General features: G+C 36.3%; 71 protein-coding genes (2 of these 71 only partly in view). 5 read left to right on the top strand and 66 right to left on the bottom strand.

Annotated features, from left to right (window positions below; translation table 11 throughout):
- The 8 genes from NQ558_RS12740 to NQ558_RS12775 form a co-directional block, all read right to left on the bottom strand.
- Positions 1 to 996 carry the 5' portion of a PP-loop family protein gene (locus NQ558_RS12740; protein ID WP_005362156.1) on the bottom strand. It extends 135 nt beyond the left edge of the window, so the window shows 996 of its 1131 coding nt (coding positions 1-996); it begins with the start codon at positions 994 to 996; its stop codon lies beyond the left edge, outside the window.
- Positions 997 to 1053: 57 nt separating this feature from the next.
- Complete coding sequence (locus NQ558_RS12745; protein ID WP_040446928.1) at positions 1054 to 1815, bottom strand: tRNA threonylcarbamoyladenosine dehydratase; 762 nt, start codon at positions 1813 to 1815, stop codon at positions 1054 to 1056.
- 481 nt (positions 1816 to 2296) lie between these two features.
- Positions 2297 to 2692: a 30S ribosomal protein S9 gene (gene rpsI / locus NQ558_RS12750; protein ID WP_005362161.1), complete on the bottom strand. Its 396-nt coding sequence runs from the start codon at positions 2690 to 2692 to the stop codon at positions 2297 to 2299.
- Positions 2693 to 2715: 23 nt separating this feature from the next.
- The gene (gene rplM / locus NQ558_RS12755; protein WP_005362163.1) at positions 2716 to 3144 is read right to left on the bottom strand and encodes a 50S ribosomal protein L13; all 429 of its coding nucleotides are present in this window, start codon (positions 3142 to 3144) and stop codon (positions 2716 to 2718) included.
- Positions 3145 to 3434: 290 nt separating this feature from the next.
- On the bottom strand, positions 3435 to 4175 hold the full coding sequence (gene truA / locus NQ558_RS12760) for a tRNA pseudouridine(38-40) synthase TruA (protein ID WP_005362164.1): 741 nt from the start codon (positions 4173 to 4175) through the stop codon (positions 3435 to 3437).
- Between the two features lie 20 nt (positions 4176 to 4195).
- Positions 4196 to 5029: an energy-coupling factor transporter transmembrane component T family protein gene (locus tag NQ558_RS12765; protein ID WP_005362166.1), complete on the bottom strand. Its 834-nt coding sequence runs from the start codon at positions 5027 to 5029 to the stop codon at positions 4196 to 4198.
- Between the two features lies 1 nt (position 5030).
- Entirely contained in the window at positions 5031 to 5879 is an 849-nt protein-coding gene (locus NQ558_RS12770) for an energy-coupling factor transporter ATPase (RefSeq protein WP_005362168.1), read from the bottom strand.
- A 5-nt stretch (positions 5880 to 5884) separates the two neighbouring features.
- Positions 5885 to 6724 carry an energy-coupling factor transporter ATPase gene (locus tag NQ558_RS12775; protein ID WP_040446909.1) on the bottom strand — a complete coding sequence of 280 codons (840 nt, stop codon included), beginning with the start codon at positions 6722 to 6724 and terminating at the stop codon, positions 5885 to 5887.
- Positions 6725 to 6905: 181 nt separating this feature from the next.
- Between NQ558_RS12775 and NQ558_RS12780 the strand changes: the two genes are divergently transcribed.
- Complete coding sequence (locus NQ558_RS12780) at positions 6906 to 8795, top strand: LTA synthase family protein (protein ID WP_040446910.1); 1890 nt, start codon at positions 6906 to 6908, stop codon at positions 8793 to 8795.
- A 193-nt stretch (positions 8796 to 8988) separates the two neighbouring features.
- Here the strand turns inward: NQ558_RS12780 and NQ558_RS12785 are convergent, their stop codons facing one another.
- The 32 genes from NQ558_RS12785 to rpsJ form a co-directional block, all read right to left on the bottom strand.
- Complete coding sequence (locus NQ558_RS12785; protein ID WP_005362175.1) at positions 8989 to 10467, bottom strand: glycosyltransferase family 2 protein; 1479 nt, start codon at positions 10465 to 10467, stop codon at positions 8989 to 8991.
- A gap of 238 nt (positions 10468 to 10705) precedes the next feature.
- Positions 10706 to 11230 carry a bL17 family ribosomal protein gene (locus tag NQ558_RS12790; RefSeq protein ID WP_040446911.1) on the bottom strand — a complete coding sequence of 175 codons (525 nt, stop codon included), beginning with the start codon at positions 11228 to 11230 and terminating at the stop codon, positions 10706 to 10708.
- A 104-nt stretch (positions 11231 to 11334) separates the two neighbouring features.
- Positions 11335 to 12294: a DNA-directed RNA polymerase subunit alpha gene (locus NQ558_RS12795; protein WP_117900316.1), complete on the bottom strand. Its 960-nt coding sequence runs from the start codon at positions 12292 to 12294 to the stop codon at positions 11335 to 11337.
- 68 nt (positions 12295 to 12362) lie between these two features.
- Positions 12363 to 12956 carry a 30S ribosomal protein S4 gene (rpsD, locus tag NQ558_RS12800; protein WP_005362184.1) on the bottom strand — a complete coding sequence of 198 codons (594 nt, stop codon included), beginning with the start codon at positions 12954 to 12956 and terminating at the stop codon, positions 12363 to 12365.
- A gap of 19 nt (positions 12957 to 12975) precedes the next feature.
- Positions 12976 to 13371 carry a 30S ribosomal protein S11 gene (gene rpsK, locus NQ558_RS12805; protein ID WP_005362186.1) on the bottom strand — a complete coding sequence of 132 codons (396 nt, stop codon included), beginning with the start codon at positions 13369 to 13371 and terminating at the stop codon, positions 12976 to 12978.
- 31 nt (positions 13372 to 13402) lie between these two features.
- Positions 13403 to 13771, bottom strand: coding sequence for a 30S ribosomal protein S13 (gene rpsM / locus NQ558_RS12810; protein ID WP_040446912.1), 369 nt, complete (start codon positions 13769 to 13771; stop codon positions 13403 to 13405).
- 358 nt (positions 13772 to 14129) lie between these two features.
- The gene (gene rpmJ, locus NQ558_RS12815; protein WP_040446913.1) at positions 14130 to 14243 is read right to left on the bottom strand and encodes a 50S ribosomal protein L36; all 114 of its coding nucleotides are present in this window, start codon (positions 14241 to 14243) and stop codon (positions 14130 to 14132) included.
- Positions 14244 to 14515: 272 nt separating this feature from the next.
- Positions 14516 to 14734, bottom strand: a complete 219-nt coding sequence (gene infA, locus NQ558_RS12820) for a translation initiation factor IF-1 (RefSeq protein ID WP_005362190.1) — start codon at positions 14732 to 14734, stop codon at positions 14516 to 14518.
- A gap of 29 nt (positions 14735 to 14763) precedes the next feature.
- Complete coding sequence (gene map / locus NQ558_RS12825) at positions 14764 to 15513, bottom strand: type I methionyl aminopeptidase (RefSeq protein ID WP_005362192.1); 750 nt, start codon at positions 15511 to 15513, stop codon at positions 14764 to 14766.
- Positions 15514 to 15517: 4 nt separating this feature from the next.
- Positions 15518 to 16162 carry an adenylate kinase gene (locus NQ558_RS12830; protein ID WP_117969946.1) on the bottom strand — a complete coding sequence of 215 codons (645 nt, stop codon included), beginning with the start codon at positions 16160 to 16162 and terminating at the stop codon, positions 15518 to 15520.
- A 94-nt stretch (positions 16163 to 16256) separates the two neighbouring features.
- Positions 16257 to 17597 (bottom strand): preprotein translocase subunit SecY, encoded by a 1341-nt coding sequence (gene secY, locus NQ558_RS12835; protein ID WP_005362196.1) that lies wholly within the window; start codon positions 17595 to 17597, stop codon positions 16257 to 16259.
- A gap of 1 nt (position 17598) precedes the next feature.
- Positions 17599 to 18039, bottom strand: a complete 441-nt coding sequence (gene rplO, locus NQ558_RS12840; protein ID WP_005362198.1) for a 50S ribosomal protein L15 — start codon at positions 18037 to 18039, stop codon at positions 17599 to 17601.
- A 26-nt stretch (positions 18040 to 18065) separates the two neighbouring features.
- Positions 18066 to 18248, bottom strand: a complete 183-nt coding sequence (rpmD, locus tag NQ558_RS12845) for a 50S ribosomal protein L30 (RefSeq protein ID WP_005362199.1) — start codon at positions 18246 to 18248, stop codon at positions 18066 to 18068.
- A gap of 17 nt (positions 18249 to 18265) precedes the next feature.
- Positions 18266 to 18775 carry a 30S ribosomal protein S5 gene (gene rpsE / locus NQ558_RS12850; protein WP_005362202.1) on the bottom strand — a complete coding sequence of 170 codons (510 nt, stop codon included), beginning with the start codon at positions 18773 to 18775 and terminating at the stop codon, positions 18266 to 18268.
- 17 nt (positions 18776 to 18792) lie between these two features.
- On the bottom strand, positions 18793 to 19161 hold the full coding sequence (gene rplR / locus NQ558_RS12855) for a 50S ribosomal protein L18 (RefSeq protein ID WP_005362203.1): 369 nt from the start codon (positions 19159 to 19161) through the stop codon (positions 18793 to 18795).
- Between the two features lie 17 nt (positions 19162 to 19178).
- The gene (gene rplF, locus NQ558_RS12860) at positions 19179 to 19721 is read right to left on the bottom strand and encodes a 50S ribosomal protein L6 (protein WP_040446914.1); all 543 of its coding nucleotides are present in this window, start codon (positions 19719 to 19721) and stop codon (positions 19179 to 19181) included.
- Between the two features lie 24 nt (positions 19722 to 19745).
- A complete protein-coding gene (gene rpsH / locus NQ558_RS12865; RefSeq protein ID WP_005362208.1) occupies positions 19746 to 20147 on the bottom strand; it encodes a 30S ribosomal protein S8 in 402 nt (133 codons plus the stop codon).
- A gap of 27 nt (positions 20148 to 20174) precedes the next feature.
- Entirely contained in the window at positions 20175 to 20360 is a 186-nt protein-coding gene (locus NQ558_RS12870) for a type Z 30S ribosomal protein S14 (RefSeq protein WP_005362210.1), read from the bottom strand.
- Positions 20361 to 20375: 15 nt separating this feature from the next.
- Positions 20376 to 20915, bottom strand: a complete 540-nt coding sequence (rplE, locus tag NQ558_RS12875; protein ID WP_040446915.1) for a 50S ribosomal protein L5 — start codon at positions 20913 to 20915, stop codon at positions 20376 to 20378.
- A 22-nt stretch (positions 20916 to 20937) separates the two neighbouring features.
- Positions 20938 to 21249 (bottom strand): 50S ribosomal protein L24, encoded by a 312-nt coding sequence (gene rplX, locus NQ558_RS12880; protein ID WP_117900313.1) that lies wholly within the window; start codon positions 21247 to 21249, stop codon positions 20938 to 20940.
- Positions 21250 to 21262: 13 nt separating this feature from the next.
- Positions 21263 to 21631 (bottom strand): 50S ribosomal protein L14, encoded by a 369-nt coding sequence (rplN, locus tag NQ558_RS12885; RefSeq protein WP_005362215.1) that lies wholly within the window; start codon positions 21629 to 21631, stop codon positions 21263 to 21265.
- A gap of 30 nt (positions 21632 to 21661) precedes the next feature.
- On the bottom strand, positions 21662 to 21934 hold the full coding sequence (rpsQ, locus tag NQ558_RS12890) for a 30S ribosomal protein S17 (RefSeq protein WP_005362217.1): 273 nt from the start codon (positions 21932 to 21934) through the stop codon (positions 21662 to 21664).
- 43 nt (positions 21935 to 21977) lie between these two features.
- Entirely contained in the window at positions 21978 to 22187 is a 210-nt protein-coding gene (gene rpmC / locus NQ558_RS12895; RefSeq protein WP_040446916.1) for a 50S ribosomal protein L29, read from the bottom strand.
- Positions 22177 to 22614, bottom strand: a complete 438-nt coding sequence (gene rplP / locus NQ558_RS12900; protein WP_005362219.1) for a 50S ribosomal protein L16 — start codon at positions 22612 to 22614, stop codon at positions 22177 to 22179. The genes rpmC and rplP overlap by 11 nt, the downstream gene beginning before the upstream one ends.
- Complete coding sequence (gene rpsC / locus NQ558_RS12905; protein ID WP_005362220.1) at positions 22614 to 23261, bottom strand: 30S ribosomal protein S3; 648 nt, start codon at positions 23259 to 23261, stop codon at positions 22614 to 22616. The genes rplP and rpsC overlap by 1 nt, the downstream gene beginning before the upstream one ends.
- Positions 23262 to 23276: 15 nt before the next feature.
- Entirely contained in the window at positions 23277 to 23663 is a 387-nt protein-coding gene (gene rplV, locus NQ558_RS12910; protein ID WP_195557620.1) for a 50S ribosomal protein L22, read from the bottom strand.
- A gap of 32 nt (positions 23664 to 23695) precedes the next feature.
- Positions 23696 to 23971, bottom strand: coding sequence for a 30S ribosomal protein S19 (gene rpsS, locus NQ558_RS12915; protein WP_005362225.1), 276 nt, complete (start codon positions 23969 to 23971; stop codon positions 23696 to 23698).
- 14 nt (positions 23972 to 23985) lie between these two features.
- On the bottom strand, positions 23986 to 24828 hold the full coding sequence (gene rplB, locus NQ558_RS12920; protein WP_005362227.1) for a 50S ribosomal protein L2: 843 nt from the start codon (positions 24826 to 24828) through the stop codon (positions 23986 to 23988).
- 80 nt (positions 24829 to 24908) lie between these two features.
- Positions 24909 to 25208, bottom strand: coding sequence for a 50S ribosomal protein L23 (gene rplW / locus NQ558_RS12925; protein ID WP_005362228.1), 300 nt, complete (start codon positions 25206 to 25208; stop codon positions 24909 to 24911).
- The gene (gene rplD, locus NQ558_RS12930; RefSeq protein WP_005362229.1) at positions 25208 to 25828 is read right to left on the bottom strand and encodes a 50S ribosomal protein L4; all 621 of its coding nucleotides are present in this window, start codon (positions 25826 to 25828) and stop codon (positions 25208 to 25210) included. The genes rplW and rplD overlap by 1 nt, the downstream gene beginning before the upstream one ends.
- A 23-nt stretch (positions 25829 to 25851) precedes the next feature.
- Positions 25852 to 26481: a 50S ribosomal protein L3 gene (gene rplC / locus NQ558_RS12935; protein ID WP_195557618.1), complete on the bottom strand. Its 630-nt coding sequence runs from the start codon at positions 26479 to 26481 to the stop codon at positions 25852 to 25854.
- Between the two features lie 136 nt (positions 26482 to 26617).
- The gene (gene rpsJ / locus NQ558_RS12940) at positions 26618 to 26932 is read right to left on the bottom strand and encodes a 30S ribosomal protein S10 (RefSeq protein ID WP_005362231.1); all 315 of its coding nucleotides are present in this window, start codon (positions 26930 to 26932) and stop codon (positions 26618 to 26620) included.
- Between the two features lie 465 nt (positions 26933 to 27397).
- On the opposite strand from rpsJ, the gene NQ558_RS12945 reads away from it, so the two are divergent.
- Positions 27398 to 28258 carry a class I SAM-dependent methyltransferase gene (locus NQ558_RS12945; protein ID WP_005362233.1) on the top strand — a complete coding sequence of 287 codons (861 nt, stop codon included), beginning with the start codon at positions 27398 to 27400 and terminating at the stop codon, positions 28256 to 28258.
- Between the two features lie 159 nt (positions 28259 to 28417).
- Here NQ558_RS12945 and NQ558_RS12950 read toward each other — a convergent pair whose 3' ends face one another.
- The 6 genes from NQ558_RS12950 to NQ558_RS12975 form a co-directional block, all read right to left on the bottom strand.
- Positions 28418 to 29059, bottom strand: a complete 642-nt coding sequence (locus NQ558_RS12950; protein WP_005362235.1) for a 4'-phosphopantetheinyl transferase family protein — start codon at positions 29057 to 29059, stop codon at positions 28418 to 28420.
- Between the two features lie 26 nt (positions 29060 to 29085).
- Entirely contained in the window at positions 29086 to 30561 is a 1476-nt protein-coding gene (locus NQ558_RS12955; protein WP_040446918.1) for a TrkH family potassium uptake protein, read from the bottom strand.
- Positions 30562 to 30569: 8 nt separating this feature from the next.
- On the bottom strand, positions 30570 to 31925 hold the full coding sequence (trkA, locus tag NQ558_RS12960) for a Trk system potassium transporter TrkA (protein ID WP_117969941.1): 1356 nt from the start codon (positions 31923 to 31925) through the stop codon (positions 30570 to 30572).
- 219 nt (positions 31926 to 32144) lie between these two features.
- Positions 32145 to 33494: an MATE family efflux transporter gene (locus NQ558_RS12965; protein ID WP_005362241.1), complete on the bottom strand. Its 1350-nt coding sequence runs from the start codon at positions 33492 to 33494 to the stop codon at positions 32145 to 32147.
- Positions 33495 to 33884: 390 nt separating this feature from the next.
- Complete coding sequence (locus tag NQ558_RS12970) at positions 33885 to 35222, bottom strand: MATE family efflux transporter (protein ID WP_259907590.1); 1338 nt, start codon at positions 35220 to 35222, stop codon at positions 33885 to 33887.
- Between the two features lie 151 nt (positions 35223 to 35373).
- Positions 35374 to 36252, bottom strand: a complete 879-nt coding sequence (locus NQ558_RS12975) for a phosphoribosylaminoimidazolesuccinocarboxamide synthase (protein ID WP_005362246.1) — start codon at positions 36250 to 36252, stop codon at positions 35374 to 35376.
- Positions 36253 to 36836: 584 nt separating this feature from the next.
- Here NQ558_RS12975 and NQ558_RS12980 point away from each other — a divergent pair.
- Positions 36837 to 37574 carry a LytR/AlgR family response regulator transcription factor gene (locus tag NQ558_RS12980; protein WP_005362264.1) on the top strand — a complete coding sequence of 246 codons (738 nt, stop codon included), beginning with the start codon at positions 36837 to 36839 and terminating at the stop codon, positions 37572 to 37574.
- A 65-nt stretch (positions 37575 to 37639) separates the two neighbouring features.
- On the opposite strand, the gene NQ558_RS12985 is transcribed toward NQ558_RS12980, so the two are convergent.
- On the bottom strand, positions 37640 to 38362 hold the full coding sequence (locus NQ558_RS12985; protein WP_005362265.1) for an ATP-binding protein: 723 nt from the start codon (positions 38360 to 38362) through the stop codon (positions 37640 to 37642).
- Positions 38363 to 38543: 181 nt separating this feature from the next.
- On the opposite strand from NQ558_RS12985, the gene NQ558_RS12990 reads away from it, so the two are divergent.
- Positions 38544 to 39206, top strand: a complete 663-nt coding sequence (locus tag NQ558_RS12990; RefSeq protein ID WP_005362268.1) for a Crp/Fnr family transcriptional regulator — start codon at positions 38544 to 38546, stop codon at positions 39204 to 39206.
- 89 nt (positions 39207 to 39295) lie between these two features.
- Here NQ558_RS12990 and NQ558_RS12995 read toward each other — a convergent pair whose 3' ends face one another.
- From NQ558_RS12995 to NQ558_RS13080, 18 genes are all read right to left on the bottom strand, one after another.
- Positions 39296 to 39916 carry a methylated-DNA--[protein]-cysteine S-methyltransferase gene (locus tag NQ558_RS12995; protein ID WP_005362270.1) on the bottom strand — a complete coding sequence of 207 codons (621 nt, stop codon included), beginning with the start codon at positions 39914 to 39916 and terminating at the stop codon, positions 39296 to 39298.
- A gap of 160 nt (positions 39917 to 40076) precedes the next feature.
- Complete coding sequence (locus NQ558_RS13000) at positions 40077 to 40778, bottom strand: response regulator (RefSeq protein WP_005362271.1); 702 nt, start codon at positions 40776 to 40778, stop codon at positions 40077 to 40079.
- Complete coding sequence (locus NQ558_RS13005) at positions 40771 to 43470, bottom strand: sensor histidine kinase (RefSeq protein WP_005362272.1); 2700 nt, start codon at positions 43468 to 43470, stop codon at positions 40771 to 40773. Before NQ558_RS13005 ends, NQ558_RS13000 begins: the two co-directional genes overlap by 8 nt.
- 102 nt (positions 43471 to 43572) lie before the next feature.
- Positions 43573 to 44121 (bottom strand): LysR family transcriptional regulator substrate-binding protein, encoded by a 549-nt coding sequence (locus NQ558_RS13010; RefSeq protein ID WP_242652138.1) that lies wholly within the window; start codon positions 44119 to 44121, stop codon positions 43573 to 43575.
- 3 nt (positions 44122 to 44124) lie between these two features.
- Positions 44125 to 44772, bottom strand: a complete 648-nt coding sequence (locus tag NQ558_RS13015) for a potassium channel family protein (RefSeq protein WP_005362281.1) — start codon at positions 44770 to 44772, stop codon at positions 44125 to 44127.
- Between the two features lie 13 nt (positions 44773 to 44785).
- Positions 44786 to 46126, bottom strand: coding sequence for a TrkH family potassium uptake protein (locus NQ558_RS13020; RefSeq protein ID WP_084812561.1), 1341 nt, complete (start codon positions 46124 to 46126; stop codon positions 44786 to 44788).
- A gap of 143 nt (positions 46127 to 46269) precedes the next feature.
- The gene (locus NQ558_RS13025) at positions 46270 to 46515 is read right to left on the bottom strand and encodes a TnpV protein (protein ID WP_005362284.1); all 246 of its coding nucleotides are present in this window, start codon (positions 46513 to 46515) and stop codon (positions 46270 to 46272) included.
- Positions 46516 to 46948: 433 nt separating this feature from the next.
- Positions 46949 to 47716 (bottom strand): carboxymuconolactone decarboxylase family protein, encoded by a 768-nt coding sequence (locus tag NQ558_RS13030; RefSeq protein WP_084812562.1) that lies wholly within the window; start codon positions 47714 to 47716, stop codon positions 46949 to 46951.
- A gap of 15 nt (positions 47717 to 47731) precedes the next feature.
- A complete protein-coding gene (locus NQ558_RS13035) occupies positions 47732 to 48286 on the bottom strand; it encodes a flavin reductase family protein (protein ID WP_005362287.1) in 555 nt (184 codons plus the stop codon).
- Positions 48287 to 48412: 126 nt separating this feature from the next.
- Positions 48413 to 48850 (bottom strand): flavodoxin family protein, encoded by a 438-nt coding sequence (locus NQ558_RS13040; RefSeq protein ID WP_242652139.1) that lies wholly within the window; start codon positions 48848 to 48850, stop codon positions 48413 to 48415.
- 5 nt (positions 48851 to 48855) lie between these two features.
- Complete coding sequence (locus NQ558_RS13045) at positions 48856 to 49857, bottom strand: aldo/keto reductase (RefSeq protein ID WP_005362290.1); 1002 nt, start codon at positions 49855 to 49857, stop codon at positions 48856 to 48858.
- A gap of 144 nt (positions 49858 to 50001) precedes the next feature.
- A complete protein-coding gene (locus NQ558_RS13050; protein ID WP_005362291.1) occupies positions 50002 to 50688 on the bottom strand; it encodes a flavodoxin in 687 nt (228 codons plus the stop codon).
- A 45-nt stretch (positions 50689 to 50733) separates the two neighbouring features.
- Entirely contained in the window at positions 50734 to 51366 is a 633-nt protein-coding gene (locus NQ558_RS13055) for a flavodoxin family protein (RefSeq protein WP_005362293.1), read from the bottom strand.
- Between the two features lie 18 nt (positions 51367 to 51384).
- Positions 51385 to 52272 carry an aldo/keto reductase gene (locus NQ558_RS13060; RefSeq protein ID WP_015528535.1) on the bottom strand — a complete coding sequence of 296 codons (888 nt, stop codon included), beginning with the start codon at positions 52270 to 52272 and terminating at the stop codon, positions 51385 to 51387.
- Positions 52273 to 52364: 92 nt separating this feature from the next.
- Positions 52365 to 52739 (bottom strand): hypothetical protein, encoded by a 375-nt coding sequence (locus NQ558_RS13065; RefSeq protein ID WP_005362296.1) that lies wholly within the window; start codon positions 52737 to 52739, stop codon positions 52365 to 52367.
- 17 nt (positions 52740 to 52756) lie between these two features.
- Positions 52757 to 53449 carry a DUF4405 domain-containing protein gene (locus NQ558_RS13070; RefSeq protein ID WP_005362298.1) on the bottom strand — a complete coding sequence of 231 codons (693 nt, stop codon included), beginning with the start codon at positions 53447 to 53449 and terminating at the stop codon, positions 52757 to 52759.
- Between the two features lie 158 nt (positions 53450 to 53607).
- A complete protein-coding gene (locus NQ558_RS13075) occupies positions 53608 to 54498 on the bottom strand; it encodes a LysR family transcriptional regulator (protein ID WP_005362300.1) in 891 nt (296 codons plus the stop codon).
- Positions 54499 to 54541: 43 nt separating this feature from the next.
- Positions 54542 to 56335, bottom strand: a complete 1794-nt coding sequence (locus NQ558_RS13080) for a recombinase family protein (protein ID WP_005362302.1) — start codon at positions 56333 to 56335, stop codon at positions 54542 to 54544.
- Between the two features lie 288 nt (positions 56336 to 56623).
- Between NQ558_RS13080 and cptIN the strand changes: the two genes are divergently transcribed.
- Positions 56624 to 57112: a type III toxin-antitoxin system CptIN family toxin gene (gene cptIN, locus NQ558_RS13085; RefSeq protein ID WP_005362306.1), complete on the top strand. Its 489-nt coding sequence runs from the start codon at positions 56624 to 56626 to the stop codon at positions 57110 to 57112.
- Between the two features lie 39 nt (positions 57113 to 57151).
- Here cptIN and NQ558_RS13090 read toward each other — a convergent pair whose 3' ends face one another.
- A protein-coding gene (locus NQ558_RS13090; protein ID WP_004844681.1) for a hypothetical protein crosses the window boundary here: on the bottom strand, positions 57152 to 57200 show its 3' portion. Its footprint extends 86 nt past the window's final position; the window shows 49 of its 135 coding nt (coding positions 87-135); its start codon lies beyond the right edge, outside the window; the stop codon is at positions 57152 to 57154.

The raw sequence follows: 57200 nt of genomic DNA on the forward strand, positions 1-57200 counted from the left end.
TCTTATAAGGTCTTTTATTTCCATTCTCTTTGAACGGTTTTCGTTATTGTTGCAAGTTGTGCATGTGTCTGTGAACTTGCAGGCGCACTGGATGAAGTGAAGGTCGTTGTAATCTCTCCAAGCCTTTATGTCGTCCTCTCTTACAAGATATAAAGGTCTTATAAGCTCCATTCCTTCAAAGTTTGTGCTGTGAAGTTTAGGCATCATTGTCTGAACCTGTGCTCCGTAAAGCATTCCCATTAATATAGTTTCGATTACATCATCATAGTGATGTCCTAAGGCTATTTTGTTACAACCCATTTCTTTGGCAAAACTATATAAATGACCTCTTCTCATTCTTGCACAAAGGTAGCAAGGTGACTTTTCAACATTAAATACTGATTCAAAAATATCTGATTCATATATTGTAATTGGAATATTTAATCTTCTTGCATTTTCTTCTATAACCTGTCTGTTGGCAGGGCTGTATCCCGGGTCCATTACAAGGAATTTAACCTGAAAATCAAACTTGTTGTGAAGCTTTAATTCCTGAAAAAGTTTTGCCATAAGCATTGAGTCTTTTCCACCTGAAATGCATACTGCAATACAGTCTCCTTCTTTTACAAGTTCATATTCATTAATTGCCTTAGTAAATTTGCTCCAGATTTTCTTCTTAAACTTCTTTCTTATACTCTGCTCAACATTCTTGGCAAAATCATCTGCTTCCCTATTTTTCATATCTTCAAGAAGCCAGCCGATATAGCCACCTTCAAGGCTGACTGCATCTAAGCCTTTTGCTTTTAAATCATCTGCTATGTCTATGCTGTTTTTTCCTCTGGCACAGACTATAACAAGTTTCTTTGAATAATCAATCTTGTCATTGTTTTCAATTTCGTCAACTGAAACCTGAATTGCTCCAGGCATTACCCCATGGGCAATTTCTGCATCACTTCTAATATCTATAAGTTCATATGTTTCTTTATCTAATTTATTTAATTCTTTAACTGAAATGCTCATTTTTTCTTACACTCCGTTTTTTTTAAATTCCCTAACTTTTTAATATATAACCTTTTTCTATTTCTGCTTAGCTGCCAAATCTTTAACAACTTCTCCGCCAATTATAAGTCCAACTATTGATGGCACAAAAGCTACACTACCCGGAATATCTCTTCTTTCCGTACATTTGTGGGTCGCTCCCGGTGGACATATGCAGTGATTTTTACAGCTACTTGACATATCTTCAATTGGTCTTGTTGGCTGTTCCTCAGAATATACTACTTTTAATTTTTTAATGCCTCTCTTCTTTAATTCACGTCTCATTACTTTTGCAAGAGGACAAACTTTAGTCTTGTAAATATCCGCAACCTTAAACTGGCTTCCATCAAGCTTGTTACCTGCGCCCATGCTACTTATAATTGGAATGTTCTTTTCCTGAGCTTTCATTACAAGTGCTATCTTGGCAGTTACAGTGTCTACTGCGTCTACAATGTAATCATATTCATCCCATGGGAAATCATCAGCGTTTTCAGGTAAGAAAAAGCACTCGTGGATTCTAACATCCGCATTAGGATTAATGTCTAAAATTCTATCTTTCATAACCTGTGTCTTATATTTTCCAACAGTACTCCTTGTTGCAATAATCTGTCTGTTTAAATTAGTAAGACAAACCTTGTCATCGTCTATTAAATCAAAGGCTTCAACGCCACTTCTTACAAGTGCTTCACAAACATATCCGCCTACGCCGCCTATGCCGAAAATGGCTACTCTTGACTTTGATAACTTTTCCATTGCTTCCTTTCCTAAAAGAAGCTCTGTTCTTGAAAACTGATTTAGCATATTCTTATATTTCTCCTTAACACTTAAATGGCGGATGCACTGCATCCGCCTTGTTTTCCTAGTAATTCAATGGGTTTAATTATATAGTATTTAATTTACTTTGTCAATTGCTCCAAAAGAAAAGACTACACCATTTCTGAGATATATTTTACGCTACCTGCACTCTTCCTTGAGAGCTTAGTTTTAAGCTTAAATGTATCTCCAACTTTCATTACAGTAGGCTTTTGCAGTTATCCTTATCGACTATCACCACTTTATATCTGCGATGGCTTTTAAGTTCGAATCCGCTTCGCTTCTTCTCACTCATCAAAGCCATCCTATGATGGACTCACTGACGTTATCTGCGAACGCAAGGTAATTCGCAGACGCTTCGCGTCTTGCTCATCATCCTTGCGTTCCTATGACCAAAAAAGACATAAAAAAAGCCCATGAATGCAAGCATTCTGGGCTTTTGATATCTTTTTTGTTCGCAGATAACTGCTTATCTCTTTGAAAACTGTGGTGCTCTACGAGCTGCTTTAAGACCTGGTTTCTTTCTTTCTTTCATTCTTGAATCTCTTGTTAAGAATCCAGCTTTCTTAAGAATTGGTCTGTAAGCATCTGAATCTACCTGAAGTAATGCTCTTGAGATACCGTGTCTGATTGCACCAGCCTGTCCTGTGTATCCACCACCATGTACTGTGATGATTACATCAAACTTATCAACAGCATCGATTGCTGCTAATGGCTGACGTACGATAACCTTTAATGTTTCTAATCCGAAGTATTCATCAATACTTCTCTTATTAATTGTTATATTTCCTTTACCAGGCATTACATATACTCTTGCAATGCTGCTTTTTCTTCTACCTGTTCCATAATACTTTTCTGTAGCCATTGTTATTTCCTCCTCTCAGTTAACTAAAATGTTAATTCTTCTGGTTTCTGAGCTGCGTGTGGATGCTCTGGTCCAGCATAAACAAAAAGTTTCTTAATCATTGCTCTTCCTAAAGGTCCCTTTGGAAGCATGCCTTTAACTGCAAGTTCAATAACACTTTCAGGCTTCTTATCAAGCTTTTCTTTTAATGTCATTTCCTTCATACCACCAACGTAGTCTGAGTGACGATAGTAAATCTTCTGTTCTAATTTCTTACCTGTTACTGTGATTTTATCTGCGTTTGTAATAATTACATAGTCACCTGTGTCGATATGAGGTGTGAACTGTGGTTTGTTCTTTCCTCTTAAAATCTTAGCAACTTCTGATGACAAACGACCTAATGTATATCCTGTAGCGTCAACTACATACCATTTTCTTTCAATATCTGATGGACTAGCCATATATGTTTTCATTGGTTTACCTCCTGAAATTTTGCTTTTCTAAAAAAATTTATGTGTTAAATGTCCGTACCGGGGCTTTGGCTAGGGCATAAAACTATCGTGCATACCTTGTCACAATAAATGATTATACGGTATTTAATATTTGCTGTCAAGAGTCTTTTTTCGTTTATTTAAGCTTTCTTTATATCCATTTATTAAAGCTTTTATAAAAGTTCTTTATTTACGCTTTATTATCATTTATGAACAATTATATATAGCTTACTCACTATACTTTATTGTCATCTATGAATATTTTGTACATCTTATTCACTATACTCTATTCCAACTAGTGTAAGACCGCACGCCGGAGCTTTAGGGCCTGCAACATATCTGTCTTTTGCCTCTATTATTTCCTTTACATGTTCCGGCGGATAAACTCCAAGTCCTACCTTTATTAATGTACCAACGATTATTCTTACCATATTATATAAGAAACCATTTCCTGTAATTCTGATTGATATTACATCATCTCTTTTGTTTACACTAAGAGAATATACAGTTCTTACAGTACTATCTACCTGACTTCCTGCTGAGCAAAAGCTGGCAAAGTCGTGTTCTCCAACTATGTACTCTGCTGCCTCTTTCATTTTCTGCTCATCCAAAGGCATATACATAAAATGTGTGTAAAACCTTTGCAATGGATCAGGAAACCTTCTATTTAAAATCTTATATTCATATGTTTTTGTGCTATCTCTGTATCGTGGATGCCAATCAAGTGGGACTTCATCTGATTTTTGGATTCTAATATCGTTAGGCAATCTTTGATTAAGTGCAAAAGATATTTTTTCTGCAGGAATCCTTGTTTCCGTATCAAAAACAGCTACATTTCCCATTGCATGTACCCCTGAATCAGTACGGCTTGCACCTATAACTGCAATTTCTTCATTTAATAAATCTTTTAATGCTTTATTAAGAACTTCTTCAACAGTTATTCCGTTAATCTGCACTTGCCAACCGCAGTAATTGGTTCCATCATAAGCAATTATTAACCTTACTCTCTTCATTTGCGTTCCTTTATTGACATTTATTCAACTAATATTAACATATTTATGGTTGTAATGTTATTAACCATAAAATTAGTACCTAAAATTATTGCTATAATCAAAAAACATACAACATATGCATATGCATCATGTCTATTATAGCTTAAAGGTTTCATTTTTGTTCTTTCACCGCCGTGATAACATCTTGCTTCCATTGCAGTTGCCAAATCAGCAGCTCTTCTAATTGAAGATACAAAAAGCGGTATTAATATAGGTATTAAGCTTTTCGCCCTCTGCAATATATTTCCTGTATCAAAACTGGCACCTCTTGCCTTTTGTGCCTTAGTTATCTTGTCTGTTTCTTCCATTAAAGTAGGAATAAATCTTAATGCCAAAGACATTACCATAGCTATTTCATGTACAGGAAATTTGATTACGTTCAAAATCCCAAATGATTTTTCAAGACCGTCCGCTAAATCGTTAGGTGTTGTTGTTAGTGTCATAACTGATGTTCCAACTACTAATAGCACAAGTCTTATCGCCATATAAACACCTTTTATAATTCCCTGTTTTGTTATTGTAAAAATAAGAAAATGGACAATCACATCTCCCGGCGTAAGAAAAATATTAAAAACTACACTTAACAGCATAATAAAAATAATCCCTCTTATGCCTTTCATCATCTTCTTAAAAGGTACCTTTGACATCTTTATTACTATTCCCAGAAATAACGTAATCAGTCCATAACCTATTACATTGTTAATCATAAAAACCATTACTACAAAAACTAACGTTCCAAAAAGTTTAACTCTTGGGTCCAGTTTATGTATTACTGAATCTTCCGGATAATATTGTCCAATTGTTATATCTACCATTTTATCTTCCTAAACTTTTCAATATACTTTCCTTTGCTTCTTCCAGATTAATAATATTTTCATCAACATCAAGTCCATCCTCCTTAAGCTGATGCATAATATATGTTATCTGAGGAGCCGCAAGACCTATTTGTTCTAACTTTTTATAATGTTTAAAAACATTATGTGGGGCATCATCATACATAACCTGCCCCTTATTCATTACAATAATTCTTTCGGCGTAGTTAGCTACATCCTCCATACTATGAGAAACAAGGACTATTCCTATTCCTTTTTTTTCTCTAAGCTCTTTTAGACGATTTAATATTTTATCCCTACCTGCCGGATCAAGACCTGCTGTTGGTTCGTCTAAAATAAGTATTTCCGGATTCATTGCAAGAACTCCCGCTATTGCCACTCGTCTCTTCTGACCACCTGACAGTTCAAAAGGAGTTTTCTCATACAATTCTTCTCGTACACCAACAAGCTGTAAGGCTTCTTTTGCCTTTTCTATTGCCTGTTCCTTTGTGCAGCCCTGATTAAGCGGTCCAAAACAAACATCTTTTATAACTGATTCCTCAAATAACTGATGTTCAGGATACTGAAATACAAGTCCTACCTTACATCTTAAACCTCTTATGTCAAAGCCCTTATCTGCAATGTTTTTTCCATCATAATAAACATTTCCCGATGTTGCTTTCTCTAAACCGTTAAAATGCTGTATTAATGTAGACTTGCCTGATCCTGTGTGACCGATAATAGCTACAAACTCTCCTTTATTAATTTCTAAATTAACATTGTTTAATGCTTTTGTTTCAGAACTTGTTCCGGCTCCATAAACAAAACTTACATCTTCTAATTTTAATGACATATTCCTTACCTGTTTTCGTTTATTTGCATCATTAATTCTTCCACTGTCAAAATTCCGTCTTCTATATTAAGACCACTCTTTTTAAGCATATAAGCCAATTCTGTAACCTGTGGTACTTCAAGGCCAAGACTTTTAAGCTTTTCAACATGTGAAAAAACTTCCTTTGGATTACCCTGCATAACAAGTTTTCCCTTGTCCATAACAAAAACCCTGTCCGCCTTAATTGCCTCATTCATATGATGAGTTATAAGAATAATTGTTATCCCCTTTTCTTCATTAAGACTGTGAAGTGTGTCTATTACCTCATTTCTTCCAACAGGATCAAGCATTGCCGTAGGCTCATCCAAAACAATACATTTAGGTTCCATTGCTATAATTCCTGCAATTGCCACTCTCTGCTTCTGTCCACCTGACAGTTTAAGTGGTGACTTATGTCTGAACCTTGTCATATTTACACTTCCAAGAGCTCTTTCAACTCTTTTCCATATTTCAGCAGTAGGCACCTGCATGTTTTCAGGTCCAAAAGCCACATCCTCTTCAACCATAGTTGCCACAATCTGGTTGTCAGGATTTTGGAATACCATTCCTGCTGTCTGTCTGATGTCTAAAACTCTTTCCTCATTAGTTGTCTCTATGCCGTCAATCCATACTGAACCTTCTGTTGGCATAAGCAACGCATTAATGTGTTTTGCCAATGATGATTTACCTGAACCGTTATGTCCCAATATGGTTATAAACTGTCCTGCCTCAACATCAAAACTTACATTATCAATTGCCCTAAACTTTGAGTCTTCTTCTTCATCAATGTAATCATGAATTAAATTTTTTATTTTTAAAATTCCCAAGATTTTTCTCCTGTTTTTATTTTAAAATCCATTACTTTATCTTAACTCATTCATTGTATTGTATTTGCGTAAATTTTGCAACTTTAATATATTAGTCTGTTTTTGTTTATATTATTATTATTTACTGTATTTCTTGAACTTAAAATACTTTTATGCTATTTTATTTGAGGAGGTAAATAAAGTGAATACGAAAAAGAATAAATTAATAAATATACTAAAAAAAGCCGGACTTTATATTTCTAATCACCGTCAGTATATTTATCCGGTCATTCCATTTTTTCTTATGGATTTAATTACCCGATTATGGGCATACAAAGTCGACTATTACCCTGCATATTATCCGGTGCCAAACTTATTCACCATATTGTGGATAGTGCTTTTTATGGGAATAATCACTTCTTTAAAAGGAAAGGGTTCAAAAATAGCCTATTGGATATTTTTTATAATAAGTTTTGCCCTGCTCCTTACTAATTGCATTTACTATTCAATGACATCACTTGTTTTCGGTTTTAACTTATTGGAATTGAGGGACGAGGGAAGTTCTTATATTTTGGACACAATCCTTAATACCAACCCTTTGATATATGTATTTGCAATAGCATTAATTGTAATCGGAATTATTACAGGGAAAAAATTACCTGTTAATGACAAATGTAAGCCTAAACGCTTTCTTAAAGTTTTTGTATTTTTCCTTGTTTTACACACTCTCACACCTTTCCTGTTGGGACATGCAAACAACAACCTAAAATGGAACAATTTTAAGAACGCAAGAAATATTTATAACAACTTTAGTGATTGTAACAAGAGCTTGAAGATTTCTGGTTTATATGAATACAGTGTTAGAAACTTTTACTTCACTTTCTTAAAACCGGAAGAAGAAATAAGTGATGAAGACCAGAAGTTCCTTGATAGTATTTATAAAGCAGATGATACTAAAGAAGAAAATGCTTATACAGGCAAGTTTAAAGGCAAAAATCTTATTTTCCTTCAATTAGAAGGAATGGATACATGGATGCTTACAAAGAAGACTACACCTAACTTATATAATCTTAGAAAACATTCAATTGATTTTTCTAATCATTATTCAATTTATACAGGTGGCGGTTCAACATTTAATTCAGAGTTTGCAGTTAATACAGGTTTTACAACTCCTATTTCATACATAGAAAATGTTTACTCTTTTAGCAAAAATACTTTTCCTTATACTATGGCAAGATTATTTAAGGAACAGAATTACAGCGTAAATGCTTTCCATATGAATAAAGGTGAATTTTATTCAAGAGATATTAACTACAAAAGCTGGGGCTATGATAATTATTACGGCTTACAGGATATTCAGAAGTACAATGATGAACGTTATGTTCTTGACAGAGAGTTGATTTTAAACAAAACTTTCTATAATAAGATTTTTAAACAGCAAGGCAACTTTGTTAACTATATTATAACTTACTCACCACACACTCCTTTCACTACTGAAAAGGAAGTTGGAAAAATTCTTGCTGAAGAAAAATATGGTAAGGGCAATGTTCCAAAATTATCTGAAGAAGATTGTGCGAAAATGGCTGCATCTGAAACCGACAATATGGTTGGTCTTCTTATTCAGGCACTTAAAGATAATGGCTTATATGACAACACTGTAATCGTTGCTTACGCTGACCATTACTTATACACACTTGATGATAAATCAATACTTGATAAATATAAAGAAACTTCAAACAACTTAATCAACCACACTCCTTTCTTTATTTGGAGCAGTGATTTAGGCCAGTTAACAAGTATTAGCAAAGTTAATATGCAGATGGATATTTTGCCTACTGTATTAAATCTTTTCGGTATTGACTACAACAGCAATAATTATATTGGTCATGATATTTTAAGCAATGATTTTAAAGGATATGCTTTCTTCTCCGATTACTCATGGTATGACGGAAAAGTATACGTTGAGAATCAGCAGATTACAAATGGCAAAAAAATGAGTACGAACAAGCTTGATTCAATGAACAATCTGATTTCTGATGTTATAAAAAAGAACGATTTGACGCTAAAATATGACTATTTCAAATCAAAATAGTTCTTTATAATAAATTTATTTAATAGACTTAATATTCAACTATTGATTTCTGTTAAATGATAACATAAAAAGAACCGATGGAACTTACAAATTCCAATCGGTTCTTTTTATGTTGATTATTTTGTTACTTCTTTTATTTCTAATAATCTCTTACGCAATAATTTTAGTCTTAGTTCTTTTACTAATAATAATTTTAATCCTGCGATATATCGTCAATTGTGATTTCACTTTTATGTGGAATAGGTTTCCATTCAACTTTCTTAAACAAAGCTACGTATTGAGTATATCTTCCGATAATATCAAATGTAGGCCATGTAAAGCAATACAAAATCTTCTTCCATATGCTTATCTTTGGCATACGCTTGTTTTCTATTATAAATAAATATACAGCTTCTAATGTTTTAAAGAAATACAACCCTATTCTATAGTAAATTCTAACCCATATTTCAATTAAAATGGTTAATACATAGGTTTCCGCTCCCGCAGGCAATGAAACCGTTATATCTCCGAAAATATGAGTGATTGCATGAGCAAGCCATGTGCTGTTATAAAGTATTCTTATATTATCAAGTCCAAACTGAGAACAGAAGAACGGATAAAGTATAAGATATACAATAATCCATCTGAATATATTAATAATATTCTTAGGCAATAACTGGGCAAATGTATCAAAAGACATAAATCTGTGTCTAATTGTTCTCCAGGTATAGTTATACCATTTGTCATCATCATATCTCTGTGTATGAGTATCAATAAAGATATTCTTAAACAATCCCCATCCACTTTCGGCAAATGCCTGCAAATGACCTTTAGACCATCTTAAACGCTGTCTTAAAGCTACTTTCAAGCTTACCGGCTGTTCATCATAAAATATTGCTTCATCATTATATGAAATCTCATAGCCCTCAACAACACAGTCTGCTGTTAAAGCTCTATCTTCTGTTAATGAAGTATACTTCCATCCGTCTTTTACAATCTCACTGGCAAAAAGGAATCCTGTTCCCTGAATATTTGTTGCCAAATGTAAAAATGATCTTGCTCTATGTCTTGTTCGTATTGACCTTAACCAATGTAATGCATATGTTGATGCAATCCAGTTTTCACTGAAATTCTTTGTTGCTCTGTAAGAAGTTATAATCTTCTCACCTGCGTCAAAAGAATCATTCATTCTTGATATGTAATCTTTCTTTAAAAGATTATCTGAATCAAATATAAAATAGCCTTCAAAAGATGTAATGCCATAATCTCTCTGAATCTGCTCAAATAAGTATTTTAAGGCAAACCCTTTTGTCCTCTCATCAGGATTATGATGTTCATAACAAATGGCACCCTTCTCTCTTGCAATCTGTGCTGTGTTATCAGTACAATTGTCTGCCACGACAAATATAGTAATTAAGTCCTGTGGATAATCCTGCTTCTTTATACTATTAATAAGGTTTCCAATTACGGTTTCCTCATTACGTGCCGGTATTAATATTGCGTATTTATGATTATGTTCTGCTCTTTTAAACTTTCTTGTTACGAAAAGTCCTAAAACTTTATATGGTTTGTCCTGAATAACAAATAAGGCCATTAATGTGCCTATCATTCCTGAAATAGCCAATGCCGGTCCATATGCCCTACTCATAATGTCTGCAAGACTTCCAAACAAATTAACTGCTAATATATACATTCTTCAACCTCTCTTAAGTAAATACGTATTACACTATACTAAGTAAATTTACAAAATGCAAGCAAATTTTTTAAGATTACAGGATTGTAAAAGTTTAAAACCAGTCATAATCTGTGTAATCTTTTTTTAACATCTTAATCATTTTTCTCTTAACTAATCATTTTTTTCAAAAAGAAAGATAGGCAAACAATACTGTCTGCCTATCTGTATATAACATTGTTTATGATTATTTCATAAATTATACTAATTCAAGTAATACTTCCATAGCTGCATCACCTTTACGCTGGCCAATCTTAACGATTCTTGTGTAGCCACCCTTACGGTCTGCATACTTAGGAGCGATTTCATCGAATAACTTGTTTGTTAAGTCAACTTTCTTTGTGTCTTTCTTCTTTCCAGTATTCTCTGTTACTGTGTAAAGAACTTTGTTCATCTGACGTCTAGCGTGAAGACGTGAAGGCTGATCTTTCTTAATAGTTTTCTTAACTTCATCGAAAACTGTTACTTTCTTACCATCAACAACTTCTTTAACTCTCTTGCCATCTTTGTCTTTACGAGCAACCTTAGCTGTTACTTCAACTTCATCAAAATTGTCTTTTTCCTTAACTGCTAATGCAATAAGTCCTTCAGCAACTTTGCTAATTTCTTTAGCTCTAGCTTCTGTTGTGACAATCTTACCGTTATTTAAAAGACTTGTAACCTGACCTCTAATTAAAGCTTTTCTTTGACTTGAAGTTCTTCCAAGTTTTCTATAACCTGCCATTTTTTTACCTCCAATTTTCGTAACGCCCCCTACTATTAGTCGGCGGCATGTCATAAGTATTTATTAAGGATATTAAGTAACTATCCTTAACAAACTGACATTTATTAGTTTTCGTCGCTTGGTCTCAATCCAAGGCCGAGTTCTTTTAACTTAGCAAGTACTTCTTCTAATGACTTACGACCAAGGTTTCTTACCTTCATCATATCTTCTGAAGTCTTATTTACTAATTCCTCAACTGTATTGATACCTGCTCTCTTCAAACAATTGTATGAACGAACTGATAACTCTAATTCATCTATGTTCATCTCTAACACTTTATCAATTTCATCATCAACTGGTTCTGCAATTACTTCAATATCCTTTGAAGTTTCAGACAAATCGATGAATAACTTTAAGTGTTCGCAAAGAACTTTTGACGCTAAGCTTACGGCTTCATCAGTATCTAATGTACCATTTGTGTAAACGTCTAATGTAAGTTTATCAAAGTCTGTAACCTGACCAACACGAGTGTTCTGTACTGACATATTAACTCTTTCTACTGGAGTGTAGATTGAATCAACTGCAATAACACCGATTGGTAAGCTATCATTCTTGTTCTTTTCTGAACTTACATAACCTCTACCCTTAGTAATGATTAATTCCATACTAAGCTTGCTATCTGCCCCACCATTAAGTGTTGCGATAACTAAGTCCGGATTTAAAATCTCGATATCAGAATCAACCTGGATATCTGCAGCAGTTACTACGCAGTCTCCTGTTACATCAATATGTGCAACCTTAGGTTCATCTGTTGTACTATTGTTCTTGATTTCAAGCTGTTTGATGTTTAATACAATCTCTGTAACATCTTCTTTTACACCAGGTACTGAGCTAAATTCATGGAGAACTCCATCAATCTTAATCTGGCTTACAGCAGATCCCGGTAATGATGAAAGCATAATTCTTCTTAAAGCATTACCAAGTGTTGTACCATAACCTCTTTCAAGTGGTTCTACTACAAACTTACCGTATCTTCCATCGTCTGACTTTTCTACTAAAATATTGGGTTTTTCAAAATCGAACACTAATTAGCCCCTCCTTTATTGGGAATTGCTTAAACCTATTGTAAAATAATATAAATAAATAATAAATCTTATTTAGAATATAATTCGACAATAAGCATTTCATCTACAGGTACATCAATTTCATCTCTCTTAGGGAGTTCTTTGATTTCACCTTTAAGATTTTCCTGGTCTACTTCAACCCATGCTGGGACTGTTCTTCCACCAGTAACTTCGATGATATCTTTGTATCTCTGAGAACCTTTGCATTTCTCTTTGATTTCGATAACATCACCAACTTTGATTAAATAAGAAGGAATGTTAACCTGCTTACCATTTACTAAAACATGCTTATGATCAACTATCTGTCTAGCTTCTTTTCTTGTTCTTGCAAATCCCATACGGAAAATAACATTGTCAAGTCTAGTTTCTAATATAATCATAAGATTTTCACCTGTCATACCAGGTTTCTTCTGTGCTTTCTGATAATAATTTCTGAAAGGCTTTTCTAACACGCCATAAATGAATTTAGCCTTCTGCTTTTCTCTTAACTGAAGTCCGTATTCACTCATTTTTCTGCTAGATCTGTTTAAATTTCTATTTGATTTCTTATCTATTCCTAAATAAATTGGATCTAAACCAAGTGATCTACATCTTTTAAGAACAGGAACTCTATTTACTGCCATTTAATTATTCCCTCCTAAATTAGACTCTTCTACGCTTTGGTGGGCGACATCCATTATGTGGAACTGGTGTTACATCCTTAATGCTTGTAACTTCAAGACCGCATGTAGCAAGCGCACGAATAGCTGCTTCTCTACCTGATCCTGGACCCTTAACCATAACATCTACTGTTTTTAAACCGTGTACTAAAGCTGCTTTAGTTGCAGTTTCTGCTGCCATCTGAGCTGCATAAGGAGTAGATTTCTTTGAACCTCTAAATCCCAGACCGCCAGCACTTGCCCATGATAAAGCATTTCCTTCTGCATCTGTTAATGTAACAATTGTATTGTTAAATGATGCCTGAATATGTGCCTGTCCGTGTTCAACGTTTTTCTTAACACGCTTTTTTGTCACTTTCTTTGTAACTTTCTTAGCCATTTTCTAAACTAACCTCCCTTATGGGTTTCTACTATTTTTTCTTGTTTGCTACAGTTCTCTTAGGACCTTTTCTTGTTCTGGCATTGTTCTTTGTATTCTGACCACGAACTGGAAGTCCTCTTCTATGACGGATACCTCTGTAGCATCCAATTTCCTGTAATCTCTTAATGTTTAATGCGATTTCTCTTCTTAAATCACCTTCAACTGTCTGACTTGCATCGATAACATCGCTAATCTTTTTAACTTCATCATCTGTCAAATCCTTACAACGTGTGTCTGGATTAACACCAGCTTCAGTTAAAATTCTCTTTGAGCTTGTAAGACCGATACCATAAATATAAGTCAAGCCAATTTCAACTCTCTTTTCTCTTGGTAAATCAACACCTGAAATACGAGCCATGTGTATAACCTCCATTAGTTAATTTGCATGAATATATAAATTACGTAGCCCGTGTTACCACGTCTGAAATGTTGTACGCACCCATATTATCCATATACTTTATTAGTTTCTGTACGAAGTATAATTTCTTCGTCATCCGGCATAATAAGATAACTACTTGACTTCTTATCTCATAACTATGCCCAATTGGCCAACCTGTTTCAGCAATATATAAGTGGTTGGCAAGTAGGTTTTCCCTACATATTTGATAGTAACTTTTTCGTTACTGCAGCCGCATCTTCATAAAGTTATGACTATGCATAACTATAGACGCACAAACAAGTGAACAATCTCTAATCATTCACTTTCAATCCAATCATTATCCCTGACGCTGTTTGTGCTTTGGATTTTCACAGATAACTCTGACAATCCCTTTTCTTTTAATGACTTTGCATTTTTCGCAAATTGGTTTAACTGATGATCTAACTTTCACAGTATCTTCTCCTTTCACAAAAAAGTCCAGGTAATATAATATCATATAAAAACTAATATTACAACATTTTTTTAAAATTTTTTTAAATTTATTTTTTATCCCATAAAATATGGGTTCGTGAGCGTTTTGTTCACAACTTTTAATAAACAACGCCACTTCGATTCCGTGCTTCGCACTTCATCTCAGTGCGCTTACGCGCAACATATGTGAAAAGTTAAATCGAAAATCTCATGCAAGCATGGATTTTCGATTTATCTTTTCACATGCGTTGTTTATTTATCACGCCAGATGATTCTTCCTTTTGAAAGATCGTATGGTGACATTTCAATTGTTACTTTGTCACCAGGAAGAATCTTAATATAGTTCATTCTTAACTTTCCGCTAATGTGAGCAAGTACTATGTGTCCGTTTTCTAATTCTACACGGAACATAGCGTTAGGAAGTTTTTCTACAACTGTTCCTTCTATTTCAATTACATCTGCTTTTGACATTTTTTATCCTCCATTTTTTAATCAGTTTTTTATAATGATAAAATTTCAGGTTCACCCTTTGTAATAAGGATTGTATTTTCATAATGTGCTGAAAGTGAACCATCATCTGTAACTACTGTCCAGTCATCATCTGTCCACGCAACATCAGGTCTGCCAATATTAATCATTGGTTCTATTGCCAATGTCATTCCTGCTTGAAGCTTCATACCTTTTCTCTTTTGTCTAAAGTTAGGTATCTGTGGATCTTCATGCATTTCTGTTCCTATACCGTGTCCAACTAAATCTCTTACAACACCATATCCAAACTTTTCAGCATAGTCACCAATTGCTGCTGAAATGTCATATAAATGATTTCCTTCTTTTGCAAATTTGATTCCTTCAAAAAAGCTCTGTTTTGTAACATCTATAAGTTGCTGTGCTTCTTTACTTATTTCTCCAATAGCAATCGTTCTTGCTGCATCAGACTGATATCCTTTATAAATAACACCTGTATCCAAACTTACTATATCACCATCTCTAACGATTTTGTCTTTGCTTGGTAAGCCATGAACTACTTCATCGTTAATTGATATACAAACTGATCCGGGATATCCTTCATATCCTAAAAATGAAGGGATACATCCATATCCTCTGATTATCTCTTCGCAAATCTTATCTATCTGATAAGATGTCATTCCGGCTTTTACTTCCTGTGCAAGTTCTTCGTGAACTTTCGCAAGAATTTTTCCGGCTTCTCTCATTAATTGAATTTCTCTTTCTGACTTAATTGTAACTGCCATAGCTTTATGCTCCTAAAATTTCAACTATTGCTTTAAAAACATCTTTCATATCAACTGTTCCATCAACACTCTTTAAGATGCCTTGTTCCTTATAATAATCTATTAATGGCTGTGTCTGATTGTGATATACTTCAAGACGGCTTAAAACTGTTTCAGGCTTATCATCATCTCTTACGATAAGTTCTCCGCCACATGTATCACATGTTCCTTCTTCTTTTGTTGGATTATATACTACATGATATGTAGCTCCACATCCAACACAGGCTCTACGGCCACCCATTCTTCTAACAATGTTTTCATCAGGCACTTCAACATCAATTGCAAAATCAACTTTATCACCAATTGCCTTAAGTGCATTGTCTAATGCTTCTGCCTGTGGAATTGTTCTAGGGAAACCGTCTAAAACATAACCATTCTTGCAATCGTCTTCTTTAAATCTATCAATAACTAAATCTACTACCAATTCATCAGGAACTAACTGTCCTGCATCAATAAAAGTTTTAGCTTTTTTTCCTAATTCTGTTCCATTTTTAATATTTGCTCTAAAAATATCTCCTGTCGAGATATGTGGTATGCTGTACTTTTCAGCAATCATCTTTGCCTGTGTGCCTTTTCCTGCACCAGGTGCTCCTAACATTATAATTTTCATATTCTTATTTCCTCTCACCAAAACAAATTCAACTGCTTTTTTCTAGCAATCAAGGGGATAGCCTAAAAGAAGGCTGTCCCCTTAAAAAAATCTACTAGAAAATACCTTTTACAGTACTGTAACTACGTTCTGTTATCATTGACTTAATTGTCTGAAGTGTTTCTAAAATAACACCTACGATAATGATAATTGATGTACCACCAAATCCAACGTTAGCTCCTGTAAGACCTGACGCAAGAATTGGAATAACAGCTACTATAATAAGTCCAACTGCACCAATAAATATAATGTAGTTTAAGATTTTTGTTAAGTATTCAACTGTTGGTTTACCACTTCTGATACCAGGGATAAATCCACCTCTATCGTTAAGGTTTTTAGCAACCTCACGTGGGTTGAATGTTATTGATGTATAGAAATAAGCAAAGAATAATACAAGTAATAAATATACAACAAAACCAATTGAATATTTTAACTGTGATGGTTTACACCAGTGTGACTGTGTCAAATAGTTAGCCCACTCTGGCTGCTTGCCGAAAAATGATGCAATTACTACTGGGAACTGTAATAATGATGAAGCAAAGATAATTGGAATAACACCAGCTGTATTAACCTTTAAAGGAATATTTGACTGCTGTCCTCCTACCTGTCTTCTTCCCTGTACTTTCTGTGACATCTGAACGGCAATATTTCTAGTTGCTGCCTGTAATATAACTACTAATACTACAATACCAACTATAACACCGATAATAATCAATGCTGATAATATTCTCATACCGATAGATTTTCCCTCACCTGTTACAAATGTTGTAAACAAGTTAGAAATATCTGAAGGCATTCCTGAGATGATATTAATTGTAAGTACGATAGAAATACCATTACCTACACCCTTTTCAGTAATCTGTTCACCAATCCACATAAGAACTGCTGAACCGGCTGTCATGGCAATGATACCAGTTAGGACAACGCCCCATTTTCTAAGAGAGCTCATTGATCCATAACTAATTGAATCTGTGTTGAAAATACCCTGATTAGCGAATCCGATAATCATTGCTGTTGATTCAATAAGAGCTAAAGCCACTGTTAAATAACGAGTAATTTCAGCTATTTTCTTTCTACCTTCTTCTCCATCTTTCTGAAGTTCATCCAACTTTGGAATAGCAATTGTTAACAACTGCATAATGATGGATGCTGTGATGTATGGAGTAATGTTCAATGCAAAGATTGACATATTCTCCAAAGATCCACCTGTAATAGCTGATAAGAAGCTGAAGCCACCCTCCTTAAAAGGAGAAGTAACTTCTGCTACCATGTCTGCATTAACAAAAGGTATCGCTATCTGACAACCTAATCTTACTACAATCAGCATTACAAATGTATATAATAATCTTTTTCTGATTTCTTTTACTTTTAATGCTTTCTTCAAGGTTTCTAACATATTAGATCACCTCGCAAGTTCCACCTGCAGCTTCTATTTTAGCTTTAGCGCCTTCACTAAAAGCGTTTACCTTTACAGCAAGCTTCTTTGTTAATTCGCCATTGCCAAGAATTTTAACGCCATCGCGTGGATTCTTAATTACACCAGCTTCAAGTAAAGCTTCAACTGTAACAACTGCATCATTGTCAAATCTTTCTAATGCTGTTACGTTAATACCAACGATATGCTTTGTATTAATGTTTGTAAAGCCTCTCTTTGGAATTCTTCTGTATAATGGCATCTGACCACCTTCAAAACCTGGTCTAGGGCTTCCTGAACGAGCTTTCTGTCCTTTATGACCTTTACCAGCAGTTTTGCCGTTTCCAGATCCGTGTCCACGTCCTCTTCTGAAATTATCACTATGCTTTGAGCCTTCTGCAGGCTTTAAATTTGATAAATCCATTGTCGCACCTCCTTGTCTAATTTAGATTAAATCTCTTCAACTTTTACTAAATGTCTAACTCTCTGAATCATTCCTCTGACTGCAGCGTTGTCAGGCATTTCTACTGTCTTGTTAAGCTTTGTAAGACCTAAAGCTTCACAAGTCTTTTTATTCTTTGGAACTGCTCCAATTGTTGATTTTACTAAAGTAATTTTTAATTTATCTGCCATCTCTAATTACCTCCCTATTAGCCTAAAATCTCTTCAACAGATTTACCGCGAAGTGTAGCTACTTCTTCCGGAGTCTTTAATGCAGCTAATCCTTCAATTGTAGCAAGAACTACGTTCTGCTTGTTGTTTGTTCCTAATGATTTTGTTCTGATGTTGTTAATACCGGCAAGTTCTACTACACTACGTGCAGGACCACCAGCGATAACACCAGTACCTTCTGGAGCTCTCTTAAGTAATACTTCAGCGCTTCCAAATTTTCCAATAATGTCATATGGGATACTATCGTTCTGATCGATAGGAACACTAATCAGGCTCTTCATTGCATCTTCTTTACCCTTACGGATTGCTTCAGGAATTTCAGCTGCTTTTCCTAAACCTGCACCAACGTGTCCGTTTTTGTCACCAACAACTACTAAAGCTGCGAAACGCATATTACGTCCACCTTTAACTACCTTAGTAACACGTTTGATTGACACTACTGTTTCTTCTAATTCTAACTGACTTGCATCAATTATCTCACGTTTCATGTGTGTTACCTCCTCAACTAAAATTCCAGACCAGCTTCTCTAGCTGCATCTGCTAATGCCTGTACTTTACCCTGGTAAATGAAGCCGCCTCTATCGTAAACAACTTCCTTAATACCTTTTTCAATTGCTCTTTCAGCAATTACTTTACCTACATATGCTGCGGCTTCAACGTTATTAGTCTTTTCAAGAGCTTTCTTAGCTTCAGGTTCATTTGTTGAAGCTGAAACAAGTGTCTTGCCGACTGTATCGTCAATAATCTGAGCATACATATGATTATTACTTCTGAATACTGCTAAACGTGGACATTCAGTTGTTCCACTTAAATGATTACGCAGTCTGTTATGTTTCTTAACACGAACTTCACTTCTAGATTTCTTACTAACCATTTTTTACACTCCTTTAATTATTTCTTACCAGTCTTACCAACTTTACGTCTGATAACTTCAGTATCGTATTTGATACCCTTGCCCTTATAAGGTTCAGGAGCTCTCTTACTTCTGATTTCTGCAGCGTACTGGCCAACTTTTTCTTTATCAATTCCCTTAACAATAATCTTATTCTGACCATCAAGTACTGTTTCGATTCCTTCTGGATCTTCCATTTCTACTGGATGTGAATAACCTAATGAAAGGACTAATTTCTTACCCTGTTTCTGTGCTCTGTAACCAACACCGTTAACTTCAAGCACCTTTTCGTAACCTTCTGTAACACCTACAACCATATTGTAAATAAGTGTTCTTGTAAGACCATGTAATGCTTTATTTTTCTTTAAATCATTAGGTCTTGTAACGACGATTTCTTCGCCGTCTTTTTTAATGTCCATAGCCTCTGGTAAAACTCTTGTAAGTTCACCCTTTGGGCCTTTGACAGTCACCTTGTTATTTTCTGCAATATCAACAGTTACACCTGCTGGTACAGCGATAGGCATTCTTCCTATACGTGACATTTCGCCTTACCTCCTAATTTTTATTTACCAAACGAATGCGAGAACTTCTCCACCAACGTTTGCCTTTCTAGCTTCTTTATCTGTAATCACACCTTTGTTTGTTGAGATGATAGCTACACCAAGTCCTCCAAGAACTCTTGGTAATTCATCTTTTCCGGCATAAACACGAAGACCTGGCTTAGAAATTTTCTTAATTCCTGTAATAACCTTTTCGTTCTTATCTTTACCATACTTTAATGTGATTCTGATATTCTTAAAGTTTTCTTCATCTAAAACTTCATACTTTTTGATATATCCTTCATTTAAAAGAATTTCAGCAATAGCTATTTTCATCTTTGATGCAGGAACATCTACAGTATCATGTTTTGCAGTATTAGCATTACGGATTCTTGTAAGCATATCTGCGATTGGATCACTCATAGTCATAGTTAAATTTCCTCCTTCAAATTTCTCTTACCAGCTTGCCTTTTTAACGCCTGGTATCTGTCCCTTGTATGCTAATTCACGGAAGCAAATTCTGCAGATTCCGTATTTTTTTAAATAAGCATGTGGACGACCACAGATTCTACAACGGTTGTAAGCCTGTGTTGAGAATTTAGCTTTTCTTTGCTGTTTTGCTTTCATAGCAGTTCTAGCCATGGATCTACCTCCTAATTACTTTGCAAATGGCATATTAAATAATGTCAATAATTCACGAGCTTCTTCATCTGTGTTAGCTGTAGTAACAAAAATAATGTCCATACCTCTAACCTTATCAACCTTATCGTATTCGATTTCAGGGAAAATAATCTGTTCTTTGATACCAAGAGCATAATTTCCTCTTCCATCAAATGCATTAGGATTAACACCTCTAAAGTCTCTTACACGAGGTAAAGCAAGATTTACTAATCTGTCTAAAAATTCGTACATCTTTTCTCCTCTAAGAGTTACTTTACATCCGATTGGCTGTCCTTCTCTTAACTTGAAGTTAGCTACTGAATTTTTAGCTCTTGTAACAACTGCTTTCTGTCCTGTAATTGTTTCAAGATCCTTTACAGCTGTATCTAAAACCTTACGGTTTTCCTTAGCTTCACCAACACCCATATTTATAACAATCTTATCAAGTTTAGGGATCTGCATTTCGTTCTTGTATTCGAATTTCTTCTGCATTGCATCCTTAATCTCATTTAAATAAGTCTCTTTAAGTCTACTCACGTCTTGGACCTCCTCTCTTTAATTAATCAATAACTTCGCCAGTTTTCTTGGCAATACGAACTTTCTTTCCGTCTTCTACTTTAAATCCTACTCTAGTTGTCTGTCCTTTAACAACGAGCATTACGTTAGAAGCATTGATAGGTCCTTCCTGAGTAACGATGCCACCATTCTGGTTCTGTGCACTTGGTTTTGTGTGCTTTGTATGCATGTTGACACCTTCGACTGTTACAGTATTCTTCTTAAGATCTACTGAAGAAACCTTACCTTCTTTTCCTTTGTCCTTACCAGCGATAACTCTTACTGTATCACCTTTTTTAATTTTCATAGCTGACATTTATGCATACCTCCTATAAAACTTCAGGTGCTAAAGATACAATTCTCATAAACTGTTTATCTCTTAATTCTCTAGCAACTGGCCCAAAAATACGAGTTCCTCTTGGGGTCTTATCATCTTTTATAATTACAGCAGCATTTTCGTCAAATCTGATGTATGAACCATCTTTACGACGAGCGCCCTTAACAGTACGTACTACTACAGCTTTTACTACGTCACCTTTTTTAACAACTCCACCTGGTGTTGCATCTTTAACAGTAGCAACGATAACATCACCGATGTTCGCATATCTTCTAGTAGATCCGCCCATTACTCTGATGCAAAGTAATTCTTTAGCGCCTGTATTATCAGCAACTTTAAGTCTACTTTCCTGTTGAATCATGCTGTATTCCTCCTTTTTCCTATAAAGACCTTATCTAGCCTTTTCAATAATTTCAACAAGTCTCCATCTTTTATCCTTTGAAAGTGGTCTTGTTTCCATAACTTTTACTGTATCACCGATACCGCACTGGTTTTCTTCGTCATGAGCTTTTAATTTGTAAGTTCTCTTAACGATTTTGTTGTATAAAGGATGCTTTACATGATCCTCTACAGCTACAACGATTGTCTTATCCATCTTGTCGCTAACAACCTTACCTGTACGTGTTTTTCTTAAATTTCTTTCCACAACAATTTCTCCTTTCATAACCTTTCCACCGGCCTGTGCCGGCTGGGGGACTAACCTCTAACTATTCAGCAGCATTTGCCTTTTCAACTATAACAGTCTGGATTCTGGCAATGTTCTTTCTTACTTCTTTAATTCTGCTTGTGTTATCTAACTGGTTTGTTGCGTTCTGGAATCTTAAATTGAAAAGTTCCTTTTTAGCAGCTACTAATTCATCGTTTAATTCTGCAGCTGATTTTGTTCTTAAATCTTCTACATATGTCTTAATTTTCACTGTTATCACCGCCTTCTAAATCTGCACGTGAAACAACCTTACACTTAATTGGAAGTTTGTGGGTTGCAAGTCTCAAAGCTTCTTTAGCTGTTTCTTCAGGTACGCCTGCGATTTCAAACATAACTCTACCTGGCTTAACTACAGCTACCCAGTATTCAAGAGCACCCTTACCTTTACCCATTCGAGTTTCAGCAGGTGTAGCTGTTACTGGTTTATCAGGGAAAATCTTAATCCAAACCTTACCACCACGCTTTACATAACGTGTCATTGCGATTCTGGCAGCTTCAATCTGATTTGATTTAATCCATCCCGGTTCCATTGCTACGATACCGTATTCACCATAAGAAATTTTATTTCCTCTTGTAGCTTTACCTCTCATAGAACCACGGAACTGTTTTCTACGTTTAACTCTTTTTGGCATTAACATTATTTATCGCTCCCTTCTCTAGTTGGAAGTATTTCGCCATTGTAAATCCAAACCTTTACACCTACTTTTCCGTAAGTTGTATCAGCTTCAGCGAAACCATAGTCGATATCAGCACGTAATGTCTGAAGTGGAATAGTTCCTTCACTATAGAACTCTGTACGAGCCATATCAGCTCCACCAAGACGTCCTGAAACAGATGTTTTAATTCCTAAAGCGCCTGTCTTCATTGTTCTTGACATGCATGACTTCATAGCTCTTCTAAATGATACACGGTTTTCTAACTGTGCAGCAATGTTTTCTGCTACTAACTGTGCATCTTTATCAGGTCTCTTAACATCCTTAACATCCATAAATAACTTCTTATCAGTCATTTTCTGAACTTCTGCTTTAACCTTTTCTATTTCAGCGCCACCTTTTCCGATTACAAGACCAGGCTTAGCTGTATAAACATTAACTCTTACTCTGTCAGATGATCTTTCGATTTCAATCTTAGAAACACCTGTGCTGTATAACTTTTTCTTAAGGTATGTTCTGATTTCATAATCTTCAATAAGGTTATCAGCGAAATCAGCTTCAGCATACCACTTTGAGTCCCAGTCCTTAATAACTCCGACTCTTAATCCATGAGGATTAACTTTCTGTCCCATACTTTGCCTCCTATCTTATCTTTCATCGAGCACTAATGTAATGTGGCTGTTTCTCTTTAAGATTCTATAAGCTCTACCCTGTGCTCTAGGTTTAATTCTTTTCATTGTAGGAGCTGCATTAGCATAGCACTCTGCAATGTAAAGTTTACTAACATCCATATTGTTGTTGTTTTCAGCGTTAGCAATTGCTGAATTTAATAATTTCAAAATTACGCTTGATGCATATCTTGGGTTGTATGTGAGAATACCGATAGCACTCTGAACATCTTTACCTCTGATGGCATCTAATACGAAACATGCTTTCTGTACTGACACTCTAGCATATGATAACTTAGCTGATGGTCTAGTATCTTTATTAGCATTTCTTTCTCTCTTTATCTGGGATCTATGTCCTCTTGCCATAGATGAGACCTCCTTTCAAAATCTACAGGATATTATTTACCCTTCTTTTCGTCTTTTCCGTGTCCTTTATAAGTTCTAGTAGAAACAAATTCTCCAAGTTTATGTCCAACCATATCTTCTGTAACATATACTGGAACGTGCTTTCTACCATCATGGACAGCGATTGTGTGTCCAACCATCTGTGGGAAAATTGTAGAACGTCTTGACCAAGTCTTTACTACTGACTTATCGCCTGATTCGTTCATAGCGTCAATTTTCTTTAATAAGCTCTCATCCGCAAATGGGCCTTTTTTTAATGATCTAGCCATTAGTTTCTACCTCCTTATTTCATGTTCTTTCCGTCACGTCTTCTAATGATCATCTTGTTAGACTTCTTATTCTTCTTACGAGTCTTCAAACCAAGTGCTGGTTTACCCCAAGGTGTGCATGGTCCTGAACGTCCTACTGGTGCACGTCCTTCACCACCACCGTGTGGATGGTCATTAGGGTTCATAACAGAACCACGAACTGTAGGTCTGATACCCATATTACGCTTACGTCCTGCTTTACCAATGTTTACAAGACCGTGTTCTACGTTTCCAACTGTACCGATTGTTGCACGACATACGATTGGAACTAATCTCATTTCTCCTGAAGGAAGTCTTAATGTTGCATACTTTCCTTCTTTAGCCATTAACTGAGCTGTATTTCCGGCAGCACGAACTAACTGTCCACCCTTACCTGGATATAACTCAACGTTGTGGATTTCTGTACCAACTGGGATAGCTGAAAGTGGTAAACAGTTACCTACTTTTACTTCAGCGTTTTCGCCATTCATAAGTACATCTCCTACCTTTAATCCGTTAGGAGCGATGATGTATGATTTTTCACCGTCAGCGTAGCAAATTAATGCGATGTTTGCTGTTCTGTTTGGATCATATTCGATGCTCTTAACTGTTGCAGGTACATCAACTTTGTTTCTCTTAAAGTCGATAATTCTATATTTTCTTCTAGAACCACCACCATGGTGTCTAACTGTTATTTTACCCTGATTGTTACGACCAGCTGTTTTGTTGAGAGATACTGTTAAAGACTTCTCTGGTGTAGACTTTGTGATCTCTGCATTATCAAGCTGAGTCATAGCTCTTCTTGAAGGTGTATATGGGTTAAATGTCTTAATTCCCATTTTCTTTCTCCTTTCAAATATCTTCTCGCGTAAACATTTAAAGCGGAGCGCTTAATGCTTACATACTAAAATTCTATATTTTATAAACCAGCGAAGATTTCAATATCTGCACTGTCTGCTGTTAACTGAACGATAGCTTTCTTTCTCTTAGCTGTCTTTCCTGTAACATATCCTCTTCTACGTGTCTTGCCGTCTAAGTTCATTGTGTTAACCTTAGCAACCTTTGTTCCTTCAAACATTCTTTCAACTGCTTCTTTAACCTGAGTCTTAGTAGCATCTGTGTGTACGTAGAATGTGTATTTCTTATCTGCCATAGCGTTCATGCTCTTTTCAGTAATTACTGGAGCAAGAATAACGTCATAATATTTAAGGTCTGCCATTATGCATACACCTCCTCAATTGTTGCTACAGCTGCCTTTTCAACTACTACTGTATCATATTTAAGAATATCATATACGTTGATAGTGTTTGTTAAAGCAGTCTTTACTGTAGGAATATTCTTTGCTGACTTAACTGTGTTAGCATCGTTTTCGTTTAATACTACTAATGCTTTCTTTGTATTTAAGTTTGCCATAACCTTAGCAAATTCCTTTGTCTTAGGAGCTTCAAACTTAAGTTCGTCAACTACGATTAATTTTCCTTCGTTAACTCTTGATGTCAAAGCTGACTTAAGAGCGATTCTCTTTTCTTTCTTATTCATCTTAAATGAATAATCTCTTGGTGTTGGAGCAAATACAACTCCGCCGCCTGTCCACTGTGGAGATCTTGTTGAACCCTGTCTTGCATGACCTGTTCCTTTCTGTCTCCATGGCTTTCTACCGCCACCGCTAACTTCTGAACGAGTTTTAGCTTTCTGTGTTCCCTGACGGTTATTTGCAAGCTGGCTTAAAACTGCCTGATGTACTAAGTGTTCATTAACTTCTACACCAAATACAGCATCGCTAAGTTCGATTGTACCAACTTCGCTTCCTTCCATATTTAAAACAGATACTTTTGCCATCTGTGTGTTCCTCCTTTCAAATACTACTTACCGGCTTTAACTGATTCTTTAATTGTTACTAAAGATTTCTTAGGTCCCGGTACAGCACCTTTAACTAAGAGTAAGTTCTTTTCAGCATCAACTCTAACCACTTCAAGATTCTGAGTTGTAACTTTCTTACCACCCATGTGTCCAGGCATCTTCTTGCCCTTGAATACTCTACTAGGAGTTGAACAAGAACCGTTTGAACCTGCATGTCTATGGTATTTAGAACCATGAGCCATAGGTCCTCTTGACTGTCCATGTCTCTTAATTGCGCCCTGGAATCCTTTTCCCTTTGCAATTGCAGTAGCATCAATCTTGTCTCCTGCTTCAAAGACATCAACCTTGATTTCGTCTTTTACTGAATATTCGCCTTCGAGTTTAAATTCTCTTACATATCTCTTGTAAGAAACTCCAGCCTTGTCAAACATACCTTTAACTGGCTTGTTGACCAATTTTTCTCTGATATCTTCGAAACCAACCTGTACTGCTTCATAACCATCGTTTTCAATTGTTTTTACCTGAGTAACAACACATGGTCCTGCCTGAAGAACAGTAACTGGAACTAATTCGCCAGCTTCGTTGAATATCTGAGTCATACCAACTTTTTTAGCTAATATAGCTTTCTTCATTTTAATTACCTCCTGTTAATCTACAGCGGATCGCATTCCGCGATCATCCTGGAACAGTTTTCGTAACCCGACCAGTTATCTGGCCCTTACTTATATAAAACCTTCAAGGATAATTCACTTAATTGTTTTAGATGAATTATTTGTTTTTCATCTTGATATCGATGTAAACACCTGCTGGCATTTCTAATCTTGATAATGCATCTACAGCCTTCTGTGTAGGTGTTACAATATCGATAAGTCTCTTATGAGTCCTCTGTTCAAACTGTTCTCTTGAGTCTTTGTACTTGTGTACAGCTCTAAGAATTGTTACAACTTCCTTCTTTGTTGGAAGAGGTACAGGACCGCTAACTTCTGATCCTGAGTTCTTTGCAGTTTCAACAATTTTCTTAGCTGACTGATCTACTAATTTGTGATCGTAAGCTTTAAGTGTAATTCTCATTACTTGTGCCATAAAAAAAGCCGCCTCCTTTTCGTACTATTTAGCACGACAAGCGGTGACCGTACAACCTATCCGGGCGTGTCGCAATCTCTTGCAACCTTAACTCGGTGTTTCCACTCCTATGGTGGACTTATGTTTTGTACAGTGACTTGTCGCCAGTTTCCTAACTTGACATTCGCTCCACGGAAAACCTGCAATGTTCTGCAGCAACCTCACGTTTCAACGCTATCAATGTCACAGCAAGAGTTAGTATACACCATCATTTCATAAAAAGCAAGTACTTTTTTGAAATTTATTTATACAATTTATTTGACTTTTTTTTGTACACCTTGTATCATTTTTGAAGAAGGTATACAAAAGTGTATTCAATATTGATATATACTTTTTCTCCTCTGATAATATACAGCTTAAATTTTAATTTATCAAGCTTTAATAAAAAATTTGTTTTGAACACTATATATAGGAAGGAACTAAATTATGTGGATAGCAGATAATTGGAAAGATTATGAAGTACTTGATACTTCTTCCGGGGAAAAACTTGAACGTTGGGGTGATTATTTTCTTGTAAGACCAGACCCACAGGTTATTTGGAATACTCCAAAGCATGACAAGAAATGGTTCAAACCTAATGGCCATTATCATAGAAGTAACAAGGGTGGGGGACAGTGGCAGTTTTTTAATTTGCCTGAACAGTGGACCATTAATTACAAGGATTTAACATTTAACCTTAAGCCTTTTAGCTTTAAACACACAGGACTTTTTCCTGAGCAGGCTACTAATTGGGACTGGTTTTCTGAAAAAATCAGAAATGCCGGACGTCCTGTTAAAGTTTTAAATCTTTTTGCTTACACAGGCGGTGCTACTCTTGCTGCGTTAAACGCAGGTGCCCACGTTACTCATGTTGACGCTTCAAAGGGTGTTGTTGCCTGGGCAAAAGAAAACGCCACTTCATCAGGTCTTATTGACAAACCTGTAAGATGGCTTGTTGATGATTGTGTAAAATTCGTTGAGCGTGAAATAAGACGTGGCAATAAATACGATGGCATTATTATGGACCCTCCTTCATATGGAAGAGGACCAAAAGGAGAAATTTGGAAGATTGAAGAAAGTGTATTTCCTTTCATTGAACTTTGTTCAAAGATTTTAAGTGATGATCCTTTATTCTTCCTTATTAACTCATACACCACAGGGCTTCAGCCTGCAGTATTAAACTATATGATTAACACTGCTATTGTAAGCAAGTTCGGCGGACATGTTGAAGCTGATGAAATAGGTGTTAATGTTTCATCAAACGGACTGGTGCTTCCTTGCGGTGCGTCAGGACGTTGGAGCAAGTAATAGAGTTTGTAATATAGTAAAAATAGGTTGCCCGCTAACATTTTTGTTAGTACGCAACCTATTTTTTTATTGTTTTGGGCGGAATTACGTGTCGTAGAACAAAACCGTTATGTGACACGTAATTTATTAAAAAATTCTCTATCTTCCCTATTCACTATCTTAAACTACCAGTACTTCTTCCACATCAAATATTTCATCACTTTGGTCTGCACATACTGTAACGATGTATTTTTCATCGAACTTAAGTTGCACGAACTTGTACTCTTTCTTTCCAACTATCTGAGGTGCGTCCTCGCTAAAATCTATTTCGAAAGAGTTAAGAGGTTTTCTAAGTCCTATGCCTATGTTCTTTAAGTATGCTTCCTTTATTGTCCAAATCTCGCAAAATCTCTGCTGGTTGATTTTTTCGTCTTCAATTTCGTTTATGTAAGCGCATTCGCTTGGCAAAAAATTCTTTTCAGCAATTCTATGCTTGTCGCTTTTTATCTTTTGAATATCTATTCCTATATCTTCATCAGAAACTGCTGCAATTACATAGCAACCTGAATGAGAGATGTTAAAATGAATATCCGTATCTTCAAAGTAAGGCTTTCCAAACTTGTCTACCTTAACATCTCCGGCAATATTGTACTTTTCTTTTATGAAATTAATCAAAATTCCTGCGCCGGCACTTCTAAGCTTATCTGCCGTAACCCTTAACCTGCTAATTTTTTCTGCGCGTGCATCATCTAAAGTTTTTACAACTTCTCCAAAAACATTTCTGTTTCTTAAAACAGTAATATTAAAATAGTAAATATTCATTATCGTCCTCTTCGGTTAATTACTTTCTATTCAAAATTCTTCTTTTTCTTTGCCAGTCGTCTCTTTGGAACCGTCCATAATCCCGGTGCAAACAAAATAAGCAATGGGAATATTTCAAGTCGTCCAACCAGCATGTCAAACATTAGTACTATCTTAGAGAATACACTATAATCTCCAAAATTGCTAGTAGGTCCTACCAAATTAAGACCCGGGCCTATATTATTAAATGTTGCCATAACCGCTGTAAGGTTAGTTGTCATATCTTTTCCGTCCAAACTTATTAATAATATAGAAGCTAGTACTATTATAACATAAGCACCTAAATAACATAAGACTCTTCTTACTGCATCATTCGATAACGGTCTACCGTCAGTCTGAACCTTCTGTACACTTCTTGGGTGAGTAATTGACATAACCTCACTTTTTATAGCTTTCAGAAATACAACTAATCTTGAAACTTTAATACCACCACCTGTACTTCCGGCACATGCACCTACAAACATAAGAAGTACTAATATGGTTTTGGAAAATTCAGGCCACAGGTTAAAGTCTGTTGTTGCAAAACCTGTCGTACTTGAAACAGACGCCACCTGGAACAACGCTGTGTGAAATGCCATAAAGAAATTATCAAAACTTCCTTTAATGTTAATGGCTATAAGAAGTGCTGAACCAAATACGATTCCAAGATAATATCTTAATTCCTGATTCATAAAAGCTTCTTTAGTCTTTCTTATTAATAATAAGTAATAAACGTTAAAATTAATTGAACATATTATCATAAAAGTGGTAATTACAATCTGAGATGCAAGACTATAGGAAGCAATGCTGTCATTCAAAACGCCAAAACCACCCGTACCTACTGTACCAAAAGTTAATGTCATTGCCTCAAACGGAGACATACCTGTTATTAACAAAGCTATTATCTCAACAAGTGTAAACACAATGTATATTCCATATAAAATCATTGCTGTATGTCTTATTTTAGGAACAAGTTTTCCTACTGCCGGGCCCGGACTTTCCGCTCTCATAAGATGCATTATTGAGCCACCTGATAATGGAAGAACTGCCATAATAAATACCAAAACTCCCATACCACCAATCCAATGTGTAAATGAACGCCAGAACAATGAACAATGTGTTAAAGCTTCCACATTAGACAAAATACTTGAACCTGTTGTTGTAAAACCTGATATTGTTTCAAAAAGTGCATCTTCGTATGCAGGAATATCTCCTGTAATAAAGAATGGCAATGCACCTACCAAACTCATAATAATCCAGCTTAAAGAAACTGCCACAAAACCTTCTTTTGAATAAAATACCTTACTTCTAATCTTTCTGATTCTGCTTAAAGTCCCCACAAGAAGGCATCCTGCTGCAATAGCCAGATAAACAAGCCCCTGCTTTTCACCATATATTCCACCTACAATTGCAGGAAGCATAAGAAACATTCCCTCAAAAGTAAACACCCATGCAAGAATGTATCGTATCATTGAATAATTCATATTTCCTCCTACATTAACGCATCTTCCAACTGGTGGAAGCCTGTAGTTGTTGTAATAAGAATAATAGTATCTCCCACGTGTATAACACTTTGACCGTTAGGAATAGTAACCTGACCTCTTCTTGTTATACAACCGATTAATACATTAGGTTTCAATCTTAACTCACTTAATGGCTTACCAACCATAGGTGAATCTTCTTTTATTAATAATTCCAAAGCCTCAACTCTGTTGTCATTAAGTCTATATAAAGTTTCTATGTTACTTCCAATAGAATTCTTCATAGCTCTTACATACTTAATAATTGATTCAGCCGTAATATATTTAGGATAAATAATACTTCCCACATCAAGGCTGTCAATAATCTCATCATAAGAAATTCTATGTACCTTTGTGATAAGCTTTGCATTAGTAAGACTCTTAGCATAAAGGGCAAGCATAATATTTTCTTCATCAAAATCCGTTGATGCAATAAATGCTTCCGTCTCCATCAATCCTTCTTCCATAAGTAGTTCCTTATCAGTTGCGTCACCGCATATAATCATTGCCTTAGGCAACATTTCTGTAAGGACCTCACATTTTTCAGGATTTTTTTCTATAATCTTAACCTTTATTCCCATCTCAATTAATTGCTTTGCAAGATAAATAGAAGTTCTTCCACCACCTACAATTAAAACCTTCCTGGCTGCTGATGTTGGGACCTTCATCTTCTTAAACAAATCAAGAGTTCTCGGCTGAGAACCTACAATGGATATAATGTCCTTAGCCTTAAGTTCAAACTCACCATCAGGAATAATAACCTGGTCGCCTCGTTCAACAATAGGAATAAGTACGTCAACTTTTAACTTACTACTTAAATCCTTTAATTTAATGTTACAAAGAATATTTCCTTCTTCAATTCTGTAATTAATTAATTCCACTCGGCTTTTTGCAAAAGAATCAACTTTCAAAGCTGATGGGAATTTTAAAAGACGGCTCATCTCTCTTGCAGCCGCCAACTGTGGATTAATAATCATAGATAATCCCAGTTCTTCTTTAATAAATGATATCTCCCTGTTGTATATTGGATTACTTACTCTGGCAATTGTATGACAGCCACCGGCTTTCCTGGCAATCAGGCAACATAACAAATTAAGTTCATCTGAACCCGTTACCGCAACTAGCAAATCTGCGTCTTCAACTCCTGCCTCCATCTGAATATTAAAACTTGTGCCATTTCCAACAACACCTAAAATGTCATAACTGTTATATACACTCTCAACAACCTGTTCCCTTGTATCAATAACCGTAATGTTATGTCCTTCTGTGCTAAGCTGTTCTGCAAGAGTAATTCCTACATTTCCACAGCCTACTATAATAATCTTCATTCCTTCTCCAGTCTATACACTTATTGTATATAAAATATTTCATTGCAGTCTAATCATCTGACAGTATTTTATTATAATAGAAATTATAGCAAATAATCTATTTCTTTAAAACATACTTTTCATATTTTTGTGTATTTATCCCACTAAAAATTAAGTTGCATAACAAACAATACTCTTGCAGCCACAGTCTGTCAACAGTAAAAATATTTCTTTAACAGATTATTTATCCGAAACCCTTTTTCTTATAATTAAATAAGCTCCCATAACAAGTGCTCCTGTTATAACCCATGTTGCCGGGTACACATTCATAAGCATTGAAAAAGTAGGACAAATCTTAAATACTGTATAAAGCCATGCCACTCTAAATCCACAACAACCTACTACAGTAAGCAACGCCGGAACCAGTGAGTATCCCATACCTCTCATTGCTCCACCTGAAATCTCGTAAGTTCCTGTTAAAAGTTCAAGCAACAATACGTGAACCATTCTGATAACAGCATAATCAATTGCCTGTGAATCTGCCGTGTAAACTCCTGCGAAAAATTCCTTAAACAATACGAAAATAAGACTCATTATTCCCGTAATTGCCATTCCCCACACAAGACATAGTCTAAATGCCTTCTTGCATCGCTCAAGCTTTTTTGCCCCATAATTCTGGCTTGTAAAAGTAACTGTTGTCTGGTTAAAGGCATTAATAACATAATAAGTAAAGTATTCATAATTTAATGCTGCTGAAGAACCTGCAATTGCTTTTGTACCAAAGCCGTTAATGGCTGACTGAATGCACACATTTGATACCGAGAAAACTACTCCCTGTAAACCTGCAGGTGCACCTATTTTTATAATTTTTATAACCTGTTCCTTCTTTAATGACATTTTCTTAGGATTAAATCTTACCATTTCATCCCCTGTCATAAGAAAATAAGTCACAAGACTTGCACTGACACAATCTGCAATTACAGTTGCAATAGCAACACCTGCCACATCTAATTTAAAAACAATTACAAGAACTAAATTAAGGCATATATTTATAATGCCGGACACAATCAGGGCATAAAGCGGTCTTTTGGTATCGCCTATACTTCTAAGCACTGCTGCGCCAAAGTTGTATACCATTACAAAAGGCATGCCTACAAAATATATTCTAAGATAAAGCATAGCCAATGGTAAAACTTCATCCGGTGTATTAATTGCCATAAGAATTGGTCTTGCAAGAACTGTTCCAATAATTAAAAGAAATACACCACAAATAACAGCCATTGCCATAACCGTGTGTACTGATTCTTTAACTTTTTCTTTTTTGCCCTGTCCGATATAGTTTCCAATAACTACGTTGGCACCAACTGACAAACCTACAAACAGGTTTATTAACAAACTAATTACCGGAGTGTTGCCACCAACTGCCGCCAAAGACTTGCTGCCTGCAAAACGTCCAACAACGGCAACATCTGCTGAGTTGAATAACTGCTGCAGAATGCTGCTGGCTGCAAGTGGAAGGGCGAAAAATAGTATTTTTTTGAGAAGTGGACCATTAAGCATATCCATTTGTTTGTTTTTTTGTGCAGACATATTTTTCTCCTTTTACTAATTTCTAAAAACTCCTCGTATCACATCAAAAAATTTTCACGCGAACACGTTGCCCTTCTTATTTTGCTCCGCCGCCTATGGTAAGGCGAAAACCTAAACTCGCCTACGGCTCAAACAGTAGGTTTTGCGCCTTACACTATGCTCGCAAAATTGCGAAGTTCTGCCTATTGTTCGCTGGTGAACTTTTTTTGCTGTGATACGACTCGAATTTTACAATAACCAAATTATTTAATGTGATTACTATGTCTGTCGAATGGGGTAGATTTTGGTGGAACCTTTTGTTTTCGACAGACGATTTGATTTTTTTATTGTAGTTGTTTTTCTACTTTATATATAGTATTTGTGTTATTTTAATATATTTATATATTAGAGTTATTTACTTTCTATTTTTGTGTTCTTTTTATATGTTATGTAGGCGTATATTGCTGTTACAAATTCAGCTACTACGAAGGCTGCCCATACGCCGTTTGCGTCTATGAATCTGCTTAGGATATAGGCTGCAGGTATTATGATTACTACATATCTTGATAGTGATATGAATAGTGATGGCATTCCTTTGCCTAGTCCTTCTAAGGCTCCTGAGCATGTTACTGAGACTGCTGATACTGCAAAACCACAGCTTATGTATCTTAGGGCTGTTACGCCTATTTTTATCGTTTCAGGATTTGCTGTAAATAATCCTATAAGCTGGTATGGTATTACCCAGGCAAGTATTGTTCCAAGTATCATTATTGATACTGTTAGTTTCATTGCTGTTTTGAATATTTTGTCTACGCGCTTGTGTTCTCCTGCTCCATAGTTGTAGCCAACCAGCGGTCTTATGCCCTGTATTATTCCGTTTGCACTTAGGTATATGAATGTTTGTAGTTTGTAATATACACCAAGTACAAGTACGTATTTTTCTGAAAATTCAGCAAGTATTCCGTTTAATGCTGAAATTAGCAATGAAGGTAATGCCATATTTAATGTGGCTGGGATTCCTACTGAATATAATCTTTTTATCATTAATTTATCAGGTACCATGTATGACATTTTTATTTTTACAGGCATTGGTCTTACAAAATATATTATTATGTATACAGCCAGTGAAACGAACTGTCCAAGTACTGTTGCAATTGCAGCCCCTCTTATTCCCATTGTAGGAAACGGACCTATGCCAAATATCATTAAAGGATCAAGTACTATGTTGGTTACAAACCCACATATCATACTAAACATTGAAACTTTCATTCTCCCTACTGCCTGAAATACTTTTTCAAATGAAATTCCAATTACTGATACTATTGCGAATGTAAATACTACATCAGAGTACTGTAATGCCAAACTTATTGTATACTCATTAGATGAAAACATTCTAAGAAAACCTGGCATCCCCAAAAGGCACAATATTGTAAGTACTATACCGTGTATTACACTAAGTCCCATTCCAATTGTTGTGGCTTTGTGTGCATTATTCTTTTCCTTAGCGCCTAAATAAAAAGAAATAAGTGCGTTTACGCCGATGCCAAATCCTACACCTATTGATGTTACAAGATTTTGGATAGGATATACCAGTGCCAATGCTGTCATTGCCTCTTCGCTTAGTTTTGCCACAAAATAGCTGTCTACAATGTTATACAGCGAATTTACCGCCATTGAGATAACCATTGGCAATGACATAGACAATACAAGGGGCAATATGTTTTTTTCTTTCATAAATGTCTGATCCATAATAACCTCTTTCTACTAATCTAAGCATAACGACACAATTTGTTGATTTGCAGAATTGCTATTTTTTCCCAACTTAATTATTTATCGTTACGCAAAGAAATAGTGGCAACCACCGTTACCACTATTATCTATATAAATTTTTAAATTTAACTTATTTTAATTTTTCACCTGTTAAAAGTTCATATGCCTGAAGATATTTTTCAATAGTCTTATCTACAATATCCTGAGGTAATGTCCAGTTGTGACCTTCATTCTGTTTTAACCAGTCACGTGCAAACTGCTTGTCAAATGATGGCTGACCGTGTCCCGGTTCATATCCATCTGCAGGCCAGAAACGTGAGCTGTCAGGTGTAAGCATTTCATCACCAATAACAATGTTTCCGTTTTCGTCTAAACCAAATTCAAACTTAGTATCAGCAATAATGATTCCACGCTCTAATGCGTAATCAGCACATTTCTTGTAAAGAGCGATTGTGCAGTCTTTCAACTTCTTAGCATATTCTTCGCCTTTTCCAGGGAACTGTTTTTCTAAAACTTCAATACTCTGTTCATATGAAATATTTTCATCGTGATCACCGATTTCAGCCTTAGTTGATGGTGTGTAAATAGGTTCTGGCAACTTGTCTGATTCCTTTAAGCCTTCTGGAAGCTTAATTCCGCAGACTGTACCGTTCTCTTTGTAGCTTGCCCAACCACTACCTGTAATGTATCCACGAACAATACATTCAATTGGAAGCATTTCAAGCTTCTTGCACATCATACTGTTTCCATCAAATTTTGGCTGTCTGAAAAATTCAGGCATTTCATTTACATCTACTGTAATCATATGGTTTGGAAGAATATCTTCTGTTAAATCAAACCAAAACTTGGACATCTGAGTTAATACTGTTCCTTTTTTAGTAACTTCGTTATTTAAAATAACGTCAAAACAACTAATTCTGTCTGTTGCAACCATAATTAAGCTGTCGCCATTGTCATAAATTTCGCGAACTTTTCCTTCTTTAATAGGCTTTAATTCATTTGCGCTCATTGTACATACCTCTCTTTTATTTAATTTGTCCTTTTGATGTTTAAAATGCCCCGGTGTTCTACACCTTCCGACATCTGTATTGCATACGCGTACATTATATCATATTTTTTCTACATAACAATACAAAGATTTCCAGAATATTCTGTATATATAACTACAATATAAAAGTAGAAAGGCGCCACCTGCAAAATTTTCTTCTGCAAATGACACCTTACCCGTCACACTCTCTTTAATTACAGATTTACTTAATTTCCGACTTTTCGTGCTAAAAAATACCACTTACTGTTTAATGTATCCCCCCATCAAATCAAATGTTGTCCGTTATTCCGGACATTTTTAATATGCATTATTACCCTATAATACCAAATTGTAAACCTGCTTTACTCTGATGGAAAAAAGCTTCTTCCCCCCGTTGAAACCTTTCTCTTTCCCCCGAAAAGAATTATCCATCATAGCAATGTTTTTTTCAATAAAATTAACTCAAGCGGTGCTATTTTAACTTAAACGGTATTTTTATTTTTAAATTTTAATAAACTGTGCTATAATTTTATTAGTAAAATTACTGTTTTTAGGAGGGGATATTTATGAGACTGGCTTTCGTTGATGATGACTATGGCGAAATCAAGAAACTTACAACTATGATTGATAAAGAATTGCATGGAACTGTTTATTCGAGTTGTACTAAGCAACTTTTCAGCACTGGTGAAACATTCCTTTCTGTATGGAAACCAGGTATGTACGATATAGTTTTTCTTGATATTTTTATGGATCAGCTTACCGGTGTTGATGTTGCCAGACAGATTCGTAAGACAGACGCATCCGTGAAAATAATTTTCTGCACTACAAGTAATGAATTTGCCAGCGAAAGCTATTGCGTTGACGCATCTTTCTACCTTGTAAAACCTTTTTCTCAAAATATGGTTCACACTATGGTACAAAAACTTATTAAGGTTGATTCCCGTCTCTCACTTTTTATTACTCTTCCTAATGACCGAAAACTATACCTTCGCGATATTATTTATGGCGAATATATTAATCACAAAATCTTTATTCACACCAAATCCCGTAACGATATTTCATTCCGTATGTCTTTCGGAAACTTCTTAGAATTAATTTCACCATTTTCTTTTTTAATAAGCTGTTGCAAAGGAATAATTGTTAATCTTTATGAAGTTATCAATAAGGAAAACAACTGCTTCATATTAAGCGACAATTCAACCATTCCAATAAGCCGTAGAAAAATCAAAGAAATTAATAACGTTTATGCTGACTTTATTTTTGAAAAAATGAAAGACAAAATGCTGAATGATGAAGCTAATTAATAATTATAAAAAAATAGCGAAAGTATTGTTATGGTACCTTCGCTATTTTTGTTATGAAGTAATTTTTATAATAGAATCTGTCCGTCAATTGATATTGTAACAACATTCCATGGAATGAACTTCCCACTGTTCTGCAATGCTGTCTTTGTGGCATTTTCAAGTCCACCACAACATGGCACTTCCATTCTTACTATTGTTACACTTTTAATGTCATTATTTCTAATTATCTCCGTAAGCTTTTCGCTGTAATCCACTGCGTCAAGCTTTGGACAACCTACAATTGTAATCTTTCCATTCATAAATTCCTGATGGAAATTAGCGTAAGCATAAGCTGTACAATCTGCTGCTATTAAAAGGTTAGCTCCATCAAAATAAGGTGCGTTAATTGGCACAAGCTTAATCTGAACAGGCCACTGGGCAAGCTTAGAAGTTAATTTAACATTAGTTTCAACCTTTTCTTCCCTATTTCTGTTAAGTTGCATCATTCTCTGTCCGGGACATCCCTGATGTGCAACAGGAGTTTTTACCTGACTCTTTTCTGCTTCCGCTTTCTTACGCATATTTTCCTTAACTGCTGCTTCATCATATGCAGCCGCTTCTCTTTCAACGAAAGTAATAGCCCCTGTAGGGCAAGTTGGAAGGCAATCACCTAAACCGTCGCAATAATCATCTCTAAGAAGCTTAGCCTTTCCGTCAACAAGACCTATTGCACCTTCGTGGCAGGCATTAACGCAAATACCACAACCGTTACATTTTTCTTCATCAATATTTATTACTCTTCTAATCATTTTGAACCTCTCTTAAAAAGTATTATTTCTATCTTAAATCATTTTTTTTGAAAAAATTACATATTTTGACTTTTAATTTTGTTTTTAATTTAAAGTCATTTCTGTAATCTTGTTTACATTTTAGGATTATAGTATACTTTTCTTATATTTTCGGTGGTTATGGCAACCAAAAAGGAGTTTTATGATTATTTTAAATATACCCTTGTTTAAAGGATTAACTTTGGAACAAATTGAAGACATGAAAAACAAACATTGTATGACTGAGAAAAAATATAAGAAAAATTCTTTCATATTTAGAGCCGGGGACATTGTACACGAAATTGGAATTGTGCTGGAAGGTAGCATAAATATTGAAATGATAGATATGTGGGACAACAAAAGTATTCTAAGTAACATTGATGTTGGACAGATTTTCGCCGAAAGCTACGCCCTTTGCAATGAGCCTATGATGGTGGACGCAGTTGCCACAAAAGATTCCACAATACTTATGCTTAATATGAGACAGATTTTTGCGCCAATCAATAACAGTGCTTCATGGTACAACACCTTTACTTATAATCTTTTGGTGCTTTCCACAAGAAAGAATTTAACATTATCAACAAGAATATTCTGCACTTCGTCAAAAAGTGTTCGTGGACGAGTTTTGACTTACCTGTCAAACCAGTCCATAAAACACAATAACACAGAATTTCAGATTCCATTTAACCGCCAGCAAATGGCTGACTACCTTAACCTTGACCGTAGCGCACTTTCTAAAGAACTGGGAAAAATGCAGGATGAAGGAATTATTACTTTTAATAAGAATAGATTCAAATTGAACATAAATTATGATTCTGAGTTTTAATTTTGAGAATCCCTTTATTTAAAGGGATTACAGCCGTTTTTTGACATTTCTTCAAGATTTTGACGCTTTTAGTCAGTATATGCAGGTTTTTAAATTCCATACTTCTTTAAGTCAACTTTACCGTTAACCACTTCAACTCCGTCCGCCATAAGTCTTCTTGCCTGCTCATTTTCACCACCAAAAGCAAAGGCTCCTGAAAGTTCACCCTTAGAATTAACCACGCGAAAACATGGAATATGCTCCGGATCAGGATTCTTGTGTAGCGCATTGCCCACAGCCCTTGCCATCTTAGGCTCACCTGCCATTTCAGCAATTCTTCCATAAGTGGCAACATGTCCCTTTGGAATCTTCTTCACAGCTTCATAAATTCGCTTAGTTGGGCTGTCCGTAATAATATCATAACTTTCAGCTATCATTCTTTTGATTTCCTTATCAGATATAGTTCCATCAAGAATAATAGTATTCCAATGTTCCTTATTCTGATGATATCCTGCAATTACAGACTTGTAAGTTTCTCTCCAAAAATCTCTCCACTGTGGATCAACTTTCACATTAAGATTAATAAAGCCGTTCCTTTCATAAATCCAAAGAAATGCTTTCTTGCTACCTTTCACTCTAATAAGCTGCCAATTAGTGTCCCTGAAAGGAGTTTCCATATATGTATCTTTAAAAGTTAGTCCATAATCAACTGCCTGCTGTCTGGTTTTCATAATGCTCGCCTTTCGAAAATTTGTTTTTTTCTATTGTAACACTAATCTATTCCAATTTCTTCAAAAATAGGATAAGCTACCTTTCCATTGAACCGTGCGTACAGGTCTCTTATACAGATCTACAGCTTATATTCCAATTTTAACTATGGTGTTGTGAAGTTCAATCAACTTTCAGCATCCGATACCCAACACCAATGTGTGTTTGGATATATTGTGGAGAGTTCGGTTCTTTCTCGATTTTTTTACGAAGTGTTGCCATAAACACACGAAGGGAGGCAATATCATTATCCCAACTACTTCCCCAAATGCTTTGCGTAAGGAAAGTATGGGTCAGAACTTTTCCTATATTTCTTGTCAACAGGCAAAGCAACTTATATTCAATAGGTGTTAAATGCAACTCTTCTTCATTCAAATAAGCACAACCTGCAGCATAATCTACACGAAGTTTTCCGTTTACAAAAACAACCGCTTCGGCAGGGGATACTTTTTGCATCATCAATAACCTTCTTTGCGTGACTCGTAGTCTGGCAAGCAGTTCTTCAACAGAAAATGGCTTTGTTAAATAATCATCTGCACCAGCATCCAACGCATCAATTTTATCGGTATCTTCACTGCGAGCACTGATTACGATAATTGGCATGTTTGACCAAGTACGGATTTTTTTAATAATCTCAACGCCATCCATATCAGGAAGTCCTAAATCAAGTAAAACAATGTCAGGATTGTGTGAAGATGCTTCTAAAATTGCCGATTGACCATCGGGCGCCGTCAGATATCGGTATTCGTGCGCTTTTAAGGTTGTTGTAATTAAATTTCTGACAGATGTGTCATCTTCTACAACTAATATTAGTGACTTATTCATATACTTTGACCTCCCCTGCCGGTAATGTAAATGTAAATACTGTTCCGTGCGGCAGATTATCTGAAACAGTAAGTTCTCCGCCGTGGGCGTTAATAATGGACTTGCACAAAGATAATCCAAGTCCTAAACTTCGGCGGCTGTCTGCGATTTGATTTGCACCACTGTAAAACATATCGAATATTCGTGGCTTTATTTCGTCAGCAATTCCGTTTCCGTCATCCGATATAGATACGATTGCTTGTTTTCCCTGCTTTTCTGTCCGAATAACAATATGAGAATTTTTAGGTGTATATTTGATAGCATTATCAACAATATTGATGATTACCTGAACAATAAGCTTTGCATCCATTTTTGCAAGAAGAAATTCTTCTTTGCTTTCAACGGAAATATGATGTTCTTCACTCTTTCGGTTAATATGATGTAACGCTTCTGTGATCACGTCATCCATCAAATCTTCCGTTATACGGAGATTTAACCGTCCTTCTTCAATTCGGGTTACAGCCAGCAGGTTTTCTACAAGGTTAATCAGCCACATGGAATCATCATAAATATACATGTACAGCTGCTTTTTTGTATCATTATCAAAGGAATCGCCATTGGACAAAAGGTTGCTGGCATTACCGGAAATGGATGTCAGCGGTGTCCTCAAATCATGTGAAATAGCACGCAACAGGTTCGCTCGCAACTGTTCATTTTTTGCAAGGATAGCCGCCTCCTGTTTCTCACGGGCATTTTTCTCATTTTCCAAAGCCAGAGCACATTCTCCGAGAATGGACAGTAGAATACTGTTTTCAAATGGATCAAGAGGTATTTCCCCCATCACGATTCCAACAACTCCATATACCATACTGTTGCTGCGAACAGCAAGGTACAGGCATTTTGCATTGGAAAGCGTTCCTGTTGTAGCTCCGGCACGTTTATTGTTTTTCAATACCCAGCCGGCAACGGCCTTTTCATTTTCGGAAATACACGATTCCAAATTTTCCTCCGTTACAGAAAAAATATGCGGCGTATCCAACACTTCTCCATCAGCTAAATAAAAAACGATATCTTTTTCCAAGAGTTTAATGAGCTGATTTGAAGTTGCAGATACAATTTCATTTTTATCTTTTGCCTGTTGCAATAGCTGGTTTGTATCAAATAACACTTTGGTACGGTAAGCAGATTGTGCCGCCTGTTTTGCCTGGTTTTTAATCCGTATAGCAAGAGAACCGGTTAAAAATGCCGCCAAAAACATGATAATAAAAGTAACAGGATAACCCTGATCATACGCCTGCAAGGTAAATTGAGGTTCCGTAAACAGGAAATTAAAGACCAAAACACTTACAATCGAGGAAATTAGGCTGTATATCTGATGTTTCGTGATGACAGCGGTGACAAGAACGCCTAAAACAAAAACAGTAATGATATTTGCTTCGTCAAATCCAAATTTCTGGAAGATCATTCCGACTAAACTGGATAAAATCAAAATTGCAGCAGATTTTAATGTATCAGTGACAGAGAATAGGATATGGTTCTTTTTCCTTCCCCCTCTTAACTGATACACTGCCGCATTAGAAACCGTATCCGGAATAATATGCACCTCCAGGTTAGGGGCATATTCAATCAATTTTTCTGTCAGGGTCGGTTTGCTGAGCAAATGCCGTTTTGTAGCAGAGCTACGTCCGATCACAATCTTTGACACACCGGACAAACGGGTGAATTCCGCAATCTGAAACGGAACATCTTCTCCGTAAACTGTTTCAATTTTTGCCCCAAGTTGCTCAGCAAGACGAATATTTGAACGCAGGCGTTTTACATTTTCCTCGCTCATCTCCGAAAAATCTGGGGGTTCTACAAACAGAGCCGTAAACTCCCCTTTAAAAGCAGAAGCCATTTTTGCGGCGGTACGGATAATTTTCGTATTGGATGGAGAAGAAGATAGACATACAAGAATATGTTCGTCTGTGTGATAATCTCCATGATTTTTTATGCGGGCATTTTCTGTGAGAATATTCACCCGGTCCGCACATCGCCGCAGTGCAATCTCCCGGAGAGCTGTCAGATTTTCTATTGTAAAAAAATTTTCTACCGCCTGTTTTGCCTGTGTCTGTCTGTATACATTTCCTGTATTCAAACGGTCGATCAAATCCTGTGGTTCAATATCTATTAATTCAACCTGATCTGCATTATCAAACAGAGAATCCGGGATGCGTTCCTGTACAACAATTTCCGTAATGGATGCAACTGTATCACAAAGGCTTTCAATATGCTGAACATTGACAGTCGTATAGACATCGATCCCTGCATTCAAAAGTTCCTTAATGTCCTGATACCGTTTTGCATGACGGCATCCTTCGGCATTCGTATGCGCAAGTTCATCTACAAGGATAAGCTGTGGTTTTCTTTTCAGTGCCATGTCAATGTCGAATTCGTTCAGTATCATACCATTATAGAGAACCTCCCTTGTAGGAAGAACTTCTAAGCCATTCAAAAGAGCTGCTGTTTTGGGGCATGCGTGGGGTTCTACATAACCGGCTACCACGTCAATTCCCTGCTGTTTTTCCATATGAGCCGCTTCTAACATGGCGTAGGTTTTACCCACACCAGCTGCGTATCCGAAAAAGATTTTCAAATGTCCTTTATTACGGTTTTCTTCATCAGCTTGGATTGCCTTTAATAACTGATTCGGATTGTGTCTGCTTTCACCCATACGGTCATCTCCTTGTACAAAAACGTTATATAGAATAATAAGTAAATTTCAGAAAAGTATTTTAACACTGAAATTAAAATCGCATAAAGATTATACCACCTTTTATTCTTTTTTTCCATTCGGGCATGTAGCCGAAAGCATAAAACACTCCGAAAAATCACGCAATTTTTCGACAAATAGCCCCTTCATACAATTAATGTCATTTTGCCATATCACTCTCGCTGGTTTCTCAATCGTATTGATGGGATGTACCGCAATGTCTATAGAGTCTGGAGTAATGACACTCTGCTTTATTTGAAGGGATAAGGAACAATACTCATCTTTCAAAATATCGTTGTGACTTTCTATGATAAAGCCAAAATCAAGTTTATTATTTCCTAGCCCATTTATTATTTCACTTGCAGAACCGTAAAACAGGTTCAACTCATAGTCTGGGTATTCACTTGAAAATTGTTCTAATAGATCTGCAATAGAATCTATGATTGCAGGTGTTTCAAATCCAATCCTGAGCTTAGAATCTGAAATAAGTTTTTGGGATTGATTTTCCTCGAGAAATTTATCCAGCTTTTCCATAATAAAATAACCATAAATAAATGCCGCCAATACCACTATAAGTAAAACAAAATCTTTCATATCACCAACTTCTTTCAAAAATTAAATATGAAAACATTTTTGAATATGTTTCGTCTCCCCAAGAACAAGCATGGTACTATCCTTTAACAACTGCGTATCGGAACTTATTTTCAAATTCATAATATCATTTGTTTTCAGCGCCATAATATTAATGTTATATTTTTTTCGTATATCCAACTGACCGATTGTTTTTCCTATCCATTCTCCCGGTATAGACATTTCAAAAATTGCATGTTCTTCATCTAGTTCTATGTAATCGAAAATATGATCAGCACTATAACGGATCGCAACCCAATCGGCAAGCTGCCTTTCGGGATAAACAATTTCATCTGCGCCGTTCCGTAAAAGAAATTTTGCATGAACATCACGAGCGGCACGAGACACCACCATTCTTGCACCGAGTTCCTTCAAAAGGGACGTTACTTCCAATGAATTCTGAAAGTTATCTCCGATAGCCACCATACAAACATCAAAATTTCCAACACCAAGCGAACTTAAAAAATCCTCATTCGTCGCATCCCCAATCTGAGCGTTAGTTACAAAGGGAAGTACAGCATCAACTCGAGTCTCTTCTTTATCTACCGCCATCACCTGATGATGTAATTCATCTAATTTCATAGCAATATGCCGTCCGAATCTTCCCAGACCGATAAGTAATATTGATTTCATTTTTTTATTCTCCTTAACCTACTGTAATTTTTTCCTGAGGATATTTTGAACCGTTAGACTTTTTTTCAGAAATTGTGGCAAAAATCAAGGTCAATCCTCCCACTCTGCCAAAAAACATCAGGCAAATCAAGATTATATGGGAAACAAGCCCCAGATCAGGAGTTATTCCCAGCGATAACCCTACTGTTCCGATTGCCGACGCAGTCTCAAACAAAGCGGTCATAAGTGGAATATCTTCTGTGCTGCTAATTACCATTCCTCCCACAAGAAATAAAACGATATACATCAAAAAAATTGTAGTTGCATTTCTGATAGTGCCATCTGGAATTTGTCTGCCGAAAAAATGGGTGTGTTCCTTTTTCCTAAATACAGATAATGCCGATGAAACGAGAACTGCAAGAGTTGTCGTTTTCATACCACCTGCAGTGGAACCGGGAGAGCCACCGATAAGCATCAGAATAATGATAAGCATTTGCCCAACTTCACTGAGTAAAGTCAAATCTGCCGTATTAAATCCTGCAGTTCTCGGCGTAACGGATTGAAACAAGGAAACCCATACTCTTTCCGTAAGAGGCACATTTGAAAATTCAAAGCAAAAAAAGTAAAGAGCCGGTAAGAATATCAATAGTCCTGTTACCATAAAAATCACCTTGCTTTGCATCCGGTATTTTTTGAAATGCCATTTATGAATCTTTATATCCTCCCATGTAAGGAATCCAATACCTCCTGCAACAATCAGCGCCATAATTACAAGATTTATAATCGGCTGTACAGAATAAGAGGTCAACGAGGAAAAAGGAGTTCTTATACCGATTAGATCAAATCCTGCATTGCAAAAAGCAGAAATAGAATGGAACAGCGAATACCATATTCCTTTCCAAAACCCAAAGTCCCTACAAAAAACAGGGGCTAAAAGAGCCGCACCGATGATTTCGATAAGAATAGTAGTCCGGATAATAAATTGCGTTCTCCGTACAATGCCGCCCACCGTTGGAGCTGAAATTGCCTCCTGCATGGTACTTCGCTGCATCAACCCGATTTTGCGTCCGGATACAACAGCAATCGCAATAGCAATCGTAATAATTCCCATACCTCCGATTTGAATCAGCAGTAAAATAATTCCTTGTCCAAATAAAGACCAGTAGGTTGCCGTATCATTAATAACCAGTCCCGTCACACAAACCGCAGAAGTTGAGGTAAACAAAGCATCCAAAAAGGAGGTACACTGACCGCTTTTTGTAGCAATCGGCAGCATCAAAAGCAGGCTGCCTAAGAGAATCACGGATAAAAACCCTAAACTAATCACTTGAAATGATGTCATATGTCGATGTCTTGATCTTTTTGTCTGTTGCATAACTATATCCCCATAATCTTAATTTCTTCTTTATATTGCCTTTACTCTATCTTTATTTGTATTAAATGGGCGTAAGTAAGTTTGTTTTGAAATTAAGATTGTATAAAGATTAGCAGAAGTCTGAAATCTTTTGAGAGCACTCGTTACAGGATACCGTCCAACATCAAATTGACTTCTTTCCTCCCTCTGGCTAGCTTGTCCACTTCCAGAAGATGCTCTCCAATGGTATCCTGTAAAAGCATCACCTGATACGTTGAATTCCTATGGTTCTTCAGATAATCTCTGCGTAAGAATCCATATTTGCCAAGCTGCTCCATCTGCTCACCGGATTTATAAGTGAGGTTCGGAATAAGGTATCCATTTATATTTGTATAAGTCAGTTTTTCCATAGTACTTACCGTCCTTTTCAAATTTGTAATTTTTAGAAATCATTCTTCCGGGGACAATCGACAATTTCTAAAATTGGGCAACAAAAAAGCAACCGATATTACTCGATTGCCACTCTGTTACTCTTGCGAAACTATTCCTTTTTCAAAAAATTTGTAAATATTGCCTAAATGCTTTTGTAAACTTTTTCCTTCAAAAAATATTACAAATGGATAATTGACTTTTTGAAAATTATTATTCTCAAGTTTCTATAAAAATTAGAAAAAGCCCAAACCACAAGGGTTTGAGCTTCATTTGCGCATTCACGTTTTCTTTTTTTGGGTATAGAATCTCCACTGCTAAATATAGAGTATTGGTTTGTTTTTATCAAGTCTTAGTTCTTATCTATATTCTTCCGTTAAATAAAAAAGTAAATTTCACATTGGACTTAAGTACTTATTTCAGTTTTCCATATATCTCATCCGTTACTGTTTCACACCATTCGGATGATGTTTTTTCTCCCGGTACTTCAATTGCCAGATGTGAAAACCATTCATCTGGTGCTGCTCCATGCCAGTGTTTTACTTCTGCCGGAATATTGACACAATCTCCAGGTTTCATTTCTACTGCTTCTTTTCCTTCTTCCTGATAGTATCCACGTCCTGCAATGCAGATAAGAATCTGTCCGCCTCCGCTTTTTGCATGATGAATATGCCAGTTATTCCTGCAACCAGGTTCAAAAGTCACATTGAAAATTCCAACCTGTGACGTAGACACAGGAGCCAAAAAACTTTTCCCTGTAAAATATTGTGCAAATTTATCATTTGGGTCTCCAATCGGGAATATCATCTTTTTAGCATGAGCTCTCATTGCTTCATCTTCATATGAAAGATCACCTTCGTCTATACTCCAGACATCTTTTGCAAGATTGAATGCCGCCCATCCTTTTGGCCACCCTGCATAAAAAGCTATATGGGTAATCACGGCTGCAATTTCTTTCTGAGTCACTCCATGAGCTTTTGCATTTTCAAAATGATGTACTAAAGATGTATTAATCATTCCTGAAGCGATAAGTGCTGTGACTGTTATAATACATCTTGTCTTTACATCAATATCCTGATTATTCCAATTTTCTCCAAACAAAACATCATCATTAAAATGTGCAAACTGTGGTGCAAAATCATTCAGTGCGTTTCTTCCTGCTGTCTGTACAATTTTTTTCACTTTAATCACCTGTCCTTATTTTAACTTTGCTCCATCCTTAAAAGCATTTCCCACACGTTCTCCAAGTCTGTAATATCCGTGATGTACCGGATCATATGTAATTGGTGTAAACTTACTAAGATCAATTTCTCCGTCATCACCGAGATATTTCTCATCTGCACTTACATTTTTAATTTCCGCAAGATACTTGCTGCCATCAATGACTTTTACAAGTTCACACTCAAGAGTCAGTGGAAGTTCATTGATGATTGGTGCATTTACAAATTCACCTTTCGTTGTAGTAAAGCCTGCTTTTTTCATCTTATCTGCTTCTTTATTTGCAGAAACAATTCCCACATAATCGCAGGCAACCAGATGTTCAAGATCTGCCACCCCTACTGTAAAAGCCTTATTTTTTATAATATTGTCTGTTGTCTTATGGGCAGACAAATCTACAATAATCTCATTTGCACCTACAATTCCGCCCCATGCAGCGTTCATTGCATTTGCCTTTCCATTTTCATCATATGTTCCCAGAATCATAACCGGCTGTAGATATAAAAATGGTTTTGCTCCAAAATTCTTTCTCATTGTCTTATCTCTCCTTATTCTTATTTTTGCCCGTCTACCGTTGGCACTGTTTTTTTATACATTTATTATAAGCAGTTTGCATATTTTTCAGAAGTTCCTGTTTGTTTGTCAGTCTTAACCTTATGGTTATTTGTTTATCTCCATCTTTATCTGCCCGATCCATTCTGTAATCACATCTTCCGAAGTTTCCAGATGGTCTTTACCCATAGAATCAAACTGAATCTGCATTTCATGTGCAAAGGCAGCTCCTTTGCACTTGTCCTTCATATCTTTAATTACATGTCCCGGCCATCCGCCATTTGTCATAAATGGAATCACTGTCTTTCCTGTAAAATCATTTGTTGTCAAAAATGTAAGCACTGCAGGTGCCATCGTATACCACCACGTTGGAGTTCCGATAGCAATCACATCATAATCAGCAAGATTTACAGATAATGGATTAATCTGAGGCATAAAGCCTGCCTCTACCTCTCTTTTTCCCTGTTCAACCACATCTTCATGACTGCCGTCAAGAAAGCCACTATTACCCCTATGGTTATCTTTTTCCTTGTTTTCATTGCTCACCTCTTTTATTTCTTCTGTATTTTTGAGCCTCCAAACACCTGCGACATCGGCATGTGGTCAAGCATCTCATCAATAGATTTTACTTCATCCTGAGTCAGCTTTATATCTGCTGATTCCATATTTTCTTCCAGTCTATTTACTTTTCTTGTTCCCGGAATTGGTACGATATATGGTTTCTTTGCAAGCATCCAGGCAAGAGAAATCTGTGCAGGCGTGGCATTTTTTTCTTCTGCAATCACTTTCATCCAGGACATAAATTCATTATTTTCCTTTAATCCTTCTTCTGTAAACTGTGGCATTGCGCTTCGATAATCTCCCGGCTTTTCAAATTCCCCATGGGAATGATATGCTGCTGTCAGTAATCCATTTGCAAGCGGCGAAAATGCAACAAATCCTATTTTCAATTCTTCAAGCACTGGGAATAATTTCTCATAATCCCTGTACATCATGGAATATCTGTTCTGAATCGCTGTAACCGGGCATACTTTATGTGCACGTTGAATAATCTCTTCACTGGCTTCTGATAACCCCCAGTGTGTGATTTTTCCCTGCTCCATTAACTCCTTCATAGCTCCTGCCGTCTCCTCAATCGGTACAGTCATGTCAATACGATGAATATAATATAAATCAAGATGGTCTGTGTTAAGTCTCATTAAAGATCCCTCAATCGATGCTTTAATCGTCTCCGGTCGTCCATCAGGAATCAAAGGTTTATTTACAGTTGTTGCAGTTTCATCAAAATGTATCCCACACTTTGATGCAAGGACAATTTTGTTTCTATATGGCCTTAACACTTCCCCAAGCAGTTTTTCATTGTGATGAGGGTCTTCTGTTGTTCCGTATATCTCTGCCGTATCAAAAAATGTGCAGCCTTCATCGATCGCTTTTTCAATCAATTCTTCTGCTTCTTTCTGTGTTGAAACAGTTCCATATGCATGACTCATTCCCATACATCCAAATCCGATTTCTGATACTTCTAAGTCTCTTCCTAAAATTCTTATCTCCATCTTTATCTTCCTTTTCTATATTTCAAACTTTACTGTAAGTATAAGAAAAAGAGACTCCGGACAGAAGTCTCTCTTTGTTAGGCAGTTTAAACCTAAAGGTTATGTCTTACTTATTACGATTCCTCCAAATATTTTTATATTCTTTTATAATCCAAGACTGTCTATCCATGAACTGATATCTGATTCAGACGCTCCGCCATGGAATCGTTCCCCTTCTTTCCAGTCACCTGTTCCTGTCATCTCTTCCAGAAGATTACCGCTGTCACCGATTCCCGAAGTCGCTGCTGTACAGAATGGGATGACTGTTTTTCCTGTAAAGTCATTCTCTTTTACAAAGTTATCTACTGGCCATGCTGCAATTCCCCACCAGATAGGATAGCCAATGTATACCGTATCATATGAATCCCAGTTATCAACTGTTGTAGATACCAGTTCCACATCTCTTAAGCTCTCATCATCATGTTCTCTTGACACCCGGCTGTCATCATCTGTCCAGTCAAGGTCATCATCTGTATATGGCTCCACAGGCTCTACTTCAAACAGATCTGCCTCTGTAATTTTTGCTATCTTTTCAGCAACATCTTTTGTATTTCCTGAAGCTGAATAATATACAACCAATGTTTTTCCATTTCCTGTTGATGTATTTTCTGTTGTATCTGTAGTGTTTTCGGAATTTGTATCCGCTTCTTCATTCCCAGACTGGTTTGTACTTGTAGACTGGCTGTCATTATTAGAAGCAGACTGGTTGGTATTGCTTGCTCCACATCCTGCCATCAAACCGATTGCCACGATGCATGTTAAGAGTACTGCTGCTATTTTCTTTGTTTTCATTCTAAGGTCACCTCCTGTCGTATAAAATGTTTGTCACGCTAATTTCTATCGGATGAAATTGGTAAATACAAAATCCGGTGCCTTTGGCATTTCAATTCCCATTTTTGTCGCAACATTTTTACAGTTAATGAAATATGCCATATTGTTTCCAAGGATCTGCATAACCTGCATTCCTTCGAGATCCTGTTTTACTTCATCCAGATTCGTCCCATGTACCATATTCCAATATCTCGATGTGATAATCGGCATCTGCATCAGACCAAAATATTTATTTACCTGATCCCATGTGGCCGTTGTTCCGGCTCTTCTTGCTGAAATTACCACAGCGGCAGGTTTCAGGCGGAATCTGTCGCCGCCACCGTTTAAATCGGCATAAAAGACTCTGTCCATAAAGGATGTGATTGCACCGCCTGCACCACCCCAGTGTACCGGAGTTCCAAATACGAATCCGTCATAATCCCCTGCTATTTCCAGAAATTCATTCACGATATCATCCAGGATGCATTTATTTTTTTCCTGACATTTTCTGCAGGCAATACATCCTGAAATCGGCTTGTTTCCAATCCAAAAAATATCTGTACTTATGCCATTTTCATTTAATGCACTGGATACTTCACAAAGAGCTGTATAAGTACAGCCATTTTTGTGTGGACTGCCATTGACAAGTAATACTTTCATTGATTTTTCCTCTTATGCTTACCAGTTCTTTTTTTCTTTTGAACTGTCATTATTCTTTTTTCTTTCCTCAACCATTTTCACGAACCATTCCACCATATTCGGATCCTGATGCGAGAAGAAGGAGCTTGTCTTCTTGTCCAGTTCTGCAATAGTCTTCATATCTTCATCAGAAAGTGTGAAATCAAAAACATTAAAGTTTTCTTCCATTCTCTCAATGTGTGTTGATTTCGGAATAACCACTACCCCTCTCTGAATATGCCAGCGAAGCATAACCTGTGCCGGAGTCTTCTGATATTTTTCTGCAATCTCTGCGATGACAGGATTCTCAAAGGTGCCTCCTCTGCCCTCACCGAATGGTGCCCATGCTTCTAACCGGATGTCATATTTGTCTGCCCATTCCTTCATCTCTTTCTGCTGATTGAAGATGTGGGTTTCCACCTGATTTACCATAGGTTTAATGCGGTTGAAGGATGCAAAATCAACCATTCTGTCTACATAAAAGTTGGAAATTCCGATTGCTCTGATTTTTCCCTCATCGTACAGATCTTCCAATGCATGGTAAGCACCGTAAGCATCTGAAAATGGCTGGTGAAGCAATACCAGATCCAGATAATCTGTCTTTAACTTTTTCATGGATTCAAGAACTGATTTCTTTGCTTCTTCATATCCATAATGTTCAACCCACACCTTTGTTGTAAGGAAGATTTCTTCTCTTGGAATGCCTGACTTTTGGATTGCATTCCCAACCTCTTCCTCATTAAAATAACTCTGTGCTGTATCAATCGCCCGGTATCCAACTTTTAAAGCATCAAGCACACATCTTTCACATTCCTCTTTTGTTACCTGATATACGCCATATCCCAGTATTGGCATTTTTACACCATTATTTAATGAAATATATTCCATTGTCGTATCCTCCTTGTTTTCTTTCATTCATCTTACATTCATACTATAATACTGATAGATTCCTTTGAGAAGTTTCGATAAGTTTTTCAGTCTTAACCTTTCGGTTTATTCTGGTTCTTACTGATTGAACAGCCATCCCATAATTTCTTTGTCCCGTCATATGCATCCGGAATATATACATTGTAATGAATGTCCCCTTCATTTGGAGAATGAAGAACATTATCCAGGAGGAAGCCCCGGTATTCTTCGCTTCCCGGCGTAACATTTTCCAATTCATCTCCGGATGTATTTTTTTCTGTATTTTCTTTTTTCTCATTTGTCTTCTGCTGTACGGTCTGTACCTGGTTTATTGTTTGTTGATTCTTCTTTTCATCCCTGCCAGGTTTTGAAAAGTAGATATATACCATGATTACCATTGCTAAAATAACAACTCCAATAATTGTAAGTACTAATTTCCGCTTTTCCATAAATACACCACCTTCTTTCAGTATGAACCTTTTCGTTTTCTCTTACCTGTTTTCTTTAGAAACACTCCACTATAATATCCAATAAATGCTATCAATATCATTACTGCCAGATAATCCAGCAGAAAAGGAAAGATCCCCTTTTCATAATCATAAAATACAAAATGCATCCTCATAATCAGATAATCTCCTATCTGTCTCCTGTAAAATGCATATAAACCATAACCTGCAATTGTGGTTGCGACAGATCTTGCTGCCCATGTTCTGATGACGGATGGATGTTCCCATAATCGTCCTGCCATTGCTACCGCTATATTCCAATGAAATCCGAGATGTAATGACATCACCACCAGTCCCCAGTATGCGCAAAACATATGTATCTGTCTGGCTGTCATATATGTTCCGGAAATCTTTATCCATTTAAATATGTGATTTGACAATAATATTCCACTTATCATGGAACCCATTATAAGAATAAGCATGATGATAACCAGTACTGTCTGTATCACTCTGAACGCATTATATTTTCCTTTCCTTACAGAGATCACCCATTTATGATTCAGTATGTAATGTGAAATAAAAAGCACAAGCATCGCCATACCAATCCACTCATGTGCAGTCTCGCTGAGCAGACTATATGGCATAAGAAGAAGCAAACATATCGTCATTCCTATATCTATCAATATTTTTGCTGTAAATCGTTTATTTTTCATATCCTACCTCTTATCTAAAGCATTCATATTGTCTTTATCTGCATATAGTATCCTCCATTTTCACTTCAGCTAAAGTATAACAAAACGAGACTCCATTAGAAGTCTCGTTTTGTTATTCAGTATTAACCTTTAGGTTTCTACTCGCATGTATTCAATTTTTATTTTACCTTGTTAATAGCATTTATCAGCCGCTTAACCTTAATGGACGGTTTTTTCGAATGAAGAATTCCAAACGGCATAGTATAATTCCAATCTACTGGAATGATTCTGATCAGTGGATGAACACTTTCCCAGCTCTTGAATGCCAGTAATACCTCATTATTGTTTTCGCATCGGTTAAATGCTTCTACATTGTACAGATTAAAGTCTACAATATTGATTTCAGGATGATTTTTCATCATATCATCCCTTAGCATATCGCCATAATAACTCCATCCTCTTTGCATGATCATAAGATTTTCTCCAGCCAGATCATCAAGTGTAATTTTTTCTTTTGTTGCCAGCCTGTGATGAATTGATACCGCCACACAAAATGGTTCTCTTGAAATCTCAGTGCCATCACAGCCTCTGAGTTCAAGCATTGTTTCATCAAAGATTCCAGCTATCACATCAATATTCTTTCCCATATTAGCCAGTATCTCTCTTGCATTCTCCGGTGTATTTTCAAATGTAATCAATTTAAACTTCATCTCCGGATATATTTTCTGTATCTTAGGCCAAAGTTCCACAAAAACTTCCGGTGGCGTCATCGGAGATATTCCAACACGAATGATTTCTTCATTATGATTCATTGCTTCCTGCGCCCGTATCAACGATTCTTTTGAATATTGAATCAGATATTTTGCATCCTGATAGAGCGATTTACCAGCTTCCGTAATAATAAGACCTCTGTGTGTTCGTTCAAATAATTGCAAATCTAAGCTGTTTTCCAAAGAATTTATCTGTTTAATAACCGCAGGTGCACTTATATATAATTCTTCTGCCGCTTTACTAAAGCTTCCAGCTTCGACAACGCAGATAAATGTATCAAGTTGTGGATTATACATCATGTAATTCACTCCTTTTTGTGATTTTAAATCATCTGAAATGCTTTCAGTGCCCCAATAATTGCCTCTTCTTTATCTCCTCATAAGTAGCCTTGCTCTCAGCCGCCGTTAAATCCATCTCGTCCATGTCAAGTCTCACATTCACATGATGCTTCGCTTCGTGGAGTTTGGACAATAAACATACCGTCTCAACGGTACTTTCGTTGTCCCAACAAAGTTCCTGTGTTTCCCTGTCTCCGAAATACACCGGGAAGCGGAACTTTATGTGCTTCAGGAATCTGCCATCTGGCTGCTCCTGCTCATAAATGTCCACCTGTTCTACAAAGCTGTTAAGAAATTCTTTCTTCTCCAGATCGGTGAACTTATCATATAGTTTATCAAAATATAAAAGAAATTGATAGACGTTTTCTTCTGATATTTTCTGTTGCCGGATATTCAACAGGCGGTTCTTTACTTCTTCTATACTATTCTCCACGCCTTCAATTTCATCATACAAACGGTATAACCTTGTCTCCATATCCTGATATTTCTTCTCATAAAATTTATCCATAATATCCAGACTGTCCATCTGCTGTCCAAGTCTTGCTTTTGCCCCGGTCAGCTGTCTGTGCTGTTTTTCCAGTCCTTCAATCTCTTTTTCTATTTCTTCTGTATCTATTCTTGAGCCGATTTTATTCAGGATTGCTTCTTCAAATTTAGGATTCTTCACCAGCTTCCGAATGACTTCTTCTACTGCATTGTTAATCTTCTCTTCGCTCCATTGTTTACGATATCCACATTTATGACCATCTACCAGGCGACGATGTTTGCAAGCATAATAGAAATAATCCTTATATAAGGTTCCGTCTTTCTTTTTCTTTCGGTTCACGTTTCCATACATACCGCTTCCACATAATGGGCATCTCAATATTCCAGATAAAATATGCTCATGATCGAGACTATGTGTCTTTTCATATTTCACACCTGTTTTTTCTCGTTTTTGATGAGCCAGCTCCCAGTCTGTTTCTGAAATGATTCCTTCATGAATACCATCATGCAGCATATAATTTTCCTGCTTTACAATACGGTATTCATTTCTTGTACCAGATACTTTCTCGTTCTTCCTTCGTCCATAAGCTAGCTTTCCACAGTATACCGGATTATCCAGAACGCCTTTTATAAACGAAGAGGCAAATGCATCCAGTGTATTATTCTGTCGCTTTTTCTTTTTATATCCATGCTGGTTCAGCCATGCAGCAATCGCAGAGATTCCCATATTGGTATGAATAAATTTATCATAAATCAGACGAATAATCTCTGCTTCGTCCTCTGCGATCTGCAATTCTCCATTTACTAGCTCATAGCCATAAGGAGCAAACCCGCCGTTCCATTTTCCTTCCCTGGCTTTCTGCTTACGTCCTTCCATTGTCTGAACAAGAATATTCTCTCGTTCAATCTCTGCCACCGCAGACAGAACGGAAATCATCAGCTTTCCACTATCTTTTGAGCTGTCAATTCCATCTTCTACACAGATCAGATTCACTCCAAAATCCTGCATCCTCTGCAAAGAGTTTAAAACATCTGCCGCATTACGACCAAATCTGGAAAGCTTGAACACCAGTACAAACTGTACCTCATCTGTTCCATTCTCAATATTATCTAACATTCTCTGAAATTCCGGTCTGCCCTCTACGCTCTTTCCAGACTTACCTTCATCGGAATACTCATTTACGATTTCCATGTTCTGAAATTCCGCATATCTCTTGAGTTTTTCTTTTTGAGCATCCAGACTGTAGCCATCTACCTGCATGGTTGTGGATACTCTGGTATATATATCGCATTTAATCTTTTTATTCTTCATAATTTTCCTCGCAGTATAACTCTGTTTTATTGTCCCAACTTTATTTTAGTACTTGTTCCAACTATTTTCAATACTTCTTTTCATTTTTTATTGACATATTTTCGTTCCAAACATATAATAATGATAGAGACAGGATTTCTGTCATCGAAAATATTGTTCGCCCACCGTTGGCGGCTTATAAGTGATCGGCTCGAAAATATTGTTCGCTCACCGGAAGCGTCTAATAAATGTCCGGCTCGAAAATTTCGGCCCTGCCGCATGGCAGGGCTTATTTTATAGGTGATAAACATGATATATCAAGAAGGATACGTTTACCATATTAAAGATGAATACTTTGAAAAAGTACGGGATTCCAACTTAATGCAGAACAAAGAAGGGGGTACATACCGTCCTACTTTTTACTGTCTGCGTGACAATAAAACTTCTCTGTTATGGATGGTTCCACTCAGTTCTCGTGTAGAAAAGTTTAAAGCAATACACGATAAACAGGTGGCTAAATACGGAAAGTGCCTAACGATTGTTTTAGGTGAATTTGATGGAAAAGAAGCTGCTTTTCTTCTCCAGAATATGTTTCCAATCAGAGATTACTATCTTGACCATATACATACTCGAAATAATAATCCGGTTCCTGTTAAGCATTCCATTCACAGGGAAGTAACAACACATATGAAAAAAATTCGTCAGCTTCATTCCAGAGGCAAAAAAGTGGTATTTCCAGATATTGACCGACTAGAGCAGATTATGCTTGCAGAAGTAAAAGATAACGCAACCGAATAATTTCACAAAAAAGCGACAGTCTGATTTACATTTTGTATATCAGGAAACTGCCGCTTCTTTTTCTTCTTTATTCTGTTTTTCTTCCTCC

The organism is Eubacterium ventriosum (assembly GCF_025150745.1).
GTDB classification, from domain to species: Bacteria; Bacillota; Clostridia; order Lachnospirales; family Lachnospiraceae; genus Eubacterium_G; species Eubacterium_G ventriosum.

Coding starts and splice junctions, on each gene's coding strand:
- NQ558_RS12995 (WP_005362270.1), bottom strand. CDS start 39,916: ATGAAAACCAGACAGCAGGCAGTTGATTATGGACTAACTTTTAAAGAT.
- rplP (WP_005362219.1), bottom strand. CDS start 22,614: ATGTTAATGCCAAAAAGAGTTAAACGTAGAAAACAGTTCCGTGGTTCT.
- infA (WP_005362190.1), bottom strand. CDS start 14,734: ATGTCAAAAGCAGATGTAATTGAAATAGAAGGAACAGTTGTAGAAAAA.
- NQ558_RS13025 (WP_005362284.1), bottom strand. CDS start 46,515: ATGGAAAAACTGACTTATACAAATATAAATGGATACCTTATTCCGAAC.
- NQ558_RS12770 (WP_005362168.1), bottom strand. CDS start 5,879: ATGTCATTAAAATTAGAAGATGTAAGTTTTGTTTATGGAGCCGGAACA.
- trkA (WP_117969941.1), bottom strand. CDS start 31,925: ATGAAGATTATTATAGTAGGCTGTGGAAATGTAGGAATTACTCTTGCA.
- rplO (WP_005362198.1), bottom strand. CDS start 18,039: ATGGATTTATCAAATTTAAAGCCTGCAGAAGGCTCAAAGCATAGTGAT.
- truA (WP_005362164.1), bottom strand. CDS start 4,175: ATGAAGAGAGTAAGGTTAATAATTGCTTATGATGGAACCAATTACTGC.
- NQ558_RS12955 (WP_040446918.1), bottom strand. CDS start 30,561: ATGAATTATTCAATGATACGATACATTCTTGCATGGGTGTTTACTTTT.
- map (WP_005362192.1), bottom strand. CDS start 15,513: ATGGCAGTTACAATTAAGTCAGAAAGAGAAATTCAATTAATGAGAGAA.
- NQ558_RS13070 (WP_005362298.1), bottom strand. CDS start 53,449: ATGAAAAATAAACGATTTACAGCAAAAATATTGATAGATATAGGAATG.
- secY (WP_005362196.1), bottom strand. CDS start 17,597: ATGTTAGAAACCTTGAAGAAAGCATTAAAAGTAAAAGAAATCAGAAAA.
- NQ558_RS13035 (WP_005362287.1), bottom strand. CDS start 48,286: ATGAGAAAGAATTTTGGAGCAAAACCATTTTTATATCTACAGCCGGTT.
- cptIN (WP_005362306.1), top strand. CDS start 56,624: ATGATATATCAAGAAGGATACGTTTACCATATTAAAGATGAATACTTT.
- rplW (WP_005362228.1), bottom strand. CDS start 25,208: ATGGCAGACCTTAAATATTATGACGTTATTCTTGCTCCAGTAATTACT.
- rplR (WP_005362203.1), bottom strand. CDS start 19,161: ATGGTTAGTAAGAAATCTAGAAGTGAAGTTCGTGTTAAGAAACATAAC.
- rplC (WP_195557618.1), bottom strand. CDS start 26,481: ATGAAGAAAGCTATATTAGCTAAAAAAGTTGGTATGACTCAGATATTC.
- NQ558_RS13065 (WP_005362296.1), bottom strand. CDS start 52,739: ATGGAAAAGCGGAAATTAGTACTTACAATTATTGGAGTTGTTATTTTA.
- rpsD (WP_005362184.1), bottom strand. CDS start 12,956: ATGGCAGTAAATAGAGTTCCTGTTCTTAAAAGATGTAGATCACTTGGT.
- NQ558_RS13050 (WP_005362291.1), bottom strand. CDS start 50,688: ATGAAAACAAAGAAAATAGCAGCAGTACTCTTAACATGCATCGTGGCA.
- NQ558_RS12985 (WP_005362265.1), bottom strand. CDS start 38,362: ATGATTAGAAGAGTAATAAATATTGATGAAGAAAAATGTAACGGTTGT.
- NQ558_RS12980 (WP_005362264.1), top strand. CDS start 36,837: ATGAGACTGGCTTTCGTTGATGATGACTATGGCGAAATCAAGAAACTT.
- NQ558_RS13055 (WP_005362293.1), bottom strand. CDS start 51,366: ATGAAAGTATTACTTGTCAATGGCAGTCCACACAAAAATGGCTGTACT.
- NQ558_RS12870 (WP_005362210.1), bottom strand. CDS start 20,360: ATGGCTAGAACTGCTATGAAAGCAAAACAGCAAAGAAAAGCTAAATTC.
- NQ558_RS13060 (WP_015528535.1), bottom strand. CDS start 52,272: ATGGAATATATTTCATTAAATAATGGTGTAAAAATGCCAATACTGGGA.
- NQ558_RS13020 (WP_084812561.1), bottom strand. CDS start 46,126: ATGCAACAGACAAAAAGATCAAGACATCGACATATGACATCATTTCAA.
- rplD (WP_005362229.1), bottom strand. CDS start 25,828: ATGGCAAAAGTATCTGTTTTAAATATGGAAGGAAGCGAAGTTGGTACA.
- NQ558_RS12970 (WP_259907590.1), bottom strand. CDS start 35,222: ATGGATCAGACATTTATGAAAGAAAAAAACATATTGCCCCTTGTATTG.
- NQ558_RS12830 (WP_117969946.1), bottom strand. CDS start 16,162: ATGAAAATTATAATGTTAGGAGCACCTGGTGCAGGAAAAGGCACACAG.
- NQ558_RS12790 (WP_040446911.1), bottom strand. CDS start 11,230: ATGGCAGGTTATAGAAAACTTGGAAGAACTTCAAGTCAAAGAAAAGCT.
- NQ558_RS13080 (WP_005362302.1), bottom strand. CDS start 56,335: ATGAAGAATAAAAAGATTAAATGCGATATATATACCAGAGTATCCACA.
- NQ558_RS12990 (WP_005362268.1), top strand. CDS start 38,544: ATGATTATTTTAAATATACCCTTGTTTAAAGGATTAACTTTGGAACAA.
- rpsM (WP_040446912.1), bottom strand. CDS start 13,771: ATGGCTCGTATTTCAGGTGTTGATTTACCAAGAGAAAAGAGAGTTGAA.
- rpsK (WP_005362186.1), bottom strand. CDS start 13,371: ATGGCTAAGAAAGTTACAAAGAAAGTGACAAAAAAGCGTGTTAAGAAA.
- rplN (WP_005362215.1), bottom strand. CDS start 21,631: ATGATTCAACAGGAAAGTAGACTTAAAGTTGCTGATAATACAGGCGCT.
- rpsE (WP_005362202.1), bottom strand. CDS start 18,775: ATGAAACGTGAGATAATTGATGCAAGTCAGTTAGAATTAGAAGAAACA.
- NQ558_RS12975 (WP_005362246.1), bottom strand. CDS start 36,252: ATGAGCGCAAATGAATTAAAGCCTATTAAAGAAGGAAAAGTTCGCGAA.
- NQ558_RS13000 (WP_005362271.1), bottom strand. CDS start 40,778: ATGAATAAGTCACTAATATTAGTTGTAGAAGATGACACATCTGTCAGA.
- NQ558_RS13075 (WP_005362300.1), bottom strand. CDS start 54,498: ATGATGTATAATCCACAACTTGATACATTTATCTGCGTTGTCGAAGCT.
- rpsH (WP_005362208.1), bottom strand. CDS start 20,147: ATGACTATGAGTGATCCAATCGCAGATATGCTTACAAGAATCCGTAAT.
- NQ558_RS12950 (WP_005362235.1), bottom strand. CDS start 29,059: ATGAATATTTACTATTTTAATATTACTGTTTTAAGAAACAGAAATGTT.
- rpsQ (WP_005362217.1), bottom strand. CDS start 21,934: ATGAAAGGAGAAATTGTTGTGGAAAGAAATTTAAGAAAAACACGTACA.
- NQ558_RS12945 (WP_005362233.1), top strand. CDS start 27,398: ATGTGGATAGCAGATAATTGGAAAGATTATGAAGTACTTGATACTTCT.
- rplM (WP_005362163.1), bottom strand. CDS start 3,144: ATGAAAACATATATGGCTAGTCCATCAGATATTGAAAGAAAATGGTAT.
- NQ558_RS13005 (WP_005362272.1), bottom strand. CDS start 43,470: ATGGGTGAAAGCAGACACAATCCGAATCAGTTATTAAAGGCAATCCAA.
- rplB (WP_005362227.1), bottom strand. CDS start 24,828: ATGGGAATTAAGACATTTAACCCATATACACCTTCAAGAAGAGCTATG.
- NQ558_RS12785 (WP_005362175.1), bottom strand. CDS start 10,467: ATGTATATATTAGCAGTTAATTTGTTTGGAAGTCTTGCAGACATTATG.
- rplF (WP_040446914.1), bottom strand. CDS start 19,721: ATGTCACGTATAGGAAGAATGCCTATCGCTGTACCAGCAGGTGTAACT.
- NQ558_RS13045 (WP_005362290.1), bottom strand. CDS start 49,857: ATGGAGATAAGAATTTTAGGAAGAGACTTAGAAGTATCAGAAATCGGA.
- rpsS (WP_005362225.1), bottom strand. CDS start 23,971: ATGGCTAGATCATTAAAAAAAGGCCCATTTGCGGATGAGAGCTTATTA.
- NQ558_RS12765 (WP_005362166.1), bottom strand. CDS start 5,029: ATGGTAGATATAACAATTGGACAATATTATCCGGAAGATTCAGTAATA.
- NQ558_RS12745 (WP_040446928.1), bottom strand. CDS start 1,815: ATGCTAAATCAGTTTTCAAGAACAGAGCTTCTTTTAGGAAAGGAAGCA.
- rpsI (WP_005362161.1), bottom strand. CDS start 2,692: ATGGCTACAGAAAAGTATTATGGAACAGGTAGAAGAAAAAGCAGCATT.
- rpmD (WP_005362199.1), bottom strand. CDS start 18,248: ATGGCAGATAAATTAAAAATTACTTTAGTAAAATCAACAATTGGAGCA.
- NQ558_RS13015 (WP_005362281.1), bottom strand. CDS start 44,772: ATGAAATCAATATTACTTATCGGTCTGGGAAGATTCGGACGGCATATT.
- rplX (WP_117900313.1), bottom strand. CDS start 21,249: ATGTCAGCTATGAAAATTAAAAAAGGTGATACAGTAAGAGTTATCGCT.
- rpsJ (WP_005362231.1), bottom strand. CDS start 26,932: ATGGCACAAGTAATGAGAATTACACTTAAAGCTTACGATCACAAATTA.
- rplV (WP_195557620.1), bottom strand. CDS start 23,663: ATGGCAAGAGGACATAGATCCCAGATAAAGAGAGAAAGAAATGCTAAT.
- NQ558_RS12965 (WP_005362241.1), bottom strand. CDS start 33,494: ATGTCTGCACAAAAAAACAAACAAATGGATATGCTTAATGGTCCACTT.
- rpsC (WP_005362220.1), bottom strand. CDS start 23,261: ATGGGACAGAAAGTTAATCCTCATGGATTAAGAGTCGGAGTTATTAAG.